The 56084-nt window shown below is 74.6% G+C and carries 49 protein-coding genes and 1 pseudogene (1 of these 50 cut by a window edge); 21 read left to right on the forward strand and 29 right to left on the reverse strand.

Going from position 1 to position 56084, the window contains the following annotated elements; genetic code table 11:
- The 11 genes from ACZ7RU_RS24380 to ACZ7RU_RS24430 all read right to left on the reverse strand — a co-directional run.
- Window positions 1–251 carry the 5' portion of an aminotransferase-like domain-containing protein gene (locus ACZ7RU_RS24380; protein ID WP_470343072.1) on the reverse strand. 955 nt of this gene lie to the left of the window's left edge, so only the first 251 of its 1206 coding nucleotides appear in the window; it begins with the start codon at window positions 249–251; the stop codon falls past the left edge of the window.
- 32 nt (window positions 252–283) lie between these two features.
- A complete protein-coding gene (locus tag ACZ7RU_RS24385; RefSeq protein WP_470343073.1) occupies window positions 284–1342 on the reverse strand; it encodes an isocitrate/isopropylmalate family dehydrogenase in 1059 nt (352 codons plus the stop codon).
- A complete protein-coding gene (locus ACZ7RU_RS24390; RefSeq protein ID WP_470343074.1) occupies window positions 1339–3360 on the reverse strand; it encodes an aconitase family protein in 2022 nt (673 codons plus the stop codon). The genes ACZ7RU_RS24385 and ACZ7RU_RS24390 overlap by 4 nt, the downstream gene beginning before the upstream one ends.
- Window positions 3361–3394: 34 nt before the next feature.
- Window positions 3395–4657 carry a LeuA family protein gene (locus ACZ7RU_RS24395; RefSeq protein WP_470343075.1) on the reverse strand — a complete coding sequence of 421 codons (1263 nt, stop codon included), beginning with the start codon at window positions 4655–4657 and terminating at the stop codon, window positions 3395–3397.
- 29 nt (window positions 4658–4686) lie between these two features.
- Window positions 4687–6606: a non-ribosomal peptide synthetase gene (locus ACZ7RU_RS24400; RefSeq protein WP_470343076.1), complete on the reverse strand. Its 1920-nt coding sequence runs from the start codon at window positions 6604–6606 to the stop codon at window positions 4687–4689.
- 23 nt (window positions 6607–6629) lie between these two features.
- The gene (locus ACZ7RU_RS24405; protein ID WP_470343077.1) at window positions 6630–7799 is read right to left on the reverse strand and encodes an acyl-CoA dehydrogenase family protein; all 1170 of its coding nucleotides are present in this window, start codon (window positions 7797–7799) and stop codon (window positions 6630–6632) included.
- The gene (locus ACZ7RU_RS24410; protein ID WP_470343078.1) at window positions 7799–11002 is read right to left on the reverse strand and encodes a non-ribosomal peptide synthetase; all 3204 of its coding nucleotides are present in this window, start codon (window positions 11000–11002) and stop codon (window positions 7799–7801) included. Before ACZ7RU_RS24410 ends, ACZ7RU_RS24405 begins: the two co-directional genes overlap by 1 nt.
- Window positions 11003–11101: 99 nt before the next feature.
- A complete protein-coding gene (locus tag ACZ7RU_RS24415) occupies window positions 11102–12451 on the reverse strand; it encodes a condensation domain-containing protein (protein WP_470343079.1) in 1350 nt (449 codons plus the stop codon).
- 109 nt (window positions 12452–12560) lie between these two features.
- Complete coding sequence (locus ACZ7RU_RS24420) at window positions 12561–14153, reverse strand: amino acid adenylation domain-containing protein (protein ID WP_470343080.1); 1593 nt, start codon at window positions 14151–14153, stop codon at window positions 12561–12563.
- Window positions 14150–15481, reverse strand: a complete 1332-nt coding sequence (locus ACZ7RU_RS24425) for an NAD-dependent epimerase/dehydratase family protein (RefSeq protein WP_470343081.1) — start codon at window positions 15479–15481, stop codon at window positions 14150–14152. Before ACZ7RU_RS24425 ends, ACZ7RU_RS24420 begins: the two co-directional genes overlap by 4 nt.
- Window positions 15474–16511 carry a TauD/TfdA family dioxygenase gene (locus ACZ7RU_RS24430; RefSeq protein WP_470343082.1) on the reverse strand — a complete coding sequence of 346 codons (1038 nt, stop codon included), beginning with the start codon at window positions 16509–16511 and terminating at the stop codon, window positions 15474–15476. The genes ACZ7RU_RS24425 and ACZ7RU_RS24430 overlap by 8 nt, the downstream gene beginning before the upstream one ends.
- Before the next feature lie 393 nt (window positions 16512–16904).
- Here ACZ7RU_RS24430 and ACZ7RU_RS24435 point away from each other — a divergent pair, with 393 nt between their 5' ends.
- From ACZ7RU_RS24435 to ACZ7RU_RS24465, 7 genes are all read left to right on the forward strand, one after another.
- On the forward strand, window positions 16905–17783 hold the full coding sequence (locus ACZ7RU_RS24435; RefSeq protein WP_470343083.1) for an AfsR/SARP family transcriptional regulator: 879 nt from the start codon (window positions 16905–16907) through the stop codon (window positions 17781–17783).
- Window positions 17717–18721 (forward strand): aldo/keto reductase family protein, encoded by a 1005-nt coding sequence (locus ACZ7RU_RS24440; RefSeq protein ID WP_470343084.1) that lies wholly within the window; start codon window positions 17717–17719, stop codon window positions 18719–18721. Before ACZ7RU_RS24435 ends, ACZ7RU_RS24440 begins: the two co-directional genes overlap by 67 nt.
- Window positions 18722–18872: 151 nt before the next feature.
- Entirely contained in the window at window positions 18873–19808 is a 936-nt protein-coding gene (locus ACZ7RU_RS24445; RefSeq protein ID WP_470343085.1) for a trypsin-like serine peptidase, read from the forward strand.
- A 124-nt stretch (window positions 19809–19932) separates the two neighbouring features.
- The gene (locus ACZ7RU_RS24450; RefSeq protein WP_470343086.1) at window positions 19933–20481 is read left to right on the forward strand and encodes a CGNR zinc finger domain-containing protein; all 549 of its coding nucleotides are present in this window, start codon (window positions 19933–19935) and stop codon (window positions 20479–20481) included.
- 143 nt (window positions 20482–20624) lie between these two features.
- A complete protein-coding gene (locus tag ACZ7RU_RS24455) occupies window positions 20625–21098 on the forward strand; it encodes a GNAT family N-acetyltransferase (protein ID WP_470343180.1) in 474 nt (157 codons plus the stop codon).
- A gap of 26 nt (window positions 21099–21124) precedes the next feature.
- Window positions 21125–22216 carry a hypothetical protein gene (locus ACZ7RU_RS24460; RefSeq protein WP_470343087.1) on the forward strand — a complete coding sequence of 364 codons (1092 nt, stop codon included), beginning with the start codon at window positions 21125–21127 and terminating at the stop codon, window positions 22214–22216.
- A gap of 102 nt (window positions 22217–22318) precedes the next feature.
- Window positions 22319–23995: a DUF885 domain-containing protein gene (locus tag ACZ7RU_RS24465; protein WP_470343088.1), complete on the forward strand. Its 1677-nt coding sequence runs from the start codon at window positions 22319–22321 to the stop codon at window positions 23993–23995.
- A gap of 101 nt (window positions 23996–24096) precedes the next feature.
- Here the strand turns inward: ACZ7RU_RS24465 and rpmG are convergent, their stop codons facing one another.
- A complete protein-coding gene (rpmG, locus tag ACZ7RU_RS24470) occupies window positions 24097–24261 on the reverse strand; it encodes a 50S ribosomal protein L33 (protein WP_350741047.1) in 165 nt (54 codons plus the stop codon).
- Window positions 24262–24412: 151 nt separating this feature from the next.
- On the opposite strand from rpmG, the gene rpmB reads away from it, so the two are divergent.
- From rpmB to rpmF, 5 genes are read left to right on the forward strand one after another with little or no spacing between them, the layout of a single operon-like run.
- The gene (rpmB, locus tag ACZ7RU_RS24475) at window positions 24413–24649 is read left to right on the forward strand and encodes a 50S ribosomal protein L28 (RefSeq protein ID WP_470343181.1); all 237 of its coding nucleotides are present in this window, start codon (window positions 24413–24415) and stop codon (window positions 24647–24649) included.
- The gene (gene rpsN, locus ACZ7RU_RS24480; protein WP_470343089.1) at window positions 24649–24954 is read left to right on the forward strand and encodes a 30S ribosomal protein S14; all 306 of its coding nucleotides are present in this window, start codon (window positions 24649–24651) and stop codon (window positions 24952–24954) included. The genes rpmB and rpsN overlap by 1 nt, the downstream gene beginning before the upstream one ends.
- Window positions 24955–24959: 5 nt before the next feature.
- Entirely contained in the window at window positions 24960–26123 is a 1164-nt protein-coding gene (locus ACZ7RU_RS24485; protein WP_470343090.1) for a CobW family GTP-binding protein, read from the forward strand.
- An 18-nt stretch (window positions 26124–26141) separates the two neighbouring features.
- Window positions 26142–26384 carry a 30S ribosomal protein S18 gene (gene rpsR, locus ACZ7RU_RS24490; protein ID WP_470343091.1) on the forward strand — a complete coding sequence of 81 codons (243 nt, stop codon included), beginning with the start codon at window positions 26142–26144 and terminating at the stop codon, window positions 26382–26384.
- 11 nt (window positions 26385–26395) lie between these two features.
- Window positions 26396–26560, forward strand: coding sequence for a 50S ribosomal protein L32 (rpmF, locus tag ACZ7RU_RS24495; protein WP_470343092.1), 165 nt, complete (start codon window positions 26396–26398; stop codon window positions 26558–26560).
- An 80-nt stretch (window positions 26561–26640) separates the two neighbouring features.
- On the opposite strand, the gene ACZ7RU_RS24500 is transcribed toward rpmF, so the two are convergent.
- Both ACZ7RU_RS24500 and ACZ7RU_RS24505 read right to left on the reverse strand, forming a co-directional pair.
- Window positions 26641–27516, reverse strand: coding sequence for a TIGR03943 family putative permease subunit (locus ACZ7RU_RS24500; RefSeq protein ID WP_470343093.1), 876 nt, complete (start codon window positions 27514–27516; stop codon window positions 26641–26643).
- Window positions 27513–28484: a permease gene (locus ACZ7RU_RS24505; RefSeq protein ID WP_470343182.1), complete on the reverse strand. Its 972-nt coding sequence runs from the start codon at window positions 28482–28484 to the stop codon at window positions 27513–27515. Before ACZ7RU_RS24505 ends, ACZ7RU_RS24500 begins: the two co-directional genes overlap by 4 nt.
- Window positions 28485–28891: 407 nt before the next feature.
- Here ACZ7RU_RS24505 and ACZ7RU_RS24510 point away from each other — a divergent pair, with 407 nt between their 5' ends.
- A complete protein-coding gene (locus ACZ7RU_RS24510) occupies window positions 28892–29395 on the forward strand; it encodes a hypothetical protein (RefSeq protein WP_470343094.1) in 504 nt (167 codons plus the stop codon).
- Between the two features lie 90 nt (window positions 29396–29485).
- Here the strand turns inward: ACZ7RU_RS24510 and ACZ7RU_RS24515 are convergent, their stop codons facing one another.
- The 3 genes and pseudogenes from ACZ7RU_RS24515 to ACZ7RU_RS24525 form a co-directional block, all read right to left on the reverse strand.
- Entirely contained in the window at window positions 29486–30451 is a 966-nt protein-coding gene (locus ACZ7RU_RS24515; protein WP_470343095.1) for an SMP-30/gluconolactonase/LRE family protein, read from the reverse strand.
- Window positions 30452–30599: 148 nt separating this feature from the next.
- Complete coding sequence (locus ACZ7RU_RS24520; RefSeq protein WP_470343183.1) at window positions 30600–32231, reverse strand: MFS transporter; 1632 nt, start codon at window positions 32229–32231, stop codon at window positions 30600–30602.
- A gap of 276 nt (window positions 32232–32507) precedes the next feature.
- A pseudogene (locus ACZ7RU_RS24525) lies at window positions 32508–33344 on the reverse strand (SDR family oxidoreductase); the annotation flags it as partial.
- A 427-nt stretch (window positions 33345–33771) separates the two neighbouring features.
- Here ACZ7RU_RS24525 and ACZ7RU_RS24530 point away from each other — a divergent pair.
- A complete protein-coding gene (locus ACZ7RU_RS24530; protein WP_470343096.1) occupies window positions 33772–34473 on the forward strand; it encodes a hypothetical protein in 702 nt (233 codons plus the stop codon).
- A gap of 89 nt (window positions 34474–34562) precedes the next feature.
- On the opposite strand, the gene ACZ7RU_RS24535 is transcribed toward ACZ7RU_RS24530, so the two are convergent.
- Entirely contained in the window at window positions 34563–35507 is a 945-nt protein-coding gene (locus ACZ7RU_RS24535) for an AraC family transcriptional regulator (RefSeq protein WP_470343097.1), read from the reverse strand.
- Between the two features lie 143 nt (window positions 35508–35650).
- On the opposite strand from ACZ7RU_RS24535, the gene ACZ7RU_RS24540 reads away from it, so the two are divergent.
- Window positions 35651–36367 (forward strand): SDR family oxidoreductase, encoded by a 717-nt coding sequence (locus tag ACZ7RU_RS24540; protein WP_470343098.1) that lies wholly within the window; start codon window positions 35651–35653, stop codon window positions 36365–36367.
- Window positions 36368–36447: 80 nt separating this feature from the next.
- On the opposite strand, the gene ACZ7RU_RS24545 is transcribed toward ACZ7RU_RS24540, so the two are convergent.
- The gene (locus ACZ7RU_RS24545) at window positions 36448–37365 is read right to left on the reverse strand and encodes a glycoside hydrolase family 19 protein (protein WP_470343099.1); all 918 of its coding nucleotides are present in this window, start codon (window positions 37363–37365) and stop codon (window positions 36448–36450) included.
- A 495-nt stretch (window positions 37366–37860) separates the two neighbouring features.
- Between ACZ7RU_RS24545 and ACZ7RU_RS24550 the strand changes: the two genes are divergently transcribed.
- A complete protein-coding gene (locus ACZ7RU_RS24550) occupies window positions 37861–38805 on the forward strand; it encodes a hypothetical protein (protein WP_470343100.1) in 945 nt (314 codons plus the stop codon).
- 20 nt (window positions 38806–38825) lie between these two features.
- Here ACZ7RU_RS24550 and ACZ7RU_RS24555 read toward each other — a convergent pair whose 3' ends face one another.
- The 3 genes from ACZ7RU_RS24555 to ACZ7RU_RS24565 form a co-directional block, all read right to left on the reverse strand.
- On the reverse strand, window positions 38826–39386 hold the full coding sequence (locus ACZ7RU_RS24555; RefSeq protein ID WP_470343101.1) for a hypothetical protein: 561 nt from the start codon (window positions 39384–39386) through the stop codon (window positions 38826–38828).
- A 101-nt stretch (window positions 39387–39487) separates the two neighbouring features.
- Window positions 39488–40258, reverse strand: a complete 771-nt coding sequence (locus ACZ7RU_RS24560) for an alpha-ketoglutarate-dependent dioxygenase AlkB (protein WP_470343102.1) — start codon at window positions 40256–40258, stop codon at window positions 39488–39490.
- Window positions 40242–41360, reverse strand: a complete 1119-nt coding sequence (locus ACZ7RU_RS24565) for a hypothetical protein (protein WP_470343184.1) — start codon at window positions 41358–41360, stop codon at window positions 40242–40244. The genes ACZ7RU_RS24560 and ACZ7RU_RS24565 overlap by 17 nt, the downstream gene beginning before the upstream one ends.
- 79 nt (window positions 41361–41439) lie before the next feature.
- On the opposite strand from ACZ7RU_RS24565, the gene ACZ7RU_RS24570 reads away from it, so the two are divergent.
- Window positions 41440–41562 carry a hypothetical protein gene (locus tag ACZ7RU_RS24570; protein WP_470343103.1) on the forward strand — a complete coding sequence of 41 codons (123 nt, stop codon included), beginning with the start codon at window positions 41440–41442 and terminating at the stop codon, window positions 41560–41562.
- 108 nt (window positions 41563–41670) lie between these two features.
- Here ACZ7RU_RS24570 and ACZ7RU_RS24575 read toward each other — a convergent pair whose 3' ends face one another.
- Window positions 41671–42105, reverse strand: a complete 435-nt coding sequence (locus tag ACZ7RU_RS24575; protein WP_470343104.1) for a DUF4267 domain-containing protein — start codon at window positions 42103–42105, stop codon at window positions 41671–41673.
- 75 nt (window positions 42106–42180) lie between these two features.
- The gene (locus tag ACZ7RU_RS24580; protein WP_470343105.1) at window positions 42181–42822 is read right to left on the reverse strand and encodes a hemerythrin domain-containing protein; all 642 of its coding nucleotides are present in this window, start codon (window positions 42820–42822) and stop codon (window positions 42181–42183) included.
- Between the two features lie 130 nt (window positions 42823–42952).
- Here ACZ7RU_RS24580 and ACZ7RU_RS24585 point away from each other — a divergent pair, with 130 nt between their 5' ends.
- A complete protein-coding gene (locus ACZ7RU_RS24585; protein WP_470343106.1) occupies window positions 42953–46273 on the forward strand; it encodes a BTAD domain-containing putative transcriptional regulator in 3321 nt (1106 codons plus the stop codon).
- A gap of 54 nt (window positions 46274–46327) precedes the next feature.
- Here the strand turns inward: ACZ7RU_RS24585 and ACZ7RU_RS24590 are convergent, their stop codons facing one another.
- Window positions 46328–49000 (reverse strand): NACHT domain-containing protein, encoded by a 2673-nt coding sequence (locus tag ACZ7RU_RS24590; RefSeq protein WP_470343107.1) that lies wholly within the window; start codon window positions 48998–49000, stop codon window positions 46328–46330.
- Between the two features lie 138 nt (window positions 49001–49138).
- Here ACZ7RU_RS24590 and ACZ7RU_RS24595 point away from each other — a divergent pair, with 138 nt between their 5' ends.
- Entirely contained in the window at window positions 49139–49477 is a 339-nt protein-coding gene (locus tag ACZ7RU_RS24595) for a cyclic-phosphate processing receiver domain-containing protein (RefSeq protein WP_470343108.1), read from the forward strand.
- On the opposite strand, the gene ACZ7RU_RS24600 is transcribed toward ACZ7RU_RS24595, so the two are convergent.
- From ACZ7RU_RS24600 to ACZ7RU_RS24615, 4 genes are all read right to left on the reverse strand, one after another.
- A complete protein-coding gene (locus ACZ7RU_RS24600; RefSeq protein WP_470343109.1) occupies window positions 49437–50090 on the reverse strand; it encodes a transglutaminase-like domain-containing protein in 654 nt (217 codons plus the stop codon). The genes ACZ7RU_RS24595 and ACZ7RU_RS24600 overlap by 41 nt on opposite strands.
- Window positions 50091–50153: 63 nt before the next feature.
- Window positions 50154–50906 carry a maleylpyruvate isomerase family mycothiol-dependent enzyme gene (locus ACZ7RU_RS24605; RefSeq protein WP_470343110.1) on the reverse strand — a complete coding sequence of 251 codons (753 nt, stop codon included), beginning with the start codon at window positions 50904–50906 and terminating at the stop codon, window positions 50154–50156.
- 45 nt (window positions 50907–50951) lie between these two features.
- Window positions 50952–52259, reverse strand: coding sequence for an aldehyde dehydrogenase family protein (locus ACZ7RU_RS24610; protein WP_470343111.1), 1308 nt, complete (start codon window positions 52257–52259; stop codon window positions 50952–50954).
- Between the two features lie 137 nt (window positions 52260–52396).
- Window positions 52397–53305, reverse strand: coding sequence for a helix-turn-helix domain-containing protein (locus ACZ7RU_RS24615; protein WP_470343112.1), 909 nt, complete (start codon window positions 53303–53305; stop codon window positions 52397–52399).
- A 230-nt stretch (window positions 53306–53535) separates the two neighbouring features.
- Here ACZ7RU_RS24615 and ACZ7RU_RS24620 point away from each other — a divergent pair, with 230 nt between their 5' ends.
- Both ACZ7RU_RS24620 and ACZ7RU_RS24625 read left to right on the forward strand, forming a co-directional pair.
- The gene (locus ACZ7RU_RS24620) at window positions 53536–54252 is read left to right on the forward strand and encodes a CHAP domain-containing protein (RefSeq protein ID WP_470343113.1); all 717 of its coding nucleotides are present in this window, start codon (window positions 53536–53538) and stop codon (window positions 54250–54252) included.
- A 188-nt stretch (window positions 54253–54440) separates the two neighbouring features.
- Window positions 54441–56063, forward strand: coding sequence for a S8 family peptidase (locus tag ACZ7RU_RS24625; RefSeq protein ID WP_470343114.1), 1623 nt, complete (start codon window positions 54441–54443; stop codon window positions 56061–56063).
- Window positions 56064–56084: the final 21 nt, after the last annotated feature.

Here is a 56084-nt window from a genome sequence, read left to right on the forward strand (position 1 = left end):
CCGCGCAGCTCGGGGTCGCCGTCCGAGCCGGCGTACTGCAGGACCCGGCCCGGGGACTCGCTCAGCACCCGGTCGTAGGCGCCGCGGAGGTTGTCGGCGTCGATCAGCTCCGAGGCGGGGAGTCCGCCGGCGAAGGAGATCACGTCGGGCCTGCCGGTGAGGGCGAGGGCCTCGTGGATGGCCGACCCGCCGGCCAGGACGGGCGGCTCCACCGGGTCGGGTGGCGGCACGCGTGCCGAAGGGGGTGTCATGACGCTCCGTTCGTCGTCTCGTCGTTCCGCCGTCAGGAGGTGCCCGGGCCGGCGGCCGCGGGCGGTGCGGCCGGCAGGCGCCGTTCGAGCAGCGCCGTCACCTCGGCCATGAACCGCCGGGTGGTGCCGCTGCCGCCGAGGTCGGGCGTCGCGGCCGGTCCGGCGGCGGCCTCCACCAGGCAGGAGCGGAACACCTCGGCCGCGGCCCGGTGGCCGGCGTGCTCCAGCAGGAGGACCAGGGACATCGCCGCGCCGTAGGGGTTGGCCGTTCCCGTTCCGGCGATGTCGGGCGCGCTGCCGTGGACGGGTTCGAACAGCGCGAACCCGGTGTCCGGGCAGATGCTGGCGCTCGGCGCGAGGCCGAGCCCGCCGGCCAGGGCGGCGCCGATGTCGCTGATGACGTCCCCGAAGAGGTTGGGGGCGAGCACCCCCTCGTACCGGGCCGGGTCGCGCACCAGGTGGTAGCAGAACGAGTCCGCGTACTCCTCGGAGCCGGCCAGGCCGGGGAAGGCGCGGAGTTCCCTGCGGAAGACGTCCTGCCAGAGGCGCCCGGTGTTCGGCACCGCGTTGGACTTGTGCACCAGGGTGGCCTTGCGGCGTCCGGCGGCGTGCAGCCGGGCCAGGCAGAAGCGGACGAACGACTCGACGGTCTCCCGGGTGTAGACGCACTCGTCGATCGCCACCGTGACGGCCCCCGACCGGGCGACCGACCCGCCGACGCCCGCGTAGAGCCCCTGGGTGTTCTCGCGGTAGAGGTCGACGACGCCGTGCTCCAGCACGATGGGCCGGTGGTTGACGCAGAGGTCGAGGCCTCGGCGCAGCCCGAGCAGGATGTCCCGGCCGTGGGCCATGTCGGGGATCCGCGGGTCGCCGAGCGCCCCCAGGTAGACGGCGCCGTAGTCCCGGGCGAGGAGGTCGAGCGCCCCGGGCGGCAGGCCGACGCCGGTGGCCAGCCAGCGGTCCGCGCCCCAGTCGAGGACGTCGTACGTGAGGCCGAGGCCGAACGCCTCGCTGACCGCCGTCAGGGCGGGCAGGGTCGCCGGGACGACCTCCTTGCCGATCCCGTCGCCGGGCACCACCGCGATCCTCATGACCGCGGCTCCGTGCCGAGCGGGGCCCCGACGGGGTCGCCGAAGAGGGCTTCGACGGAGCTGAGACGTCCGGCGATCGCCGTGGCGGCCACCACGTACGGCGACGCGAGGTAGACCCGTCCCGGCCCGGAACGCCCGGGGAAGTTGCGGTTCTGGGCACTGACGGTGACCTGGTCCGGCCGCTCGGAGACGCCGGGGCCGGCGTTGATGCACGCGCCGCAGGACGGTGGCAGCACCTGCACCCCCACGGCCGCGAACAGGTCGGTGTACCCGCGGTCGACGGCGTACCTCATCACCGACTCGCTGCCGACCTGGATGTACGCCTCCACTCCTGGTGGCACCGTCAGGCCCCGGTCCCGGGCCAGCGCGAACACCTGGGCGTACATGTCCATGTCGTACGCCTTGCCGCCGGTGCACGAGCCGCCGTACACCTTGTCCACCGGGACGGGCTCGCGCACCGAGCCGAGCGGGACGGCGTTGCGCGGGTCCCCGGGCAGCGCGACCATCGGCTCGACGTCCGCCAGCCCGACGGCCACCACCGCGCTGTAGTGGGCGCCCTCGTCGGAGGCGAGGACCTCCTCGTCGAGGACCTCCCCGTCGAGGACCGGCCCGCCGAGGAGCTTCCGGTCGGGGGCCGACGCCCCCGGGCGCCCGGCCAGGTACTCGCGCGTCACCTCGTCCGGTTCGAAGAGGGCGGTCATCGCGCCGGCCTCCACCGCCATGTTGCACAGCGTGGCACGCTCGTCGGTGTTCAGCCCGGAGCATCCCGGACCGGTGAACAGCAGGACCTTGCCCAGCGTCCGGCTGCCCTCGATCATCGGGTGCGCCAGCAGGCCCAGCATGAGGTCCTTGGCGCACACGCCCTCCGGCAGCCGCCCGGAGAGCTCGATCCGCAGGACCTCCGGCACCTTCACCAGGGTCTCCCGGCTGTACCAGGCGCTCGCGATGTCGGTCGCGCCGACGCCGAACGCGAGGGCTCCGACCGCGCCCGCGGTGCAGGTGTGGCTGTCCGTACCGATGATCACGTCCCCGGGGCGGGCGACGTGCTCCACGATGTGGTTGTGGCAGATGGCCCGGCTGCCCCCGCCGGCGGCGGCGGGGCCGATGAAGTGGCCGCCGGCGGCCGTGGCGAACTCCCGCTGCCGGCGACCGAGGTCGTGGATCCGGCCGACCAGGTCCGCTCCGCCCGGCCGCCGGGCCACCACCTGGTCCGCGAGCGACAGGTGGTCCTGGAAGAAGTAGCAGGAGTCCGGGTCGGCGAGCGGGGCGTCCGCCCCGAACTCCCGGGTGAACATGCCGGCGGCCATGGGCGTCACGTACTCGTGGGAGAACCTGACGTCCGTCCGCACGAAGTACGACTCGCCGGTCCGGACCGTGCCGTCGGCCGGCGCCGGGTTCCTGGGCGCGAGCCGGCTCTGGAGGATCTTCTCGACGATGTTGAGCGGCCGGCTCCCGGCGAACGCGGGCAGCGGCCCGGCGCCGTGCCCGTCGGCGGCCCGGCGGTGGAAGCCGAACAGCCCGCCGAGGTCGATGATCGCGCGCTCGACGTCGTTGGCGCTCCCGGTGAAGGCCGCCAGCGGCAGTTCCTCCCCGGCCAGCAGGGCGGCGAGGAGGTCGAAGTCCTCGCAGGTGACGATGCCGACGTTGCGGCAGTTCTGCTGGTAGATCCGTTCGAAGGAGCGGGCGAAGACCAGCTGCGTCCCGGCGTACTTCTCCGCGTACACCGCGTGCTCCCGGGAGGAACCGCAGCCCTTGGCCTCCCCGCTGACGATGATCTGCGGGGCGAAGGACTTCACCGCGCCCTCGCCGAACCGCCGGTCCCGCAGGCCCAGGTACGCGTAGTCGCCGAGCCGTTCGTCGTACCAGAAGCAGCACCAGCCGGGGATGATCTCGTCCGTGGAGACGTTGTTCCGCAGCGGCTCGCGCAGGAGCCGCTGCGGCGTCGGTCCGCCCCCGCCGGCCAGCTGGCCGGCGACCAGCTCCGGGTCCTCGGTGAGGACCAGCACGTTCCCGTGCAACGCGATCGTGCGGGGGGACGCGTGCGGCGTCCCGTCAGTGGCCCGTCGCAATGACCTGTCCTATCTCTTCGTCGGTGAGCGGGGTGCGGCGCGTCTTGGCCAGCTCCAGCACCCTCTTGACCACGTCGGAGTCCTCCGCCGGGTAACCGTGCGTGGTCAGCCAGTACTTGACGCTGCTCGCGCCGGAGGCCGCGTCCACGAGCACCTCCTGCTCCCGGCCGAGCAGCCGGGCGGGGACGCCCGCGTAGACGCCGTCCTTCAACGCCTCGTCGCCCTTGCGGTGGGCCTTGAGGATCGCGGAGGCGTGCACCCCGGCGCTGGTCTTGAAGACGTCACGGCCCATGCCCGGATAGTTCTGCGGGATCTCGACGCCGAGCAGCGGGGCCGCGTGCTCGACGTACCCGCGCAGCGCCCGCAGGTCGTACGGGTGCCCGTCGTCCAGGCGGCAGTTGACGACGATCTGGTCGAGCGACGCGTTGCCGGCCCGCTCGCCGATGCCGAGGACGGTGCCGTGCACCCGGGCGCAGCCCAGGGACAGCGCGACGAGCGAGTTCACCAGGGCCAGGCCCCGGTCGTTGTGCCCGTGCCATTCGAGGTCCACGGTGTGGCCGCGTCCGGCGAAGTACTGGCGGGTCCAGCGGATCAGGGCCGCCGTGCCCCTGGGGACGGCGGCTCCCACCGTGTCGCACAGGGTCAGCCGCCGCACGCCGGTCTCCACGGCGACGTCGTACACGCCGGCGAGCACCTGCGGGGTGCAGCGGACGGTGTCCTCCAGCACGAGGACGAACTCCGCCCCGCCACGGGCGCACTCGGCGGCCGCCGTGCGGATCGCGCGCTCGATCAGCCCCGGGTCCCAGTCCTCCACGTACTGCCGGATGGGGCTGACGCCGATGAAGGCGTACGCCTCGACGCCGATCCCGGCCCGCTGGCCCACCTCGCAGATCGCGCCGATGTCCGCCGGGTGCGTGCGCCCCGCGAAGCCGGGGACCAGGTCGAGGCCGGCGGAGGCGATGTGCCGGGCCAGGGCCGTGCACTCCTCGGCCGCCGCCGGGTCCGAGCCGGGGAACCCCAGGTCCGCGCACCGGATGCCGGAGCGGACCATGTGCTCCAGGAAGCCGAGCTTCTGTTCCGGCGTCGGGTTGCGGACGTGCGGCGCCTGGAGGCCGTCCCGGAGGGTCTCGTCGAAGACCAGGCCGGCGGTGCCCCCGCCGCCCGCACCGCCCTCGTCGTGCTCCGCCCCGTGTTCCGTGCTCGCGTCGTTCCAGCTGTACCAGACGTCTTGCCTTGTCTCACTCATGGTCTTCCCTTCCTGACGGGTGGTCGGGGTCAGGCCCGGTCGGCGGTCCCGGCGTCGGACACCGCGGCGTCGAGCATCGCGGCGACCGCGGCCAGGTCCGGCTGGCGCATGACCTGCGCCGCCCGGAGCCGGACACCGGTGTCCTGCTCCAGGGCCGCGAGCAGCCGGGCGATGTCGATCGAGGTTCCGCCGGCCCGGATGAAGTTGTCGTGCGGCATCAGCGCGGGATTGCCCAGCAGGGCGCGGCAGCGCTCCAGCACCCGCCGCCGGGCGGCCGCCGCCCGGTCGCCGCCCGGGAACGCCTCCACCGCCTCGGCGGCCTCGGCGGCCTCCGCCTCGACCGCGGAGCGCCGTTCGTCCTCGGCCAGCAGCGCCGCCCGGTCCACCTTCCCGTTGGCGTCGTACGGGAGTTCGTCCAGCAGCCGGACCCGGGAGGGCACGGCCTGCGCGGGCAGCCACTCGGCGGCCAGCGCCAGCAGTTCCGCCTCGTCGGGGCGGGCGCCGGGCGCGGGCAGGACGAAGGCCAGCAGCCGGCCGCCGCCGGGCGAGGCCACGGCGGCCCGGCTCACCCGCTCGTCGCGCTCCAGGGCCCCCTCGACCTCGGCCGGCTCGATCCGGACGCCGCTGATCTTGAGCTGGTCGTCCACCCGACCGAGGAACTCCAGGACGCCGTCCGCGCGCATCACCGCCCGGTCGCCGGTCCGGTACGCCCGGCCGCCGCCGGCCTCCTCCGGTGCGGCCGGGAAGCGCCGGGCGGTGAGCTCCCGGTCGAGGTAGCCCAGGGCGAGGGTCGGTCCCGCGATCCACAGCTCGCCCGGTGTGCCGCGGTCGAGGACCGAGCCTTCCGCGTCGGTGACGAAGGCACGGGCCCCGCCCAGCGGGCGGCCGATCGGCGGCGGGCCGGACCGGTCGTCCGCCGGCTCCCCGTCGAGCGGGTGGAAGGTGGCCGCGATGGTGGTCTCGGACGGGCCGTAGACGTTGTCGGCCCTGGCGGTCATGTCGGGCCCCGGCCAGCGCCGGAGCCGGTCGCCGCCGATGCACAGGTAGCGCAGTGGCAGGTCCGGCGGCCAGGGACGGTCGAGCACGGTCTCCGCGAGCGGGGTGGGCAGCAGTGCGGCGGTGAGCCCGGACCGCTTCCACCAGTCGGTGAGCGCGGCCGGGTCGCTGCGCGCCTCCTCGGGGGCCACCACCAGGGTGGCGCCCGAGGCCAGCCCGCCCCACAGCTCCAGGAAGTGCGCGTCGAAGGCGGTGCTCATGAAGAGGCCCTGCCGCTCGCCGGGCCGCAGCCCGGACCGGCCGCGGTACCAGCCGACGGCCCGGGCGAGGGAGTGGGCGCCGACCAGGACGACCTTCGGCGCCCCGGTCGATCCGGAGGTCAGCACGGCGTACCGGGCGCCGGACGGCAGGTCCGTGGGGCCGGTGCCGGACTCCGCCCCCGGGCCGGCCACGGGCACCCGCACGTCCAGCCGTCGCGCGGCGCCGCCGGGTCCGGACACCTCGACCGACCGGCGGTCCGTCGGCAGCCCGTCCCCCGGGTCGCCCAGCAGGCAGCCGAGGCGCAGGCTCCCGGCGAGCGCGGTCAGCCGCCCCGGGGCGGGCCGCGGGCCGAGCAGCACCTGGACCGCGCCCAGCCGGGCGAGCGCGACGGTGGCGGCCACCAGCAGCGCGGAGCGTTCCAGGCACATGCCCACCACGTCGCCGGGGCGCACCCGCTCCCGCAGGGCGTCGGCCAGTCCGGTGGCCGCGGCGTCGACCTCCGCGTAGGACCACCGGGTGCCGTGCTCGTCCACGGCCACGGTCTCCGGGGCGAGCCGCGCCCAGGAGTCGAAGGCGGCGAGCACGGGGTCCGCCGCGTCGGGGAGCGCGGGCCCGGCGGTGTCCGGGTCGCTGGTCACGATGCTGAGGTCGGCGGTCGCCGGCCGGGGCGTCGCCGGGGTGCGGTGGTTCACGGTTCCTCCGGTCTCGGGGGCGTTCATCCCAGCCCCATGGAGCGAGCGATGATCACCTTCTGGACCTCGGAGGTCCCTTCGATGATCGTCATCATGCGGATGTGGCGGTACAGGTACTCCAGGGGGTGGCCGCGCACGTAGCCGGTGGCTCCGTGCACCTGGAGGGCCCGGTCGACGACGTCCACGGCGACCTCGGTGGCGACCAGCTTGGCGAGGGCGGCGTTCTCCCCGCTCTCCAGTCCCTCGTCGACCAGTTCGGCGCAGGCCAGGGTGAGCAGCTTGGCGGTCTCGACGCCGGCCCGGCCGGTGACGAGGTGCTCCTGCACGTGCTGGTAGCCGCCGATGACCTGGCCGAACGCCCGGCGTTCCCGGGCGAAGCCGACGGCCTCGCGCAGCGCGAACTCCGCGATGCCGTTGCACTGGGCGGCGACCAGCAGTCGCCCGTAGGCGAGGCTGTCCATGGCGTACTCCACCGCCGAGCCGATGCCGTCCAGCTCTCCGACCACCGCGGCCATCGGCAGCCGCGCCTCGTCGAGGACCAGCTCGAACAGCGGCTCCCCGGCCATCCCGGCGTACTGCTGGCCGCGCCGCAGCCCCAGGTGGTCGAGCGGCATGACGAACGCGGTGGCGCCGCCGTGCCCGGTGGGACCCTCCGTCACGTCGGCGACGACGATGGCGTAGTCGGCGTGCCCGGCGTTGCTGACGAAGGTCTTGCGCCCGTTCAGCACCCAGCCGTCACCGTCCCACCGGGCCTTGGTCGCCATCGCGAAGGCGTCGGACCCGGAGCCGGGTTCGGTCATCGCGAGGCAGCGCAGCTTCTCCCCGCGCACCATCGGGACGAGGTACTCCTCGATCTGCCGGGCGGTGCCGTGCGTCAGCAGCCAGCTGGGGCCGTCCGGCCCGGCCAGGGCGTACGGGGCGAGCGGGCAGCCGCTCGCCCCGGCGGCGTGGTGGAGCTGCACCAGGGCGGTGACCGGCATCCCGGCGCCGCCCATGGACTCGGGGTACTCGGCGCCGTAGAAGCCCAGGGTGGCGGACCGCCTGCGGACGTAGTCGCGCAGGTCCCGGGGCGGGCCGTCCACCGGTTCGGGGATCTCGGCGGCCAGCGGCACCAGTTCGCGCTGCACGAAGGACTCGAAACTGGCGGTGATCTCGCGGTGCTTGCGTTCCAGCACGGAGGAGGGCTGCGGCATCACGCGGCCACCTCCAGGGCGCGGGCCTGGTCCGCGAGGACCGGGTTGCGGAAGACCGTGCGCAGCGGCGGCCGGTGGCCCAGCCTGGGTTCCAGCCAGGCGACGAGCTGGGCGGCGAGCAGGGAGTGCCCGCCGACCTGGAAGAAGTGCGAGTCGGCGGTGAACCGGTCGTGGCCGAGGACCGCGCGCCACCCTTCGGCGAGCAGGGACTCGCCCGGACCGGCGAAGCCGGTGCCGTCCCCCGTGCCGTCCTCGGTGCCGGTGCCGGTGCCGGTGCCGGTGTCCTGGGCGGCGGGCCCGGCCGGCGCGGCCGCGGCCGCCAGTGCGGCCAGCCGGGCCCGGTCCGGCTTCCCGCCGGGCAGGGTGGGCAGGGCGCCCCGGGCGATCCACCGGGCGGGCAGGAACGGCGCCGGCAGCCGGCCGGCCAGGGCCCGGTGCAGGGCGCGTTCGTCGAGCGGGCCGTCCGTCGCCACGAAGCCGGTCAGGACCGGACCGGCCACCGGGTCGTCGTGCAGGACGACGGCGCAGGAGCGGCCGCCCAGTTCGGCGGAGGCCGCCGCCTCGATCTCCTCCGGTTCGATCCGGTGCCCCCGGAGCTTCACCTGGTTGTCCCGGCGGCCCAGGAAGTGGATCCGCCCGGCCGGGTCGCGGTAGCCGCGGTCCCCGGTGCGGTAGGCCCGCTGCCCGCCCAGGGCCGGCAGGGTGACGAAGCGCTCCGCGGTGGTCCGCTCGTCGTCGAGGTAGCCGGTCGCCAGGGTGCCTCCGGCGATGGCCAGTTCACCGACGGCGCCGTCCGGCAGGGGGTCCAGGCCGGTGTCGAGCACGAGCACCCGGGTGCCGTCGATCTCCGTGCCCAGCGGGGTGTCGCCGCCGCGGGCCAGGTCGTCGGCGGTGACGGTGTGGGTCACGGAGGTGACGGTGGCCTCGGTCACGCCGTAGGCGTTGAGCAGCCTGGTGCCGGGGCGCACCCAGTCGGCCAGCGCCTCGACGGGCAGCCGTTCGCCGCCGACCACCACCGTGGTCGGGCGCCACCTGCCGTCGCGCCGCGCCGCACTCAACTCGCCCCGCACGGACAGGAAGTAGCTGGCCGGCAGGTTGGCGACGGTGACCTGTCGGCCGGCCAGCACCGCGACCAGCTCGTCGGCGGTGGGGACCTCGCGCTGGGGGAGGACGAGCGCCGCGCCGGCGGCGAGGGTGACGAGCACGTCCTCCAGGTTCTGGTCGAAGGAGGGCCTGGCGAACACCAGCACCCGGTCCGCGGCCGTGAGGGCGAGCCGCTCGCCCATGCCGGCCAGGTAGGCGTCCAGCGCGCGGCGGGGGACCGCCACCGGCTTCGGGGTGCCGGTCGAGCCGGAGGTGTGGATGACGTAGGCCGCGTCCTCGACGGACCGGCCGGGAGCGGCGGACGGGAACTCGGCGGCGTCCAGCAGGCCCACCGGCGGCCCCTGGACGGGCAGGCCGAGGGCGCTGTCCGCGGTGGCCAGCACCAGGGCCGGCCGCAGCCGGTCGAGCAGCAGGGCCAGCCGGTCCCGCGGGTCGTCCGGCGACAGCGGCGCGTACACCGCTCCGGTGCGCAGGCAGGCCAGCAGCGCCACCACGCTCCCGGCGCCCCGGGGCAGCACGACCGCCACCGGGCGGCCCGCCGTGACGCCCGCGCGGGTCAACCGGTCGGCCAGGGAGGTCACTTCGCGGTCGAGGTCGGCGTACGTCCAGGTCAGCGCGCCGCTGACGAGTGCGGTGGCGGTGCCGTCCCGTCGCGCGGGGTCCAGGGCGGCGACCCGGTCGTCCGAGGGGTCCGCGGACTCGACGGCGGACTCGGCGGAGGTCGCGGCGGAGCCGGCGGCCAGCGAGGCCAGCCGGGCGCCGGGGCGGGCCAGGTAGCCCTCCAGCAGTTCCTCGAACCTGGCGGCGAGCAGCCGGATCGACTCCTCGGGGAACACGTCGGCGTCGTAGTCCCACACCGCCGTCATCCCGCTCCCCGGACGGGAGCCGTCCGCGCCGATGGTGCGTTCGTGGGGGATCAGGACCACGTCGAGGTCGAAGCTCCGGGTGGTGCCCGCGGTGAACGCCTCGTCGAGCGACACCTCCAGGCCCGGCACGTCGATCACCGGCAGGGGGGTGTCGTGGGCGTTGAACATGACGTTGAACATCGGGTTGCGGGCGCCGTCGGTGTGCAGGCCCAGCGCCTTGGTGAGCTCCTGCACCGGCACCTCCTGGTGGGGCAGGCCGCGCATCAGGACGTCGGTGACCTCGTCCACCGCCTCGTCGGCCGGGCCGGCCGGGTCCGGCCGCAGGCGCAGCGGGATGGTGTTCACGAACATGCCGACGCTCTCCTCCCAGCCCGGCCCCCGGTTGGCGGTGGCCGTGCCGACCACGAGGTCGTCGCGGCCGCTGTGCCGGCGCAGCAGTTCGGCGAACAGCGTGAGCAGGGTCGTGAACGGGGTGTGCCCGGAGGTCACGCAGTGCGCGTGCAGCCGTTCCACGAGCCGCCGGTCGAGGGCCTGGCGCAGCTGGGCGCCGTGGTGGCGGCGCTCGGCCCCGGGCCGGCCGAGGCCGGGCAGGGCGATCTCGTGGGCGGCGCCGCGCAGTTCCTCCTGCCAGTAGTGCAGGCTCTTCGCCAGGTCGGCGGTGCGGGCCGACTCCTGGAGGTGCTCGTGGTAGCCGCGCGGCCGCGGCAGCACGGGCTCCGTGCCGAGCAGCCGGCACCGGTAGAGGGTGAACAGGTCGCGCAGCGCGATCACCCAGGACCGGCCGTCGTGCACGAGGTGGTGCTCGACGTGGACCAGGCGGTGGTGGTCCCGGCCCATCCGCACCAGGCACCAGCGCACCAGCGGCGCGGCGTACGTGTCCAGGGGTGTGTCGGCCTCCGAGCGGACCAGGGCGGCGAACTCGGCCTCCGGGTCCTCGGCCGCCGAGAGGTCGACCTCGCGGAAGCGGGGCACGCTGTTCGCGCTGACCCGCTGGCCCGGCAGGCCGCCCTCCCGGTCGACGAGCTCCAGCCGGAGCCCGGGGTGGCGGCGCAGCACCTCCTCCCAACTGTCCACCAGGGCCTGGACGTCCAGCTCGCCGCGCAGCTCGACGGCCGCGGTGGAGTTGTACGCGCGGCTGCCGGGGAGCAGCTGCTCGTGCAGCCACACGATCTCCTGGGACGGGGAGAGCGCGAAGACGGTGCCTTCCGGTGGCGTGGTGCTTTCCTGTGGCATGGTGCCTTCCTTGTGATCGTTCGGATCGTTCGGATCGTTCGGATCCGCGCGAATCGTGTGAATCGTGCGGATGGTGCTGACGGTGGGCCGGTCGGCGGTTCAGTGCGCGGGTGCGCACGGGTCGGGGGAACGGTCCAGGTGCGCGGCGAGGGTGCGGCGCAGCGCGTCGAAGCCGGAGTGCGCCTGCGCCGGACCGACGAGCCCGGGCTGCCAGCCCAGCCGCACCAGCAGGTCGGCGGCGCCGCGCGTGACGGCCACCGCCAGGGGGGTCTGGAGGGACAGGGCCTCCCGGTGGGTCTCCATCCCCTCGACGCCGCCCAGTTCCAGCGGCGGGCGCCGGGTGGCGTCCTCCTGCGCCACGAGCGCGTCGAACAGGGTGTGCCGGGCGGGGCCGCGGAGCCGCGCGAGCCGCAGGACCTCGTCGAGCGGGGTGTCGGCGTGGTCGAGGTCGTCCCACCAGCGGTCGGTGAGGTCGTCCGGGTCCGCACCGCAGGGGGCCACGCAGAGCACCGTGTTGAGGAAGCACCCCAGGACGGGGGCGGCGCCCGGTGGCCGTCCGCCCCACGGGTAGCCCACGGTCGGGGTCGCGCGGGAGGCGCCGGCCGTGGCCCCCGTGACGCCCGCGACCGCGGTGACGGCCGCGGCCGTCGCGCCGAGCACGGCGGGGAAGAGGGTGCTGCCGGCCTCCTCGACGGGCGCCGGCCTGCGGTACCGGAGCAGCCCGGCGACGGCGTCCGCCCGCCGGGGGTCGGCGGTGGCGCGCCGGTCGGCGACGCCGGTCGGCACCAGCTCGGCCAGCCGGCCCGCCCAGTGGGCGAGGGAGCCCGGCCCGGAGGCGGCGCGTTCGACGGCGAGCTGCCGTTCCACCGCGTTCCGGTACGCCTCGGCGTCCGACGCCCCGGTGGCGGCCAGCAGCTCCCGCGGATCGGCCCGCTCCCGGTAGGCGCGGCCGAGGCCCTCGGTGATCAGCCCGAGCGACTGTTCGTCGCAGGCGGCGTGGTCCACCACCACGGCGAGCGTCTCCAGTTCCGGTTCGGCCTCCGAGGCGGCCAGGAACAGGCGCAGCGGCGGGCCGTCGGGGCTCCAGGTGCGCAGGGCCCGCCGCAGCGCCCCGTCGGTGGACTCGCCGGGCCCGGCCGTCACCCGGTGGACCGCGCCCCGGGGATCGGTGAGCCGCTGGACGGGCAGGGCGGCCGCGGTGTCGAACCGCGTGCGCAGCACCGGGTGCCGGGCCGCGAGGCGCGCGGCCGCCGCGCGCAGCCGGTCCGGGTCGACGGCGCCGCGCGGGAACCGGAAGTACAGCGGGACCAGCAGCGGCGGGACGTCGCGGGCGAGCCGGCGCATCGTCAGGAAGCGGCGCTGCGCCCCCGTGACGGGGAGGACGCCCGGGTGGTCGGCCACGGCCGAGCGGAACTGTTCGAGGTACGTGGCGGTGATGTTCTCGCCCATCGGTGGACTCCAGCGGTCGGCGGCGGTCAGTGCGGCGGACGGGTCAGTGCGGCGGACGGGTCAGTGCGGCTAACCGGCCGGTGGTGTGAACGGTCGGTACGGCGGGCGGTCAGTGCGGAGCGCCCACGGCCCGGTCGGGGTCGCGCAGGCGGGCGAGCAGCGCGGCCCGGTCGACCTTGCCGTTGGCCGTGACGGGCAGCGCGGCGGCGACGTGCCAGGTGGTCGGCACCATGTAGTGCGGCACGTGGCGGCGCAGTTCCCGGGCGAGCGCCTGCGGAAGGGGGTCGTTCCGCTCGGCCGTCCGCCCCGCGGGCACCACGAACCCGACGAGACGGGCGTTCGGGCCTTCGCCGGTCTTCTCGACCACGGCCGCGTCGAGCAGTCCGGTGGCCAGCAGGGCGCGTTCCACCTCCTCCGGCTCGATGCGGAAGCCGCGCAGTTTGACCTGGCGGTCCCGGCGCCCCAGGAACTCCAGCGCCCCGTCGGCGCGCCGGCGCACCAGGTCCCCGCTGCGGTAGACCCGCTCACCGTCGGGCAGCAGCACGAACTTCTCCTCGGTGAGCCCGGGTTGGCCGAGGTAGCCGGTCGCGAGGCGGGGGCCGCCGATGCACAGCTCGCCGGGCTCGCCGGGGGACACCGGCGCGAGGTCGGGGCCGAGCACGGCGACGGTGGTGTGCGGGAGCGGGAAGCCGATCGGTATCCGGTCGAGCCCGTCGAGGTTCCCGGCGTCGCAGCGGAACGAGCTGGTGAAGGTGGTGGCCTCGGTCGGTCCGTAGACGTGCAGCACCTGGCCGGGGGGACGGACGGTGCACAGGCCCCGGACCATCTCCGGGTCGACCGCCTCCCCGCCGAAGAGCAGGGTGCGCAGCGGCGCGAAGGCGCCGGGTGCGGAGCGGTGCACCAGGTCGACGAGGGCGGTGGTGAGGAACATGACGTCGATCCGGTGCCTCGCCAGGTTGTCGGTCCACTCCTCCAGCGGCACCTCGGCCACGGCGGGCAGGACGACCACCGTCGCTCCGGACGCCAGGGTGTTCCACACCTCGAAGGTGACGGGGTCGAAGGCGGGGCTGGCGACCTGGGCGACGCGGTCCCCGGGGCCGACGGGGCAGTAGCCGCCGCCGGCGATGAAGTGCGCGATGGCGGAGTGGCTCAGCTCCACGCCCTTGGGCCGGCCGGTGGAGCCGGAGGTGTAGCCGATGAACGCGGTGTCGCCGGGCGCCACGAACTGGACGGGTGCCACGTCCTGGACGGGCGGCACGTCCTGGCCCGGCACCGCCCGGGCGAGCAGGTCGCCGGGCGTCAGCCGTGGCGGCCGCTCCGCTGACGGGCCGGTGCCGACCGGACCGGCCGTCACCACGGCGTCGGCATCGCAGTCCCGGACGACCGACTCTCGGCGCGCCGAGGGTGCGTGCGGGTCGACGGGGACGTAGGCCGCCCCCGTGCGCAGGATGCCGAGGAGTACCGCCACCAGGTCCGGGGAGCGTTCCAGCGCCACCACCACGCGCGCTCCCGGTCCGACGCCGTGCCGGGTGAGCGCCGCGGCGACCTCGCCCGACCGCTCCCAGAGCCGCGCGTAGGACAGTTCGCGGCCCAGGGCGTCCCTGACCGCGCAGGACTGCGGCCGCGCCGCCACCTGGCGCGCCACCAGGACGTGGACGCCCGCGAAGGACGTCCCCGCGCCGTCCGGTGTGGTGCTGCTCATCGCGGCCTCCGTTTCCCCGGACCCGGCCGGAAGGTGCTGCTCGGAAGGTTCTGCTCGGGGTGCTCGGGGTGCTCGGGGTTCTGTTCGAGGTTCTGATCGGAAGGCCTTGCTCGCCCGGCCCCGGCCAACGTCGCCGCCAGCAGCGGCCGCCAGTCCTCGCGCAGGCCGGTCCCGTAGCGCGCGTCGAACAGGTCGGTGCGGTAGCGCCAGGGCCGGTGCAGGTCCGGCGGCAGGTCCGGTGCCGTCCGTACGGCGGACCCGCCGCCCAGCAGCGCCGCCAGCTCCCCGGCCAGCTCGGCCCAACCGACGTGCCCGGCCACCGCGTTGACGACGCCGCCGGCCGGGCGGTCGAGCATGTCGGCCAGGGCGCGGGCCAGGGCGGCCGCCCCCACCCAGGGGACTCCGGTCCAGCCGTCCTGCTCGGGGACCAGCAGCGGTTCGCCCCGCAACGCCCGCTGGTGGAAGGTGCGCAGCGCGCCCCACCGCAGCTGTTCACCCAGCCGGTGGTGCGGCCCCCAGACCAGGGGCAACCGGACCAGGCTGACGCCGTCCAGGGCGTTCCGGCGGTCCGCCTCGTCGAGCAGCAGGGACTCGCACCGTTCCTTGCCCCGCCCGTAGTCGCTGACCGCTCCCTCGGCGCGCTGCCCCTCGCGGACCGTCGGGCGGGAGGGCCGCCCGTAGGCGTCCACGCTGCTGACGAAGACGAAGGGGCCGCCCTCCCAGCCGTCCGCCAGTGCCCGCAGCGCGGCCTCGTCCACGTCGGGGCGGGTGAAGGTGCAGGCGGCGTGCACGACCGCGTCGACTCCGCGGGCCGCCGCCCGCAGGCCGTCGGGCGCGGTCAGGTCCCCGGCCACCGGCTCGGCTCCGGTCCCGGCCAGGGCGGCGGCGGACTCGGGCCTGGCCAGCGCCCGTACCCGGTGTCCGCGGGCCAGCAGCTCGGCGACGACGAAGCTGCCCACGGCGCCGGTGCCGCCGGTCACCAGGACGGTGCGCCGGCCGCTCGTCGCGGCCCCGGCCCCGGCCGCGCCGGGCGCCGGGCTCCCCGCGGCGGCGCGGTCCGCGGTGGTGCGGTCCACGGTGGTGCGGCCGCGCAGCTCCGCGAGGAGGGCGCGGGGCGTGGGGTGCTCCATCACGTCGAACCCGGTGACGGGCACCCGCAGCAGCTCGCGCAGCCGGTCGGCGAGCAGCACCGCGAGGAGGGAGTGGCCGCCCGCCTCGAAGAAGTCGGTGTCCGGGCCGGCGGCGGCGGACAGGTCGGCCGCGTACACGGCCGCGATCCGCTCGGGGTCCCAGTCCGGCAGGGCGTCGGGGCGGGCCGGCTCAGTCATCGCGCGCTCCGGAGAGGGCCGGCGAGCCGCCGGACCGCCGTACGGCGTCCTGGCAGCAGCGGTCGACGACCGCCTGCCCGTAGCCGTGCTCCGCCCGCTCCGAGGCCGGCCGCCCGGTGCGGTGCGGCAGCCGGACGAGGGTGCGCTTCAGCCAGCGGTCCGTACCGTCGTAGCGGGCCCGGAACGGTACCCGGCCGTGCACGACGACGTCGTTGTCCACGACCAGCACGTCACCCGGTTCCAGCACCACGGCCTGGGTCACCCGCTCGAGTTCGGACTCCAGTCGGGCGTAGGCGCCGCGGAACGCCGGGTCCGCGCCGTCCTGCCGGGTGTAGGCCGGGTCGAAGCGGATGCCCAGTCCCTCGGGTGTCCGCCACAGCGTGCGCACCGGGACGGGCGGCCGCGCGGAGCGCACGGTGTAGGCGTCGTCGGGCAGGATCGGCACCGCCGGCCGGGTCAGCGCGGCGACGTCCTCGGCCGACAGGTCCGTCGACCGGATGCTCGCCGCCGTCGTGGACACCAGGTCCGGGTTCCGCAGGCAGCACAGCATCAGCACGTCGGCCCGGCCGGGGTGGAAGGCGTCCTCGGTGTGCGGGGCGAGGAGCACGGCGCTGCTGGCACCGGTCTGCTGCTCCTCGTGGCCGGGCGAGGGCACGATGTTGTGGACGGTACGGCCGTTCTGCTGGCCCTCCCACGCGAGCGGGTGCCCCAGGACGGAGGCGAGCAGCAGGAGCACCACGTCCCACCGGGCGCCCGCGTCGCCGGCCTGCGGCCAGCCCAGCGGGGTCGGCTCCAGGGGGTGGTCGGCGACGGGCAGGCCGCGCAGGACGTACATGCCCTCGACCGGGAAGTCCCGTCGCACGGCCGCCACCAGGGGCGCGGGCAACTCCAGGGCGGCGTGGGGCAGTTCGGCGAGCAGCTCGGGGCTGTCGGGGGCGCCGTGCCGCGCCAGCAGTCGCTCCGCGGCGTCGACCAGGCGGCGAGCGTCGGGGGGAGCGAGCACGGAGACCGGCGGACTCGCTGTCGGCATAGTCATTTCCTCTGTTCGGGGCAGGGGGTCACCGGCTGCCCGGAGAAGACGGGCGTCCCGGGCGGGCGGCGGGGCGACCGGCGGCCGGGCCCGCGCCGCTCCGGAGGACGCGGCTCTCGCCGGGCACCCGTCGGGTCCGGCGGCTCAGCCAGTCAAACAGGGCCGCGTAGAATCCCCGTCAATTCGCCGTAGAGCGCCGCAGGAACCCGGAACCGCTCCGCCGGCTCGCCGGATTCCACCGGTCGGCCGGTCCGCGTGAACCTTTTCCCGGCTCAATTCGTGTATGTCCTGTACGCCTTGACGCCCCGTCGCGGTATGCGCACCATTGAACCCGCCGCCGAGAAAGCCCTGGAGGCTTCCGTGTTCGCTGTCCGCCTGTTGGGACCGCTCTCCGTGTCGAACTCCCGAACCACGGTCGGCATTTCCAGCCCGAAACAGCAGGCCGTCCTTTCCGCACTCGCCCTCTCGAACGACAGGAAACTCACCACCGAGAAAATCGCCACCGCACTCTGGGGCGCCGAGCAGCCGCGCACGGCCGCCGAAACCGTCCGCACCCACGTGTACCTCCTGAGGAAGACCCTGCGGGCCGCCGGAATCGACATCGTCGGGAATTCCGGCAGGTCCTACCAGCTCGACGCGGAGAACGCGTCGGTCGATCTCGACGAGTTCCGGAGAATCGTCTCCCTCGCCGAGGCGGCGAAGCTGGACGGAAGGACCGCGGAGGCCGCGGACCGCTACGCGGAGGGGATCCGCCTCTGGCACGGGGAACCCCTCCGTGACGTACCGGGACCGCTCGCCGAGGCCAAGCGGACGTTCCTCGGCGAACTGCTCCGCACCACCCGGAGCGAACGCCTGCGCTGTCGGATGCGGCTCGGCGAGCACCTGGCCGCCGCGACCGAACTGTGGGAGCTCACCGCCGAGAACCCGCTCGACGAGGGCCTGCGCGAGCTGCTCATGGTCTGCCTGTTCCGGGCCAACCGGCAGGCCGACTCCCTGGCCGTCTTCCGGGACACCGGACGGCTGCTGAAGGAGGAGCTCGGCGTCGGCCCCTCGCCCCAGCTGACCCGGACGCACCAGCGCATCCTCGACCGCGACCCCGCGCTGCTCTGGTCGCCGGAGGCCGCCCCCGGCCCGTCCCCGCGGAGCGGCGCGCCCCACCACCACCCCCTCCGCCACCCCCCGCACCGAGAGGAGCGACCCCCGTCATGGAGTACCGCCACCTGGGCACCAGCGGCGTCCTGGTCAGCGAGATCGCGTACGGCAACTGGTTGACGCACGGCTCCCAGCTGGACGACGAGCAGGCGATCGCCTGCGTGCACGCGGCCCTCGACGCGGGCATCACGACCTTCGACACCGCGGACGCCTACGCCGCCACCCGGGCGGAGCACGTCCTCGGCCGCGCGCTGCACGGCCGGCGGCGCGAAGAGCTGGAGATCTCCACCAAGGCGTACTTCCCCACCGGCCCCGGCGCCAACGAACGCGGGCTGTCGCGCAAGCACCTGATGACCGCGGTCGAGGGCTCGCTGCGCCGGCTCGCCACCGACCACGTCGACCTCTACCAGGCCCACCGCTTCGACCCGCACACTCCGCTGGAGGAGACGATGCAGGCGTTCGCGGACATCGTGCGCTCCGGAAAGGCCCACTACATCGGCGTGTCCGAGTGGACGGCCGAGCAGATCCGGCGCGGACACGCGCTGGCCCGGGAACTCGGCGTCCCCTTCGTCTCCAACCAGCCGCAGTACTCGATGCTCTGGCGGGTGATCGAGGCCGAGGTGGTCCCGGCCTGCGCCGAACTCGGCATGGGCCAGATCGTCTGGTCGCCGCTCGCCCAGGGCGTGCTCACCGGGAAGTACCGCGCCGGCCGGGAGGCACCCGCCGGCACCCGGGCCACCGACACCAAGGGCGGGGCCGGGAACATCGGCGAATTCCTCCGCACCGACGTGCTGGAAAGGGTCGCGGAACTCGAACCGCTGGCGGCGGAGGCGAATCTCACCCTGCCCCAGTTCGCGCTCGCCTGGGTCCTGCGCAATCCGGCGGTCTCGGCCGCCGTCATCGGCGGCACGGACCCCGCGCAGATCCGCGAGAACGCCCTGGCCTCCGGTGTCCGGCTCGATCCCGGGCTGGCGGCGAGGGCGGAGGAGATCCTCGCCCCGGTCACCGAGACCGATCCCTCGCTCACCGCCGCGCAGACCCCCGCCCGGCGGCCCTGAGCCGTCGACGCGCATTCGCCCGCATTCTCGTGTCCGGGAATTCCCTGACACGCCTTCAGTGCCACCCGCCCAGCACATCTCGGCGGTAGCGGCCGACCGCCCGCCGAATTCCGCACATCCACGAGAACGACTCTGCCAAAGGAGTGGAATGATGATTCGCCACGCAAAGACGACGGCCGGTGCCACGGCATTCGCCGGCGCCCTGTTCGCCTTCACGGCGTTCCTCGGTACGGCCCCGGCCGACGCGGCGGCCCTCGGCACCGCGGCCACGCCGACGACCGTCGCCGCCGCGACGGCCGCCACGGGCACCGACGCGATCGCCTACTGGACCCCGGAGCGCATGCGGCAGGCGGTGCTCGACTCGGAGGGCGGCACCGCGGCGGCCCCCGAAGCGGCGGCCGTTGAATCGGCCGCCCCGGCGGTCGCCGCCGAGCAGCGGCTCGCCGGCACCTACGACCGCCGCGTCGGCAAGCTGTTCTTCACCCGGGACGGGCAGAACAGGGAGTGCGGCGCCGTCTCCGTGACCCCCGGCAAGCTCAAGGGAATGGTGGAGACCGCCGCGCACTGCATCCGCAACGCCAGCGGCGACGCGCAGAACGTCGTGTTCGTGCCCGCGTACGACAACGGCAGCACGCCGTACGGGAAGTTCCCGATGAACCGGGCGGCGCTCGCCGGCAACTACACCCCCGGTTCACCGGTGGGCGACGTCGCCTACCTCGACCTCGGCGTCAACGAGCAGGGCAAGGGGCTGGCCGAGCTCATGGGCGGCTACGGGGTCGCGTTCGGCGACCCGAAGGATCCCACTGGCGCCTTCACGACCGTCTACTACCCGTCCAGCACCCAGGCCACCTGCGGCGCCTTCGCCAGTGCGGACCCCAAGTACCCGGGCCAGGGGATCTGGCTCATGCTGTGCAACGGGAACCTCGCGCAGAGCGGGGCCCCGATCCTCTGGGTCGACCCGGGCACCCACGCCTCCTGGGTGGTGGGCACGACCCGCGGTGACGTGACGATCAACAACGAGGTGTTCTTCCAGGGGCAGATCAACGAGTCCCACGCCCAGGCGGCGTACGAGACCCTCGCCAAGTAGGCTGCCCGCAGGGGTACTTCGGGGGTGGCGCCGGGCCCGGTGCCACCCCCGAGGCGCCGGGCGGCCCGGGACCGGTCACGGCGGAGGACTTGCCTCGCGCCTTGTCACTGGCCAGTATGGTTACGTGAATCACGCATTCCCCTGCGGGACCCCGGCCCTGGACTTCGTCGGCACGCTGCGCGCCCGGCGCAACGCGGAGCCGCTGGAGAAACTGGCGACACCCGCCCTGCTGGACGACTGGTTCGTCGAGTCGGGGACGCTGGACTCGGCGCCCGGCGCGAACGAGGCCGAGGTGGCGATCGCCGTACGGCTGCGCGAGGCGATCTACGACCTGGTCGCGGCCCGGCTCCACGACCGGCCGCTCCCGGCCGAGGCGGTGGCGGAGGTGAACCTGCACGCCTCCGGCCTGCCGGTGACGGTCCGGCTCGCCCCGGAGGGCGTCACCCTGACCGGGTCGGTCTCCCAGGCCCTGGCGACGCTGGCCCGCGAGACCGTACGGCTCGTGGGCGGGGAGCAGGCCGCGCTGCTGCGGGAGTGCGCCCGCCCGGAGTGCACCCAGGTCTACCTCGACCGCTCGCGGGGGCACCGCCGGGAGTGGTGCGCGATGCGCACCTGCGGCAACCGCGTCAAGGCCGCCAACTACCGGGCGCGCCAGAGCGCCGCCCAGTCCTGACCGAGCCCTCCTGACCGGGCCGGCCGCCCGAGCCGCCCGTGGTGGCCGGCCCGGCCGCGCCGCCCTCCTCGACCTCGACCGCCGACCCGACCCGCACCCTGGAGGAATCCCCGGTGTCCACCTCCCTCCCGGCTCCCGTCCCGATGGGCCCCGAGCACGCCGACCAGGTCCTGGCCGTCTACCGGGCGGGCATCGAGGAGGGCAACGCCACCTTCGAGACCACCGTGCCGACCTGGGAGGCCTTCGACGCCGCCCGCCTGCCCGAGCACCGGTACGTCACGCCCGGTGCGGACGGCCGGGTGCTGGGCTGGGCCGCGGTGAGCGCGGTCTCCGCCCGCCCGGCCTACGCGGGGGTGGTCGAGCACTCCGTCTACGTCCACCCCGACGCCCGCGGCCGGGGCGTGGCCCGCCGACTGCTGGAGGAGCTGATCGCCTCCACCGAGCGGGCCGGGATCTGGACGATCCAGTCCTCGGTCTTCCCGGAGAACACCGCCAGCATCGCGCTGCACACCCGCACCGGCTTCCGCGTCATCGGCACCCGCGAGCGCGTCGCCCGCCACCACGGCAGCTGGCGCGACACCGTCCTGATCGAACGCCGCAGCCCCGTCGTCGGCTGAACGGCGGCCGGTGGCAGGATGCGCGGGTGAACGAGATCCTGCGCGCCGCCGAGAGACTGCTGACGACCCCGCTGCACGACGCCGTCGACCTGGGCGGGAGCAGCCGCACCACCGTGCTGCGCTGCCGGACGGGCGACGGGAGGAGCGTCGTCGTCAAGGCCTACACCGGAGGGCCGGACGCGCTGCGCGGCTTCACGGCGGAGGCGGCCGCGCTCGCGCTCGGGCTGGCCGGCCCGCCGCTGCTCGGGGTGGACCCGGAGGTGCCGCTGGTGGTGCTGGAGGACCTCGGGCACGCACCGACCCTGGCGGACCTGCTGCTGGGGGACGATCCGGAGGCCGCGGAGGAGGGGCTGCTGGCCTGGGCGGCCGGGCTGGGACGGCTGGCCGCCCGCTCGGTGGACCGGCAGGCCGACCTCGCCCGGCTGTGGGCGCGGTACGACAGGGGGATGCCGACCTGGGCGGACGAGCCGTGGATCGCGCGCAACGCGACCGCCTTCCCCGGGGTCCTGGAGGAGGCGGGCGTCGCGGTGCCGGACGGGCTGGCCGAGGAGCTCGCGCGGATCGGGACGGCGGGCCGGGAGGAGTACCCGGCGTTCACGCCGGGGGACACCTGCCCGGACAACAACCTGCTGACCCCGCAGGGGCTGCGCCTGATCGACTTCGAGGTCGCCTGCTACCAGTCGGTGTTCCTGACCGCGGCGTACTGCCGGATGCCGTTCTCCACCTGCTGGTGCGTCTTCGCCCTCCCGGCCGGGCTGGCCCGGCGGATCGAGGCGGCGTACCGGGCCGAAGTCGTGCCGGTGTACCCGGCGTTGGCCGACGACGAAGTGTGGGAGGACGGCATGCGGCGGGCCGTCGCCGTGTGGACGGTGGACGCGACCGTGCGCCTGCTGCCGCGCACCGCCGAGGACGGCCCGACGCACCGCACCCGGCGGCCGGTGCCGACCCGGCGCCAGGTGCTCGGGCACCGCTGGGAGGAGGCCGCGCGGCTCGCCGGTCTCCCCGCGTTCGCGGAGACGATGCGCAGGCTGTCGCGGGACGTCGCCGACGGATGGGGCGTGGACCCGCTGCCGGGCTATCCGTGCTTCGAACCGGGCCGGAGCGGGCACGACGGGTGAGGGCCCCGACCCGGCCGGCGCTGCCCGGCTGACGACCGGATACGCGCGTGCACGACGCCGGCGGGCTGTCGTGCGGTCGTGCCGATGGATCAAGATGACGGCATGGCAAACGAAACGATCACCGCGCGCACCATCGCCGACCGTCACCTCGAACAGACGGCGGCCCACGATCCGCTGGAGGCCGCCTGGTTGGGCCTGAACCCGGGGGACGACCGGCAGCCGGACCTCTCGCCGGAGGGGTTCGAGGCACTCGCCGACCTGGCCCGATCCACGCTCACCTCGCTCGCCGCGCTGCCCGCCCCGGCGGACCCCGCCGACCTGGCCTGCGCCCGGCTGCTCCGGGAGCGCCTGACCGCCGAACTGGCGGTGCACGACTCCGGCGAGAACTTCCGCCAACTGCGCAACATCGCCGCGCACGTCCACCGGGTACGCGACATCTTCACCTACATGCCGACCGCTACCGACGACGACTGGGCCGCGGTGGCCGGCCGGATGCGCAACCTGCCCGCCGCGCTCGACGGGTACCGCGCGACCCTCACCGAAGGGATGGACCGGCGCCTGCTCGCCGCACCCCGCCAGGCGGCCGCCGTCATCGACCAGCTCACCGCCTGGACCGGCGGAGGCGCCGGCGACGCGGGGTGGTTCGCCGGGTTCGTGGCCCCCGGCCCCGAGCGGCTGCGCGGTGAACTGGACACCGCCGCCCTCCGGGCCACCGCCGCCGTCGCCGACTTCCGCGACTGGCTGCGCGACACCTACGCCCCGGCCACCACCGGAACCCCGGACGCCGTCGGCCGGGAGCGGTACCGGATCGCCGTACGCCACCACACCGGCGCCGACGTCGACCTGGACGAGGCCTACGCCTGGGCCTGGGACGAGTTCCACCGCACCGCGGCCGAGATGCGCACCGCGGCCGACCGCGTGCTCCCCGGGGCCGGAGCCCTGGAGGCCATGCACCACCTGGAGCAGCACGGCCCCGCCATCGAGGGCGAGGAGGCGATCCGCGACTGGCTGCAACAGCTCATGGACCGGGCGATCACCGCTCTCCACGGCACCCACTTCGACATCTCCGGCCCGCTGCGCCGGGTGGAGTCCCGGATCGCCCCGGCGGGCAGCGCGGCCTCGCCGTACTACTCCGGCCCCAGCCTGGACTTCAGCCGTCCCGGCCGCACCTACTTCCCCACCCTCGGGCGGGCGACCTTCCCCACCTGGCAGCTCGTCAGCGTCTGGTACCACGAGGGCGTCCCCGGCCACCACCTGCAACTCGCCCAGTGGGTCGCCCTCGCCGACCGGCTCAGCCGCTATCAGACCACCCTGGGCATGGTCAGTGCCAACGTCGAGGGCTGGGCACTGTACGCCGAACGCCTCATGGACGAACTCGGCTTCCTCGACGACCCGGCCCACCGTCTCGGTTTCCTCGACGAACAGATGCTGCGCACCATCCGGGTGATCATCGACATCGGCATGCACCTGGGCCTGGCCGTCCCCGCCGACGCGGAGTTCCACCCCGGCGAGCGCTGGACACCGGAACTCGCCACGGAGTTCATGGCCGCGTACAACGGCAGCCCGGCGGACCTGCGGGACAGCGAGATCGTCCGCTACCTCGGCTGGCCCGGCCAGGCCATCGGCTACAAGCTCGGCGAGCGCGCCTGGCTGGAGGGGCGGGAAGCCGCCCGCCGCCGCCGGGGCGCCGCGTTCGACCTCCGGGCCTGGCACATGAAGGCCCTCGCCCAGGGCTCGCTCGGTCTCGACGACCTCGCCGACCAGCTCGCCACGCTGTAGGCCGGCGCCGAGATCCGGCCCCGGGCTGCCGGGTGACCGGCGGAGCGCCCGGGAGGGCCCGGGAGGGCCCGCCCACCGGGGGCAGGCCCTCCCGCGGGCGGTCAGCGCTCTTCGCGGAAGTCGACGTGCCGCCTGGCGACGGGGTCGTACTTGCGCAGGACGAGCCGGTCGGGGTCGTTGCGGCGGTTCTTGCGGGTGACGTACGTGTAGCCGGTGCCGGCGGTGGAGCGGAGCTTGATGATCGGGCGCAGTTCGTTGCGGGCCATGGATGTCCCCTCGTCGGTGTGTGGCTCCACTATAGCGAAATGAAATCCGTTTTCATTTAGCGTAGTGTGGGGCGGGTATCCCGGGGTCGGCACGCCGGCCCCGGGATGCGGTCCCCTGCCTGCCCGCACGATGAGCAACGGAGTCGTCACCATGTCCGCTCATTGCCAACTGACCGGCCGCAAGCCGTCCTTCGGCAACGCGATCTCCCACTCGCACCGGCGAACCCGCCGCCGCTTCGACCCCAACGTCCAGCGCAAGCGCTACTGGCTGCCCGGCGAGGGCCGGTACGTCCGCCTCACCCTCAGCACCAAGGGCCTGAAGACCGTCGACGCCATCGGCATCGAGGCCGCCGTCGCCCGCATCCGCGCCCGAGGGGAGAAGGTCTGATGGCCGAACAGAGCAGGATCGCCAAGAACGAGCAGCGGCGTGCGACCGTCGCCCGGTACGCCGAGCGCCGCGCCGAGCTGAAGCGCATCATCGCCCACCCGGCCGGCACGGCCGAGGAGCGGGCGGCCGCGCAGCGCGAACTCGCCCGCCAGCCCCGCGACGCGAGCGCCACCCGCGTCCGCAACCGCGACGCCGTCGACGGCCGGCCGCGCGGCTACCAGCGCGCCTTCGGCCTCTCCCGGATCAACCTGCGCACCATGGCCCACGCCGGACAGCTGCCGGGCGTGCGCAAGTCGAGCTGGTGAGCGCGGTGCCCGAACACGTCAGGCTCCCCGTCGTGGTGGTGGCGGGCCTGCACCGCGCGGAACGCCGCCGCGCGGTCCAGGAGTTGCTGGACGGCAGCGTCAACGGCGTCGTCCTCCACCACGACCTGCGCGACGCCTCGCGCCGTACGGTCCGTCGCGAACTCCGCGACGCCTCCGGCACCATCGCGACGGCGGACGTCCCGCTCGGCAATGACTGCGCCTGCTGCGCCCTGCGCGAGGACCTGCTGCCCGAACTGCTGCGCCTGGCCGAGGACGGGCAGCACGGGCTGGCCGTCGTGGAGCTGTGGGGCGGCAGCGACCCGCACCCGGCGGCCGAGGTGCTGGCCGGCGGCGAGGTGGACGGCCGGCCGGCGGAGGAGTTCATCGAACTCGCCGGCATGGTGGTCGCGGTCGACCCGGACCGGTTGCTCGGCGAACTCTCCGTCCCCGACGACCTGGCCGAGCACGGCGAGCACACGTCGCCGGACGACACCCGCACCCGGGCCGAGGCGCTCGCCCACCAGATCGAGTACGCCACGACCGTCGCGGTCGCCCGTGGCGGCGAGACCGGCCTCGCGATGCTGCGCCAGCTGCACCCGACCGCCCGGCGGGTGCTGCTCGGTACCGGTGAACTGCTGCGGGCCGCGCTCGGCGGCTTCGACGTGGCGGCCGCCCGCGACCGGGTGAACCCGGCGCTCGCCCTGCTGCCGCAGCAGGCCGATGACGCGGGCGTGGCGACCCTGGTCTGGGAACGCCGCCGCCCGCTGCACCCCGGCCGGTTCCACGAGGCGCTCGAACTGCTCGTCCCCGCCGCCCAGCGCAGCCGTGGACGGTTCTGGCTGGCCAACCGGCCCGAGTCGATGCTGGCCTGGGACGCCGCCGGCGCGAACCTCGCGGTCGAGGAGTGCGGCCCGTGGCTGGCCGGACTCCCCGACGCCGCCTGGGAGTCCTACCCGCCGGCCCGCAGGGCCGCCGCAGCCCTCGACTGGCATCCCGCGCACGGGGACCGCGTCCAGCAACTCGTCTTCATCGCCGAGGGCCTGGACGTCGACGGGATCACCGACCTGCTCGACTCCTGCCTGCTCACCGACGCCGAACTGATGGCGGGGGAGCGGGGATGGAAGGACCTCCCCGACGCCTTCGAGGACCTGCTCGAACCCGTGTCCTGACCAGAGAGAAGAACCGAGATGGCCAAGCGACCCGTCGGCGGACGCCCGACCCGGCCGCGCCCGAACCCGCTCATCGAGGCGGGCATCACCTCCATCGACTACGAGGAGACGAACCTGCTGCGCACGTTCGTCTCCGACCGCGGCAAGATCCGCAGCCGTCGGGTCACCCGGTTCACAGCCCAGCAGCAGCGGGCGATGGCGCGGGCGATCAAGAACGCCCGCGAGATGGCCCTGCTCCCTTACACCCCGACCACCCGATAGGAGCCGTTCCCATGGCCGTACCCAAGCGCAGGACATCCCGCAGCAACACCCGCCACCGCCGGTCGCAGTGGAAGGCCGCGGCCCCGCAGCTCGTCCCGATCGCCGTCGAGGGCCGCGAACACCTGGTGCCACGCAACCTGGTCAAGGCCTATGAGCGGGGGCTGCTGAAGCCGTGAGACCACGAGGAGCCGCAGTGAGAGAACCGCGGCTCCTCGTGGCGGAATGGCGGACCACTTGGTCCGGTGGGTGCGGCGGGTCAGTCGTCCGAGGGCGGGAGGTCCCGGTACGGGGCGCGGGGCTTGGGGACGGCGTGCTGCTCGGACACGTCGATCCGCGGTGCGGCGGTGGCGGGCGCGTCCGGGGTGGGGCGCCAGGTTCCGGTGAGGTCGACCCAGCTGTCGGCGGCCGGGGCGGGGCCGGTGTCGTGGACGAGGACGCGCAGTCGGCGGGCGTCCGCCGCGCAGCAGCCGACGACCAGCCGGTTGAGGTACCACTCGCCGGGATTCGCGCCGGGGGAGGCGAAGCCGGTGAGGCGGACCTGGCGTCCTTCCAGGCTCTTCTGCGGGTCGCGGCTGCGGCCGATGAACTCGGTCAGCGACATCGGGATGACCGCGTTGGAGCGGACGCCCGCGCCCACCTCGGCCGTGCCCGGAGCCGTGGGCGGCGCCGCCAGCTGGGCGTACGTCGCCGGCTCCACGACGGCGTCCGAGCCGTCCCGGGAAGCGGTGAACGAGCCGAGCGGGGGCGGGGTGAGGAAGAGCAGCAGCACGGCGGGAACGGCCAACAGCCAGGCCACGCGCAGGCCGTGGCCGTGGCCGCCGTGGTCGTGCCCGTGGTCGTCGTCGTGCGCGTGTCCGCGTCCGTCGTCCCCGGTGGGCCGGTGCCAGACCGCGTTGCCCTCGGCGTCCCGGCCGAACCGCATCACCGGCTCGCGCCGACGGACCGTCACCCGGCGCAGCACGCCCGCGACTCCCAGTCCGAGCAGCACGGTCCCCGAGGCGATCAGCGGGATCCGCAGGCCCTCCTTGACGTACTGCAGGAACACGTCGCTGCCGACGGTGATCCGCAGCAGGGAGGCGCCGACCAGCGCGACGAGCAGACACGGGGCGAGGTCCCGAACGGTGGCTTTCACAGCGCCGCTCCGATCACGATGCTGGCGAGGACGGCGACCACGAAGGTGGCACTGGAGAACCGCAGCGCGAACGCGCGGCCGAAGGCGCCCGACTGGAGGGCGATGAGCTTGAGGTCGACCATCGGGCCGACGACCATGAAGGCGAGCCGGGCGACGGGGGAGAAGCCGGTGAGCGACGCGGCGACGAAGGCGTCCGCCTCCGAGCAGACCGCCAGGATCACGGCGAGGAGGGCGAGCACCGGGACTCCCAGCCAGGGCGAGTCGTTGAAGATCCGCAGCACCGACGGCGGGACGAGCACGTTGAACGTGGCGGCGGCCGCCGCGCCGACCACCAGGAAGCCGCCGGCCTGGAGGAAGTCGTGCTGCAGGCCGCGTCGGAACTCCTCCAGCGGATTGCGCGCGCCGCCCTCGCCGTGACCGGCCGGGCCCTTGGGCAGCCGCAGCCACTCCGGCCGTCCGAAGGCCGCCCAGAGCCAGCCCATCACGACCGCCGTGAGCAGCGAGGCCAGCAGGCGGGCCAGCACCATCTCCGGCTTGCCGGGGAAGGCGATCGCGGTGGAGACCAGCACCACCGGGTTGACGGCCGGCGCGGAGAGCAGGAACGCCAGTGCGGCCGCCGGCGCCACCCCGCGCTTCATCAGGCTGCCGGCCACCGGTACGGACGCGCACTCGCACCCCGGCAGCACGGCCCCGGCGACCCCGGCCACCGGTACGGCGAGGGCCGGGTTCTTCGGCAGCACCCGGGTGAACACCCGGTCGGGGACGAACGCCCCGATCGCCGCCGAGACCACCGTGCCCAGCACCAGGAACGGCACACCCTGCACCACGATGGCGACCATGACCGTCCGCCAGGTCCGCACCCCGCCCGCGTCCCACACCTGTGCCAGGGCGACGGACGCCGCGACGGCGACCACCGCCCCGATCAGCAGCGCGGTTCTCCGGCGCGGCGGGGTCTCCGCCGGTGCCACACGGAGGTGCCGGGCGCTGCCGAGACTCGTCTCCACCAAGGTGACCGCCCCTCAGCCCACTCGTCGCGGATCGGCGACGAGACCTGTCTGCTCACCGTCATGCGGCGAGCCGGGGACAGAGTAGCGTTGATAATCATCTTCATCTAGCCCTTCCGTCGCCGTCACCCCGGCCGGTAGCCTGCGAGCACGAGCGCGGGCTCCGCGCCCCGGCGACTCCCGCGTTCCCGGGTAGGGTGACGCGGCGGCCGGTCGGGCCTACGCCCCACGCGGAAGCTCCACCAGTCCGCCGGCTTCGGCGAGTTCGGTGTGGACCGGATGCGGGCGGCCGAGGTCCTGTTCCTCCGCCGGCCGGCCGAGGTCGCGCTGCTGATCGCCATGCGTCGCCGAGTCCGGGAAGAGGGCAACTGATGCGCCGAACCGTCATCGCCGCCGTGGCGGCGCTCGTGGCCGTCGCCCTGGGGCTCGTCTCCTACCTCGGCGGCTGGTGGTCCGACTCCGGCCCGGTCGGCACCACGGCCGTCACCGCGACCCGGCCGGAGGTGGAGGTGCCCCTCCCCGACAAGGCGTCGAACCCCACCTCTCCGTATCCGACCAGCACGGTGACCCTGGAGGTCGGGCAGCGGCTCGGCGTCAGAACGACCGGGGGCGCCCTGCAGAAGAAGTGGTACCTCTACTCGGCGGGCGACGACAGCGTGCTGCGGCCCGGCGGGGACTTCGTCATCAACCCGTGCCCCACGGACCCGCCGATGGCGGGCTGCGGCTCGGAGTTCGACCTGACCTTCAGCGCCTTGGCGCCCGGAACCACCACACTGACATGGTTGTTCGGGGAGGGAGGTTGCAGTGCCGGCGTACCGAAGTACGAGGGGGAGCGGTGCGACATCTCCAAGAGCATCCGGGTCACCGTCCGCTGATCACCACTCGGCGGGAGGGCGACGAAACCGCCGCCGCCGGGCCCGAGGGTCCGGCAGCGGCGGTGGCCGATGGGCAGCGCTCCCTGAGCGTCAGCGCGGGTCGCGCAGCAGGCGGGCGGTGAGGAGGTTCGGGTCCTGCTGGGTCAGGTACGCGGCGTCGGCCACCCAGACCCGGTCGCCCCGGACGGCGACGGAGGTGGGGTTCTGCAGCCCGTCCTCCTGGCTGAGCACGATGGTGCGGGTGCCGTCGTCGGCGACCAGGGCGATCCGGTTGCTGCTGTTGAGGGCGGCCAGGACCTGGTTGCCGCGGCCGGTGAAGGCGAAGTCGTCGATGCCGGGCAGGTCGGTGGCGGCGACCGCGGTCGGGCCGGCGGTGCCGTCGGGCCGGATCGGGACGCGCAGCAGGGTGCCGTGGTCGAGGTTGCTGACCCAGACCGCCCTGTCGCGGATCTTGATGCCGTTGGCGCCGAGGAAGCCGTTCGGCTCGAGGGCGGTGCCGGTGGTCCACGGGACGGCGGCGCCGCCGCGGGCGGGTATGCGCCAGACGGTGCCGCGGACGGAGTCCGCGGCGTACAGGTGGCCGGTGCGCTCGTCGCGCGCGAGGCCGTTGGGCAGGGCGTCGGCGGGCAGGGCGGCGATGCGCCGGGGGGTGCCGCCGGGGGCCAGCCGCCAGATGCCGGTGAGGTCGGCGGTGCCGGTCGCGTAGGCGAAGTAGAGGACGCCCTCGTCGTCGCGGACGACGCCGCCGAGGAACGGGGACTTCAGTACGGGAGTGGCCGCGTCCGCCGCCGGCGCGGGCAGGGTGGCGAGGACGCGGACGGCGCCGTGGCAGTCGATCTCGGCGATCTGCCGCGCGAAGGCGAACGTCACGACGGTGTTGCCGTTCGGCAGCACGGTGAGGTTCTCCGGCTGTCGGCCCTGGGCGAGGTCGAGGTGGGCGACCACCTCGGGGGCGGTCAGCGGGGGAGTCGCCGCGTGGGCGGGAGCGGTGAGGACGCCCGCCGCCACCGCGGTGAGGGCCACCGCGGAGGTTCGGAGCAGGGTGGTGATGCGCATGGTGTCGTTCCTTCGGGTGCGAGGTGCGAGGTGCGAGGTGCGTGGTGCGTGGTGATGGTGGGAGGTCGAGGTGCGGAGGTGCGGGGTACGGGATCGCGGTCGGATGCGGCGTTCGGATCGACGGTGGCGGGCCGCGGGTCGCGGCGCGTCAGCGGTGCACCGCCGTGGCGTGGGTGACGGACGGTTCCCGGCTGAGCAGCGCGCGGGCGTCGGTCTCGAAGGCGTGGTCGGTGCCGGTGTAGCGCCCGTGGTGCTGGGCGCAGTGCTCCGACCAGGAGGTCACGGTGAACGTCTCGACGAACCGCTCCGGCTGGGCGGTGTCCCGGTAGAGGCCCCAGGTGACGGCGCCCGTCCGGCGCCGGGAGGACTCCACCTTCCGCATCGCCGAGACGAACGCCGGAGCCTTCTCCTCCCGGACCAGGTAGGTCACGGTGACCAGGACCGGCCCGTCCCGCGGCGCCGGTTCGACGGCCAGCCGGGGTTCGGGCCAGGCCTCGGAGAGGGTCGGATCGGCCCGGCCGCCGAGCAGCGGCAGCCGTCGTAGCGACAGCACCCCGCCGAGGAGGACCGCCGCCGCCAGGGCCATCGCGACGGACACTCCGGCGTGTTGGGCCACCTGTCCCCAGACCAGCGAGCCGAGGGCGTTGCCGCCCTGGAAGACCAGCAGGTAGAAGGCGGAGGCGCGGGCCCGTACCCAGGCCGGCAGGGCGACCTGGAGGCCGGCGTTCAGGGTGGACAGCGCGGTGATCCACGCCGCTCCCGCCGACACCAGGGCCAGGAACGCGACCGGCACGCTCGTGCCGACGGCCAGCGCCACCAGCGCGCCCGCGAAGACGGCCCCGGCGAGCGCCAGCGCGCCGTCGCCGCCGACCTGGCGCGAGAGCACCGGCAGCGCCGCCGCTCCCATGACCGCCCCGAGTCCCACGGCGCCCAGGAGGAGACCGTATCCGGCCGCACCGAGGCCGAGGGACTGCTGGGCGGAGATCGGCAGCAGTGCCCACAGGGCGGAGGCGCCGGGCACGAACAGGGCGCTGCGCAGCAGGATCCGGCGGATCCGGGGAGCGCTGCGGACGTACCGGCCGCCCGCGCGCAGAGCCGCGAGCAGGTGCTCGCGCTCCTGGCCCGGTCGCGGTGCGCGGGTCTCGCCGCCGGGGCGCCAGGTCGCCAGTACGGCCAGGATCGCGAGGAAGGAGGCGGCGTTGACGGCGAAGGTCCAGCCGACCCCGAGGGTGGCGACCAGGACCCCGCCGAGGGCCGGGCCGACGGCGCGCGCCAGGTTCATGTTCACCGCACCCAGCGCCGCGGCCTGGCGCAACTCCGCCCGGGGGACGAGCGAGGGCTGCACCGCCTGCCAGGCCGGGCCGTTGAGCGCGTTCCCGCAGCCCAGGAGGAAGGTGAGGGCCAGCAGCGTCCAGGAACCGAGCCGTCCGGTGAAGGCCAGTACGGTGAGCGCCGTGGCCACCAGTGCCATGGCGGCCTGCATCACCAGCAGCAGGCGGCGCCGGTCCACGAGGTCCGCGAGGACCCCGGCCGGCAGGGCGAGGAAGAGCATCGGCAGGCTCGCCGCGAGCTGGACCAGGGACACCTGGGCCGCGCCGTGTCCGACCAGCAGCCACTGGGCGCCGACGGTCTGCATCCAGCTGCCGACGTTCGAGGTGAACTGGGCCAGCCAGAGGTCGCGGAAGACGCGCCGGCGCAGCGGCGACCAGGCCGAACCGCTCGCATCGCCGACCTGCCCACCGTCGGTCCCGGTCATCGACGCACCACCTGCCCGCCTCATCGCACGCTGTCGGCGGGACGCCCGACGACGCGACGGTACGGGGGGAAGTCGACGTCGTCGGGCGGTCCCGGGAGAGCCCTCACTCCCTCCTCGGGGAACGCTAGGGCCGGACCGGGGCGACGGCTTGACCCTCAGCGCCCAGCGCTGTTCCGGCCCCGCACGCCCTGGACGTGCGACGCGGAGCGCACGCACCGCGGTGGCAGTTCTCGGCCGACTGTCCGGGGGAGACCGGGGCGGTCCGACGCGATCTCTCCGCCGGACCCGGGCCAGGTCCTGACGGAAGGCGGCGATGTTGCGGGCGGCCCAGGCGGAGAAGGGGCGCGGGGCGCGGCCGAGGACCTGCTGGACGTCCGGGCTGACGCGCAGTTCGGCCGGGTTCGGTGCGCCGAGGACGTCCAGGGTGTCGTCGGCGAGCTCCCCCGGCATGGTCTGGCTCATGGCGGCCCTGGCCTCGGCGCGGGTGAGTTCGTGGAACCGCACCGGCGAGCCCAGCGCGTCGGCTATGGCGGCCGCCTGCCGGCGCGGCGTGATCACCTCGGGGCCGGTCAGCTGGTAGACGCGGCCGGCGTGCCCGTCGTCCAGCAGACACGCGGCCGCAACCGCCGCGATGTCCGCCGGGTCGACGATCGGCACGCCGACATCGCCGAAGGGCGCGGCGACGAGCCGCTGCGCCCGGACGGACCCGGCCCACCAGAGGGCGTTGGAGGCGAAGCCGCCCGGCTGCAGGATCGCCCACTCCGGGCCGGATTCCCGCACCGTGTCCTCGAGTTCGCGCATCGCGATCCGCGTCGGCCCGAAGGGCCTGGTCGCCACGCCCTGGCTGGAGAGCAGCACGACCCGGCGGACCCCGGCGGCCGCGGCCTCGCCGACGAGGTCGGCGGAACTGCCCGCGGCGGCGTGCAGGTCGCCGGAGAGCAGCAGGAAGAGCGCCGTCGCCCCGGCCAGCGCGGGCTTGAGCTCGGCCGGCCTGGCCAGGTCGGGCGCCAGATGGCGGGCGCCGTTCGGCACCGCTGCCGGGTGCCGCGAGACCGCCGTCACCTGCTGCCCCGCTTCGGTCAGCGCCTGCGTCAGCGGCCTGCCGATGTTCCCGGTCGCCCCGGTCACCACGATCATGGTCAGCTCCTCGTCAGATGTCCTCGGTGGCTCCGACGTTAGGAGGCGGGCTAACTCCTGGTAAGGACATACCCGGAGGTAGGCTCATGGCATGGCGGGAGGGTTGCAGGACAGCGGGACCGAGGCGGGCTAGCCGCTGACGGAGCTGTTCGACCGGATCGCCCGACGGCTGCCGCCGGGCGGCGGCGGAGACCGGGGCCCGGCCGACAATTGACGGACGGCACGCTTGGCGGCCTCGGAACGGGAAACGATCCGGGACGGTGGACGACGGTGCCGGCCGCAGCGCCCCGTCGGCCCGTCCCGGACCTCCCGGGGGCGGTCGAGCGCGGTCTCGCTGACGTGGCGGCGCCGCAGGGGCGGGCGGCAGGGTCGAGGTGGGCGTCGATCGTCGCTGCGGCACGGACGAGAGAGGGCAGGTGGGGATCCGATGGACGGTTGGGCGGGGACTCCGGGCAGGCCGGAGCGACGATGGCGGGAATCCCGTACCGCGCGCACTCTGATCGTCCTCGCCGGTCTGCCGTTGGTCCTCCTCGGCTTCGTGCTGTTCGTCGGCGCCTACGAGGAGCGGGGCGGCTACCGCACCGCTCCCGTCTGCGGCACTCCGACGCCCGGGACGGACGCCGACTGCCTGCTGCTGGAGAGCGGCTGGGTCACCAGGAAGTGGACGTCCGTCTCCGTCGAGGACGGGGCCGCTTACTTCCTGGGCATCGCACGCGGGGCGGGCTCCGCCCAGGAGTACGAGGTCGACGAGTCCCTCTACCGGCGCGTGGACTCCGGCACCGCCGTGGACCTGAGGATCTGGAAGGGCGTGGTGGTCCGGATCGCCCACGACGGGCACGAGGTGAGCACCCTGACGTTGTCCTGGCACGTCTGGCTCGGCCTGGCGGAAGCCGCGCTGCTGATCGCCGGGGGCACCGTGGTGACCGCCTACGGACTGCCCGGCCGGAACCGGGTGTTCCGGAACAGCTCACCGATCCTGCTCGCGGGGACGGCCCTGGTGACCGCCGTGGGCGCGGTCGTCCTCACGCTGGTGCAGTGGCCGTTCCCGGTGACCCTGGGCTGCGCCGTCTCGGCCTGGCTGGTCGCGACGGTGACCGTCAGGCACCTGTACAAGAACTCGTCCTGGTAACCGGGCGCAGGCCGTGCCCCGCTGGCTCGGCCGGCCTTCGGACGTCCACGCGAACCCCTGACCGACTCGCGGGGGCCGCCTCGCGGCCGTCACGCCGGCCCTGGTTCGTCGTCCGCCGTCCTGACCTGCTTGCGGTAGGCCCCCGGCGGCGATCCGAAGTGCCGTTTGAAGGCCTTGGCGAAGGCGAACTCCGACGTGTACCCGGTGTGCTGCGCGATCGTGCTCAGCGGGGCCGGCGATCGGTGCAGCAGCCGCGCCGCGGTGGCCATCCGCCAGTTGGTCAGGTACGTCAGCGGCGGCTCGCCGACCACCGCGGCGAAGCGGCGGGCGAACGCCGCGCGGGACAGCCCGGCGCGGGCGCCCAGCGACTCCACCGTCCAGGGGTGGCCGGGATCGTCGTGGATCGCCTTCAGCGCCGGGGCGACCGCCGGGTCGGTCAGCGCGGCCGTCCAGCCCCGGGTCCGCTCCTTCGGCAGTTCGGCGTACCACGACCGGAGGATGTACAGCAGCAGCAGATCGATGAGCGCCGTGACGACCGCGTCCGAGCCCGGCCGCGGCTCGTGGAACTCGGCGCACAGCTGGTCGACCGCCGAGCGCAGCACCGGGTGGCGGCCCGGAACCGCGGGGAGGTGGAGGACCTCCGGCAGGTCGCCGAACAGCGGGTGCGGGCGATCGACGTCGATCGCGTACGCGCCGCACACCAGCACCGTGCGCGGCCCCGGTCCGTCCACGGTGACCTGGCCGATCGGCGAGGAACGGTCCACGCGCTCCGGTACGAAGTCCACCGGGTCGCGGCCCGGTACGTCGCCCAGGGTGTGCCCGCTGCCGCGCCGCAGGAACACGATGTCGCCGGGGCCGAGCGTGAGCGGCCGGCCGTGCGGTGGCAGCAGGTGGCAGTGCCCTTCCACCACCACGTGGAATCCGGCTCCTGAGACGGGTTGGAACCTCAGGGCCCACGGGGCGTGCGCGTCGGTGCGGGTCACCATCGGGCGTCCCGTGCGCAGGACTTCGAGGGTGTCGCTCAGGATGTCCACAGCGCCACTGTAGTGCCGACACGGCGAGACGATGTGACAGGGAATCGAGACCTCAAGTCATTCAACGTCTCGAAGCGGAGCCGTACGTTCGTGCCATGGCGGTCGCCGAACCCCGGCACCGCATCGACGAAGGAACGGATCCCATGGCTCTGGCCGGCAAGAAGATCGTGATCATCGGCGGAACCTCCGGCATCGGCTTCGAGGTGGCCCGACAGGCCGTGGCGGCCGGCGCGGACGTCGTGGTCGCCTCCAGCGGTCAGGACCGCGTGGACGCCGCGACGAAGCGGTTGGGCGAGCGGGCCGAGGGCCGCCGCCTGGACGTCGCCGACGGCGACGCCATCGCCGAATTCTTCGAGGAGGTCGGGGAGTTCGACCACCTCGTCTACACCGCGGGCGAATCCCTGGTGATCAAGTCGGTGGCCGACACCACCCCGCAGGAGGCCAGGGCCGTCTTCGAGCGCCGGTTCTGGGGCGCGTTCCTCTCCGCCAAGTACGCGGCACCGCGACTGCGCGACGGCGGCTCGATCACCCTCAGCTCCGGCGTGCTCGCGATCCGCCCGCTGTCCGGAACCGCGCTCACGGCGGGTGTCACCGGCGGCATCGAGGCCCTGTCCCGGGCCCTCGCCGTCGAACTCGCCCCGCTGCGCGTCAACGTGATCCGGCCCGGTGTGATCCGCACCGAGCTGTGGGACGGCAGTGTCCCGGACCCGGAGGACTTCCTCCGGGGCGCCGGGGCCGAACTGCTCACCCGGCGCGTCGGCACGGCCGAGGAAGCCGCGGCGGCCTATCTCTTCGCCTTGTCCAACGCCTACGTCACCGGCACCACGCTCGCGATAGACGGCGGCGCGGCGCTGGTGTGACCCAGGGTGCCCGGGCCCTCCGTGGCGGCGTGCCCGGCCTGATCGGCCGGGCGCGCCGCCGGGGAGGCCCGAGGGGGCGCTCAGCAGCCCAGGTTGTCGCCCGGTACGGTGCCGAGCAGCTGGGTGAAGCGCTGGTAGGCGTTGATCCGGCTCTGCACCTGGGCGGGGTTGCCGCCGTTGCACTCCAGTGAGCCGTTGATGCTGCGGATGGTCTCGCCGAAGCCGTAGCCGTTGACGATCGCGTTGTGCGGGGTCATGGTGCCCGGCCCGTTCTGGGTGTTCCAGTACCAGAGCGCGGTCTTCCAGGCGACGGCCGGGTCGGTCTGCACCAGGTTCGGGTTGTGCAGCAGGTCGATGCCGAGGGCGTCGCCGGCGGCCTTGTAGTTGAAGTTCCAGCTCAGCTGGATCGGCCCGCGGCCGTAGTACGCGGCCTGCCCGGCCGGGCAGCCGTACGGCTGCGAAGTGTCGCAGTAGTGCGGGTAGTTGGCGGTGTTCTGCTCCACCACGTAGACCAGCGCCCCGGTCTCGTGGTTGACGTTGGCCAGGAAGGCCGCGGCCTCCTGCCTGCGGACGGTGTCGCTGCCGGTGGCCGCGAAGGCGGGGTAGGCGGCGAGGGCGTCGATCAGGCCCTGGTAGGTGTAGAACGGGTTCCGGTTCGGGAACATCTGGTCGAACTGGGCCTTGCTGACCGGGAATCCGCCCGGGTTCGGGGTGCCGGTGGACGTCGGCGTGGCGGTCGGGGTCGGGCCGGTGCCGCAGCCGCCCTGGTCGGACCAGACGCCGGAGCCGCCGGTGCTGGGCGGCTCGTTCTGGGTCCACCACTTGGCGAGCCAGTTGTGGCCGTTGTAGGAGACGGCGGCGCCGCCGGTGTAGACGGCCGAGGAGTTCCAGGGCGTGGCGCAGACGGCCGCGCTGGCGTTGGCCGCGGGCAGCAGCAGGACCACCGCCAGCGCCGTGACGACGGCGGAGAGCAGTGCGAGCAGGCGTTTCGTGGACACTTGATCACCCCTTGTGCGGTGTGGGGCCGCACGGTTGTGGAGGTAGGGACGTCGGGGCAGGGGAGCCGGGCCCCGCAGGGTGGGGCACGTCGTGGGGGACGGGCCGACCGGGGTGCGGGCCGGTGCGGGGCTGCCCCAGACTCAAGCGGAGTGGTCTATACCTGTCAAGGGGTTCGGGCGAAAGACGCGCCCTCGGGGCCACCCGCCCGGGGCGGGTGGCCCCGGGCGTGGGGACGTCGGAGCGGCCCGGTTCACCACGGTCGGGTCTCCGCCCCCCGCTGTCGGCCTGTCACTCGAAGCGGGGAACTCGGCACGGCGGCGCCAGGGGTGCGCCGACCGGCGGCCGGGCCGACGGGGGCGGCCCGAACGCCGGACCGCCTCCCCGATCGGGCGGTGGCGGGTTCACCCGATGGGCTGACCGCCGTCCGGCCACCGGCCGCTGCGACCGGTATACGTGACGTGATCCATCGTTCGGAGACCACCTGCGAGGGGCCCATGACCGATCCGGCCGACACGTCGTCAAGGACGGCCGCCGAGAAGCTTCCGGCGGCCTACGCCCCCCGGGTCGCGCTGATCCGGGGGGCCATGGAGGCCGGGGACACGGCCCTCGCGGCCCGCCTGGCCGAGGAACTCCACCACCGGGTCGCCCTGGAGCGCGGTGCCCGGGACCCGGAGGCGCTGCGCGCGCAGGAGGTGCGGGCGTACGTCGCGGCGGTCGACGGGGACCCCTGGCGGGCGGCCGAGCTGTTCACCGCGGCCGCCGCCGCGTGGGCGGGCCTGGGGGCGTCGGAGCAGTGGGCGGCCGCGCGCAACGCGGAGGTCTGCCGGCGCCGGGCGGAGTCGGCGGCGGCCGCCCCCTCGGCGGTCCCGCTCGCCCGTCGGCCGCCCGTCTGCCCCTCCCCGGTCCGGGCCTTCGGGCGCGGCGCCGTCGTCGCGCTCGTCCTGGCGACGGCGCTGCTCACGGGAGCGGCGGACGCCGGCCCGCAGGCCTACCTCGGGACGGGCCCGCGACCGGCCCCCGACGAGCAGCCGGTCGCCCCCGCCGTCATGGGAACCCTGGAGTACTCCGCGCCGTCGGCCTCCCCGGCGCCGGGCCCCGTGCCGGCCCCGCCGGAGCCGACGGGCGCGGAACCCGTCCCCGCACCGGACCCCGCGCCCGCGGGCGAACCGGAGGACCCGGCCGCCGACCCGGGCGAGGACGGACCCCGGGCGGGGCGCACCCCGGTGCCGTCCCCGGGGCATCGACCGCATTCCCCGGCCGCCGGTCCCCGACCGCGGCCCGCCCCCGACGCCGCTCGGCCGCCCGGGGGCCAGGCCGCCGAAGCCGGCGCGGATCCCTGCGCCACCGCCCGCGCGTACGGCGGCCGACTCCTCGGCCCTCTCGTGGAGCTGTGCCACCGCGCCGCCGGAGTACCCGGCAGCCGGACACCCGCCCCCTGACGTCAGCCGGCGGGCGCCGGTCAGTCCGACGCGGCGGGGGCGCCGGGGCGGTCGTCCTGACGCGCGATGGTCACCGTCCACTGGGGGAACCGCGCCAGGGCGGTCGCGGGCGAGGCGGCGGCGTCGGGGCGCAGCGCTGCCGCGGGGAGGAAGGCGACCCGGCAGCGCCGGCACAGCCAGGTCGCCCGCCACACCTGGTGGAGCCGCTGCCACTGGTCGTAGGTCCGCGGCCACTGCTCGGCCGAGGCGTTCCGACGGCTCCGGTGGTGGGCCTGGACGGTGAGTCCGATGCCCAGCAGGACCGCGGCGACGATGAACGCGCCGTAGTGGTAGCCGGCCTGGTACGCGGCGTCGGTGCTGCCGCCGCTGTCGTAGGAGACCAGCGAGCGCAGACCCAGCAGGCCGAAGAGGCCGGCCAGGACGAAGAGGGTGATCGCTGCCCCGGTCGTGCCCCCGGGCTCGGGCGGCATCGACAGCAGCGCCCGCGTCGGAGGGTCGAGGGGCCGGTCGGTGTCCAGCAGGGCCTTTCGCACGGCGACGGTTTCGTCCGTTGCGGCGCAGGTGGGGCAGGTGACGCTCATCGAGGGGTGGCTCCGGGGGCGATGCACGGGGTGTGCGGAAGAGCACGTAGTACAGCACAGGCGACTGACTGCCCGTGCGACCGCCCCCTCGGCCCGTACCGTCAGACGGGCGGCATCAGATCGCTCTCGCTGACGGTGTACGTCAGCGCGGGGTAGGCGAAGTCCGTTTCCCTGTTCTCGCGGCGCCGTAGCCGGTAGAACCCGCGGCTCTGCTCCTCGTCGGCCCGCACGAGGCGCGCACCCTGCGGGAGGTGGGGGTGCCCGTCGTGGAACCGGAGAAGGGTCTTCGACGTGCGGAAGGTGACTCCCAGCCATGGGTTGTCCGCCGCCTGGACGGGCGCGTCCAGGACGATCTTGTGCCTGAGCCGCCGGTTCGAGTCGACGGAGAACACGACGACACCGTTGTGGACGAGCGGGATCTCGAACCTCTCGCCGTCGGCCTCCTTCGACTCGAAGATCAGCTTCCTCGGCGGGCCCGCCTCGGGATGCCGGTAGCAGGAGAAGACGGCGATGGACGACTCGTCGGCCAGATCGAGGGCCTGGTCGGAATGGCCCCCCATGGTCGTGTAGGCGTTCGTGTAGCTCTCGACGAGGGCGTTGTTGAAGCCGACCGGCAGTGCCGCACGTTCCTGGACCTGCCGCGCCAGCCGTTCGTGCACCGGCCGGAAGCGCTGCGGCGGGCTGCCGTACCGCGTGGTCGTGCGGACGAGGGGCACGCCGCCCGCCTCGTCGGTCCTGGTGAGCACGGCGCCTCGCCGGCCCTTTCCCACGTCCTCCCAGCGGGTCGCGGCGGACAGCTCCGCGAAGAGGTCGGTGTCGGTCGGCAGAACGCAGGAGCGGACCTCGTCCGGGAGCCTAGATCCGAGGGGCAAGGTAGTCTCCCGAGTTCATGCTGAAGAGGAAGTCGTCGCCGTAGTCGATGAAGGACGAGGTCCTGTTCTCCTCGGCGTACAGCCTGCGCAGTTCGTCCATGCCGTCCGGTGTGGGGGGCGTCAACTCCACCGGGCCTCCGGCCGTTTCGAGGAACGTCCGGCCGTTCCGGTGGACGGCTTCGGTGTCCGAGCAGCGCACCACGTACCCCAGCCGGGTCGGAAGCAGTTCGGCGTCCAGCGCCGAGGGCCGGATCTCGTGCGTGTACAGGCGGTTGGTGGACAGCGGCACGAAGAACACGGAGCCGGGGTAGAGGGTCACGGTGAACTGCGGGGGGAACGCGCTGGCGTCGCGTCCTTCGGCAGGCTCCTTGAGGCGGAAGCGGAGTCTGGTCAGCCCGCTGGTGCCCTTCACGCCGTAGTCGAAGGCGTCGTCGGCCAGGGGCCGCAGCCTGTCGAGCCCGTCGTAGAAGCTGCAGAAGGCCATGATGCCGTTGACGGGCATGTCCTTGGTCTTGTCGGCATGGGACGAGATCCTGGCCTTGGACTGCTTGCGCTCGGCCGTGGCATGGGTGTTGTGGTAGATCTGCGCGAGGACGTGGTTCAGCGGTGCCTGGTTCCGGAAGACGGTGGCGGCCTCGCGGTTCAGGGCCTCGACGATCCGGGTGTCGGTCGGGCGGAAGCCCTCGGTCGGCCCCGAGAGGTTCGTGGAGCACCGGAGCAGACGGAAGTGCAGTCCGTCGTCGTGGGGTGTGACGGGTGTCAGGTAGATCCCGCTGCGGTGGGCCGCGCCGGGCTTGGTGGACTCCGTCAGGGACTGGAACTCGTGCTCCGCGCGGATCCGCCCGAAGTGACCGGCGTCGAGTCCGAAGAAGCGGCGGTAGTACACGCCGACGCCGTGCACCCGGACGGGCACGCGGCCGAGGTCGACGACGGGCCACGGCTGGTCGACGCCCCCGGGGTGACCGTGCGAGAGCTCCCGGACGACGAACACCCGGGCGGCCGCGCGCAGATGGCGGCCGCTGATCCCGGATATGTCGCCGCACAGGTAGACGGTCTTGCGGGCGAGGTCGGGCGAACCGGAGGCAAGCTCCTCCGGTGACATCACGGACCCGAAGAATTCACCGATCAGGTCATCGTGGTGAAGCGCCGGAGGCGCGACCAGGACGTTGTCCGCATCCTCGATGCGGGCTTCTGTCGGCTCCGTCGTGGACGACGAACTGGACAACGAGCTGGACAACGAACTGCACCTGCCGTTCAAAGGCGTGGACACGGCAACGGCCCGCCACTTCTCCTCTGCGTGGTGAAGCGCGAGGAAAAGGAGACGGACCGTTGAATCTGATGCTCTCACGGGGCTAGACAGCGGGCAACGGGGTTCTGCCGTCCCAGGGCGGAGCGGCGTCACCGCATGGTTCCTACGCCCGGCGCAGGGCGGGGACCGGGGCGGATGCCGGGGCGGCGGCGGCCTTGCGGGTCTCGTGCAGGGTCAGCAGGCCGACGATGAGCATCCCCACCGCGGTCAGGCCGTGGACGCTGAACGCGGTGGTGGCGGAGCCGTGGTGGGCGAGCACGGTGGTCATGTCGCCGACCGGGATGAGGGCCTCGACCAGCAGGACCCAGCCCAGGGCGCGGCGCTGGCCGACCAGCAGCAGGACGCCCATGATCAGGCCGCCCACGACGTCGCGGATGCCCTTGAGGACCAGGAAGCCGCCGCCGTCGCCGGAGGGCCAGCTCGGCAGGCCGTAGGTCGGCGCGGTGGTCTCGGGGGTCACGATGAAGGACGTCCCGAACCAGAGGATGAAGAGGACGAAGGCGGTGGTCAGGGCGGTGTTGACGGTCTTGAGCGACATGGCTGTCTCCTTGCGGGGTCGGTTCGGCGTGGGGTCGGGGTCGGGTTCGTCGGAGGGCCGGAGGTAGGGCCGGGGTCAGGCCGCGCGGACGCGGCGGATGTGGCGGGCGTAGCGGGGGCGGCCGATGACGTGCCAGACGCCGCGTACCGGCGCCGGGAGGGCGGAGAGGAGCGTGGCGCGCTCGGCCGGGTTCGCGTCCTCCAGGACGAGGCCGAAGAGCGTGAGCAGGGTGGGCTTGGGCGTGTTGGCCACCAGGTGCTCGCCCAGGGAGGCCCACTCCTGTTCGGTGATGTGCTCGGCCGCGAGCGGGAGGAGGGTGGCCTCCTCGTCGTCGAGGTGTTCGAGCAGGACCGCCCGGTGGTCGGCGAGGGCCGCGACGAGGTTGTCGCGCTCGCCGGCTCCGGCGGCGGCTTCCCACGCCGGGACCGCGGTGTCCAGCCGGGCCAGCGTGGCCGAGACGCGCTCGTGCTGGGCCTCCATGCGCAGGACGAGGTCCGCCTCCAGGTCGACCCGGGACAGCAGCGGCGGCCACAGCAGCTCGTCCTCGCCCTCGTGGTGGTTTCTCAGCCCCAGCCGGTAGTCGCGGAAGTGGTCGGCGATCACCTTGGCACGGGCGGTGTCACCGGGGGTGACCGCCGCGACGAGCTCCATCAGCAGCCGCGACTCGCGGCGGAAGGCGCGGTGGACGATCTCCATGTCCTGGGTGTCGACGCTCATCTGTTCCTGCCCTTCAGCTGTTCCTGCGCTTCGTCCGTTCGATGTGCTCAAGACTGCTTCCGGGGGTTTGGAAGGCACTTGGAAACGACTTGGAAGGCGTGCGGCGGACACGCGTACGATGTGTCACGTCATGGTCTTCATCCGGGTGTTGGGCTCGTTCGCGGCCGAGGCGGGCGGTGAGTCCGTCCCCCTCGGTGGTCCGCGGCAGCGTGGCGTGCTGGTCCTGTTGGTGGCGGCGCGTGGGCAGGTCGTGCCGGTCGACCGGATGGTCGAGGACCTGTGGCGCGGCGAACCGCCGTCCCGCGCCCTGGCGTCGTTGCAGGCGTACGTGTCCAACCTGCGCCGCCTGCTGGAACCCGGCCGCCCGCCGCGGACCCCGGCGCGCCTGCTGGTGAGCGCGTCGCCCGGCTACGCACTGCGGCTGCCGCCGGGGGCGGTGGACGCGTGGCGCTTCGAGGAACTCCTCGACGAGGCCCGGACGCTCGCCGGTCCCCGGGACGCCCGCGCCCGGCTGGACGAGGCGCTGGCACTGTGGCGGGGCCCCGCGTTCGCCGAGGTCGCCGACGAGCCGTGGGCCGCCGCGGAGACCGCCCGGCTGGACGAACTGCGCCTGGTCGCCCGCGAACTGCGGGTCGCGGCGGGACTGCGGCTCGGCGACCCCGCGGCGGTGGTCCCCGAGGCGGAGGGCCTCACCCGCGACGCCCCCCTGCGCGAGGAGGGCTGGCGCATGCACGCCCTCGCGCTGTGGAGCAGTGGCCGCCAGGCCGACGCCCTGGCCGCGCTCCGCCGGGCCCGCGCCGTCTTCGCCGACGAGCTGGGCCTCGACCCCGGCCCGGAGCTGGTGGCCCTGGAGGAGGCGATCCTCACCCAGCGCACGGACGTCCTGCGCGCGGCCGTCCCTCCCCCCAGCGCGACCGTCCCGGCGCCCCCCGCGGCCGCCCCGGTTCCGCCGCCCCCCGCGGTCACGCCCCGGCCTCGGGCAGCCGTGCCGCCGCCCGCGGACGACGGGCCCGGCGCGACCACGTTCGTGGGGCGGGAGGGCGAACTCGCGGCGCTGGTGGCGGCCGCCGGGCAGGCCGCCGCCGACGGGGCGCGCGTCGCGCTCGTCACCGGGGAGGCGGGGCTCGGCAAGTCATCGCTGCTGGAGCACCTCGGCGCGCGACTCGGACGGGACGGGTGGCTTGTGGCCGCCGGGCGCTGTCCCGAGGTGGACGGCGCGCCGCCCGCGTGGGCGTGGGTCGAGGCGCTGCGGGAGGTGGCCGTGAGCGTTCCTCCGGGGGAGTTCGCGGACGACCTGGCGCCGCTGCTCTCCGACTCCGCGCCGGTGGGCGGTGACGCGACGGCAGGGCGGTTCCGGCTGCGGCAGGCCGTGTGGAACTGGCTCGCGGCGGCCGCCGCCTACCGGCCGGTCGCCGTGGTCCTGGACGACCTCCACCGGGCGGACGCCACCACGCTGGAACTGCTCGGCGGCGGCGTCGGCGTACGGGCCCCGATCCTGGTCGTCGCGGCGTACCGCGCGGACGAGGGCGAGCGCCTCACCGAGACGCTCGGGTCCCTGGCCCGTACCGCGCCGCTCCGGCTGGACCTGCCCGGACTGGACGGCGACGCCGTCGCGGAACTGGTCCGCGCCGAGTGCGCGGCCGACGACGCGACCGTGGCCGGGATCGCCGAACGGACCGGCGGCAATCCGTTCTACGTGCGGGAGAGCGCGCGGCTGCTGACCGGCGAGGGCGCGCTGGTCGCGCTCTCCGAGGTCCCCGAGGGCGTACGGGACGTCCTGCGGCGCCGGTTGGCGAGGCTTCCCGCGAGCGGTGTGTCCGTCCTGCGGCTGGCGGCGGTGGCCGGCCGGGAGAGCTCGGTGGACGTGCTGGTGCGGGCCGCCGACTCCGACGAGGACGGCGTGCTGGACGCGCTGGAGGCGGGCGTCATCGCCGGCCTGCTCGACGAGCCCGGGCCCGGCCTCGTCCGGTTCGTCCACGCGCTGGTCCGGGACACGCTGGTCGCCGACGTCACCCGGTTGCGGGCCGCCCGGATGCACGCCCGGATCGCCGCCGCCCTGGAGGGCACCGGTGACGTCGCGGCGCTCGCCCACCACTACGCGCGGGCGGGATCGCCGAAGGCCGTCGGCCACTGCGTACGGGCCGCCGAGCTGGCCGAGGCGCGCTACGCCCACGACGTGGCGGCCGCCCTCCTGGCCGATGCGGTCGCCAACTCCGGCGACCCGGACGAGCGGGTCGGCCTGCTCGGCAGGCTGCTGCGCGCACAGATCAGGGCCGGGGCCGTCGCCGCGGCCCGGAAGACGCGCGAACAGGCCGTGGAGTACGCCGAGTCGATCGGCCGCGACGACCTGATGATCGCCGCGTTCACCGCCTGGACCGAGCCCACCCCCTGGCAGGCTCGCACCTACGGCACGGTCGACCGTCCCGTCGTCGACCGCCTCCGCCGCCTGCTCTCGCGGACCGGGCTTGCCCGCGAGGTGCGCTCCCGCCTCCTCGTCGCGTACGCCAACGAGCTGGTGGGCGAGGACGATCCGACGGTCACGGCCGCGGCGCGGGAAGCGCTCGACCTCGCCACCGATCCCCGACTCCGGGCCGCGGCGCTCCTGGTCCTGGCCGACGACTCCGGACGGGAGGAGTACGCCCGTGAGCTGGTGGAGATCGGCGTCGAGCACGACCTGCCCGTCTACCGGGTGACCGGGCTGCTCAACCGGGCCGCGCACGCCGCCGCGGCCAACGACCCGGCGGCCGTGCGCCGCCTGACCGGGGAGGTGCTCGACCTCGCCCGCGCCTACCGGATGCCGGAGGCGATCAGCGCCGCCGAACTCGCGCAGGCGAGTCTGGTGCTCGTCGAGGGCCGGTTCGCCGACGCCGAGCGCCGCTACGTCGAGGCCACCGCCCACATGGCACGCGCCGGATCGGTGCACACCGGCTTCCTCGGCCTCGCGCTGGCGGTGGTCCGGCTGAACGACGGCACGCTCGGTGACCACCTGGAGGACGTGCGCGCCCTCCACGCCGCGCTCGGCCCGATGGCCGCCGACCTGCTCGCGCTCACCCTGCACGCCGCCGGCCGGGGCGACGAGGCACGCCGGGTCCGTACGGCGGCGGGCCCGATCCGGCCCGACTTCTTCTTCACCTTCCTGACGAGCCTGCGCGCGATGGCGATCGTCGCGCTGAACGACCGCGCCGCCGCCGAGGAGGTCTACGCGGACCTGCTTCCGCACCGTGCCGGCCCCCCGGCCGGCGCGGAGAGCCTGTCGCTGGCGCTGCGTCCGGTCGCCCACACGCTCGGCGAACTGGCGCTCCTGCTCGGCCGCGAGGACGAGGCCGCCGCCCACTTCGCCCGGGCCGCCGCGATCGCCGACCAGTGGAACGCTCCCCACTGGTCCGCCGAGGCCCGGACACGCGCCGGGCTCGCCCTCGGTGACCAGGCGTCGCCCCTGCGGGAACGCTGAAACCACGCCGAGCGCTCGCCGACACCCGGCGCACCGCCGGCCGCGAGGCCCGCGCTACGGCCGCCAGCGCCCGCCGGAGAGCGCGGCCAGCGCCTCCGCGACGTCCGGGGGCAGGGGGGAACGGACGACGTTCATCGGCTGCACCAGGTACCACCCGTCCCGCCCCCGGTAGCGCGCCGAGGGGACGGGTGCTCCCGGCCGCAGCCGGACGTGGATGCCGTGGACGTGGGTGTCACGGCCGCGGACGTACACCCGGCGGACGGCCACCTCGTCCACGTCGCGCCACTCGTAGCGGCAGCGGCGGCGGCCCCAGCGGGCGGCTATGAAGGTGTCGGTGATGTGCAGTTCGATGCGTCGCCGGGGCAGCAGACTGATCAGCATCATCAGCAGGCCGAGGGCGGGCAGGCCGACCATCGGCCTCCAGGAGTCCAGCCGGTCCCAGGTGCCGCCGACCGTGGTCCGGACCATCTGAAGGCCCAGGAGCGCGCCGATCGGGCCCCAGTGCGCGAGCACGACCCCGCGGACCCGGCCGCTGAGCAGGTACGAGCCGGGGGCGCGCCGCACGGTGAGGCCGCGCCAGGTCGAGGCCGGGGGCCGGGCCGGGCCGGTGAGGGGACCGGCCCCGCCCTGCGCCGCCCCGCCCTGCGCCGCCCCGCCCTGCGCCGCTCCGTCCGGCGCCACCCGGGCCGCCGGGACTCCCGGCCTCCCCGCGGCCCCCGGACCGGCCGTGGCGGCCAGGTGCTGCTGGAGCCGCAGGTTGCGGAAGCGGTACGTCCCGGCGGTCCGCTGGAGCAGGCCGGCCCGGTGGGCGTCCCGCAGGAAGGTCATCAGCGGCCAGGGCAGCCGGCCCACGAGAGCCAGCGAGCACCGCGCCAGCAGCCACCGGCTCCACGGGCTGAGCAGCAGGAAGGTCGCGCCGGTCCCGCACCAGGCCGCCAGCGCGTGGGCCCAGTCCACCTGGCGGTACTCGTGACTGGCCCAGGACCAGTCCATCAGTTCGATCCCCGCGGCGAGCAGCGGCGCGATGACGACCAGCGTCACCAGGACCGAGGTGCGCTCCGACCGCAGCAGTGAATCGGGGGTCGCGGCGTCCACGGTGTCCGAGGGGGCCGCCATCGCGATCGTCAGATAGGCGGACAGCAGCAGGGAGGCCACCAGCGCGAGCCCCTCCGTCGCCGGTGCCAGGAGCTGGAACACACCGACGGCGAGGATCGCCGGCGGCCCGCCGATCACCACCGTGAGCCGCCAGGCCCGGCTCAGCCTCCCGGTGCGGCCGGCCGAGCGGAGGGCCCCGGCGAAGCGCAGCGGATTGGCCCGCCGCCGGGGCGTGGAGGTCTCGTCCCCGAACCACGTCTGCCCGGCCGTTCGGACCGTACCCGCGAGGGCCACGCCGAGGCCCAGGGCGCCGCCGAAACCGAAGGGGTGACGGGGGCCCTGGACGGCCCCCAGCACCAGGTCGAACAGCACCGACAGGGCGATCCCCACCACGATCAGCGCGGGTGCCGCCAGTGCCCGCGGCAGCGGCGCGCCGAACAGCCGCCACCAGGCCAGCTCCGCGCTCTCCTGGCGGTCCATCAGCCGGGCGAGGAAGGACAGCCAGACCCGCGCCCGGTCCGGTTCCCACCGCCGGGGCGGGTGCAGGCGGTCGGGCTCCGGCGGCAGCGGCGGGAACGACGCGGGCACGATCCGGTCGAGCAGGTGCTGTTCCACCTGCCAGGCGGTCGGGAAGCGCCGGCGGTCCACCAGCTCGCCCGGCTCCGCCGGCGCCCGCTCGTAGCCGCGCCGCAGCAGCCATACCATCAGCGGCGTCGACAGCGCCCGGCTCACCGGGCCGTCCGGCGCCGAGCGGAGTTCGTCCAGCAGCGGCGCCCACGCCGCGGTGCGCGAGGGCTGCCGGGCCCGGTGCAGGTAGGACGCGACGTCGGTGGGGTCGAGCGGCAGCGCCTCGATCGCCGAGTCGACCCGGAGCACGTCCCGCTGCGTGTCCACCAGCTCGCGGTACGGCTCGGTCCGGCAGATCAGCACCACCCCGCCCTCCTGGCCCAGTTGGCGCCCGAGGGCGCCGAGTACGGCGATCCGCCGGTGCTCGGGCAGCTCGTCCAGGCTGTCCAGGACGGGAAGCAGGCGGCGTTCGCTCACCAGCCGGCCGGCGGGATGGAGCCCGTCCACCCGTGGCAGGCCGGGGTGTTCCTCCGTGATCCGGCCGATCAGCCAGTCGTAGAAGTTGACCCGCTCGGCGTCCCAGGACTCCAGCGAGAGCATGACGGGCACCGGGACGTCCTCGCCGCGGGTGAGCCGCCGGGCGAGCAACTCCAGGGTGAGCAGCACGGCGAGGGTGGTCTTGCCGGCCCCGGCCCCGCCGAGGATCAGCAGACGGCGGTGGTCGAGCCCCAGCAGGGCCCCCGCCATCGTGCCGACCCGGTCGCCGCGCCCGCCGAGTTCGGTCCCCGGCCCGAGCGCGGTGCGGCTGTGCACCCAGCGGACGGCCAGCGGTTCGGGGTCGGCCATGTCCAAGGCGTCGGCCTCGGCCCGCCACTGGTACAGCAGGCTGCGGGCGAGCCGCTCCTCGGCGAGGCCGAGCGGCGTCTCCGGCGCCGCGCCCCGGGGCGGCACGGTGAGGTGCAACTCCCCGTTGAGCACGCCGATCTGCACCAGGTAGTGGACCGTACTGTCGGTGACGACGTTGCGGATGTTCGTGGGCCCGTGGCCGAGTTCGTGTTCCGTCACTCCCCGGCTCCGCCCTTGCCTCGACTGGATTGACAGCTGCCGCTCAAGTTCCCTTTCTACCAGGGCCGGTCCGGTCCGTTCGACCGGCCGTCAGTTTTCCCGTACCGTCCGGCGCCGCTCTTCGGCGAAGATGACCGGGTGAAAGAGGACCTCACCGCACCGGCGCCCGTCATCCTCGGCGTAGACGACCTCCGACCGCTCCCCAGGGCCACGCGGATCGCCCGCACCAGCCGCGAGGGCGTCCGGCTCCTCCAGGAGCACCGCGACGGCTTCGTCGACGAACTCTGGCTCGACCATGATCTCGGCGGCGACGACAGCATCCTGCCGGTGGTGACCCTCCTGGAGGAGGCCGCCTTCCACGGGCGGCCCTTCCGGATCGGAACGGTCTTCGTCCACAGCGCCAACCCCGTCGGTGCCGAGACCGTCGTCCGGTCGCTCACGCGCTGGAACTACCGGGTCCGGCGGGCGACGGCGTAGGGGGGCCGAAGCCGGCACCGACACCGGCTCCCGGCTCCGGTTCGCCGGGGAGTTCGGCCGGAAGGTGGCCGTAGCCGGACCGGCCGGGCACCGCCCGGGCGAGCGCCCGGAGCAGCGGAGCCGGCGGCGCGGCGAAGACCCCGGGGTAGTCGCGCTCGCCGAGCTCCGGCCGGACCGGCCAGGCCAGCCGCTCCCGGTCCAGGTCGTACCGCGCGTCCACCCCCTCCCGGTTGCCCCGGGCGTCCAGGCGGGACCAGCGGCCGTCCAGGTGCACGGCGTTGAGGGCGTGCAGCACGAAGCCGCCCTCACCGTCCTCCAGCCGCTGGTAGCACAGTCCGGCCGGCAGGCCCTGCGCCCGCAGCAGCGCGGCCAGCAGGTGGGACTTGCCGTGGCAGATCGCGTTGCGCGCGGCCAGCACCTCGGAGGCGCGGAACGCCCCGCTGTACGCACCCGCGTCCGCGGAGTGGGCGACCTGGTCGCGGACGTGGTGGAACGCCGCCTCCGGGGTGGCCAGTTCGGCGGCCAGCCGCCGCAGCTCCGGGTGCTGGTGGTCGATCACCTCGTCCGCCACGAGGTAGGCGGCGAGGTCGTCGGTCTCCGGTCGCAGAATCATGCCGCCCACGGTGCCGCACGCACCGTCCGCCGCGGGCGGGATTCCACTCCCTGGACAGGACTCCTAGAAGGCGGAGTTGGCGAACCAGAGGTCCAGCAGGCCTTCGTCCCCGGACACGGTGACCGTGGGCGTCGAGCGGTCGAGACGGCCGTAGAGGAGGAGCAGCAGCTCGGCGGCGGTGGCCGAGACGGTGGCGTCGGCGGGCGAGCCGGCGGAGTCCGGGCCGAAGCCGTCGGGGCGCAGCCGCACCAGCCAGTCGCCGCCACCGTCGGTGCGGGCGAAGCGGATCGTGCGGTCCTCGCCGCGCAGCTCGGCCGTCCGCGGGGCGAAGAACGCCGCGTACGGCAGGTTGGTCAGGAACTCGGCCACGCCGTCCGCCGCGAGGTCCGGGTCGATCGCGGGCTTCAGGCCGAGCGCGAGTTCGGCGTCGGCGCGGTGCACGAGGGTCTCGAAGAGCATCCGGCGGACCCAGAAGCGGGCGTGCTGGTCGGCGCCCCACGCCCACATCGGGGCGTCGAGGTCGGTCTCCGCGAACGCCGTACCCGCCTCCGCGCAGGCCTCCGTGAGCCACGCCGGGTAGTCCTCGGCCCGCTCGGGGAGCTTCAGGTCGACCTCCCGGCTGGTGGGCGGCTCCTGGATGCGCCGGCGCAGCAGGAGGGTGAACCAGCGCTGGACGCTGCCGGTGTGGCGGACGAGGTCGGCGAGGGTCCAGCCGGGACAGCCGGGGACGGGGGTGGCCGGGTCGGCGGACCGTACGGCGGTGACGAACCGGGCGGTCTCGGCGGCTACGGCGGCGACGTGCTCGTTCGGGGTCATGGACGGATGCTCCGGAGGGTTGGGGGTCGGCAGCGGGCGGCGGGATCAGGCGAGGGGCTTGTCGACGACGGCCTTGGCGTGGCTGAACGTCTCGATCGAGTACTCGCCGTGGTAGCGGCCCATGCCGCTCTCGCCGACGCCGCCGAACGGCAGGTCGGGCATCGCAAGGTGCGAGACGGGCAGGCCGAAGCTGAGCGCGCCGGAGGAGGTCTCCTCGGCCAGTCGCCGCTTGGTGTCCGCGGACTCGGTGAAGGCGTAGAGGGCGAGCGGCTTGTCGCGCTCGTTGATGAACGCGATCGCCGCGTCGAGGTCGGGCACCGGCAGGACGGGCAGGATCGGCCCGAAGATCTCGGCCAGCATCACCGGGGCGGTCGCCGGCACGTCGGCCAGGACGGTCGGGGCGAGGTAGCGCGCGGCACGGTCGTGCTCGCCGCCGACGACGGTCCGGCCGGCGCCGAGCAGCGCGGTGAGCCGGTCGAAGTGGCGCTCGTTGACGATCCGCCCGTAGTCCGTGCTGGTGGCCGGGTCCTCGCCGAACAGCTCCTGCACTGCGGCGGCCAGTTCCCGTTCGAGGTCGCTCGCGGTGTCGCCGACGGCGAGGACGTAGTCGGGGGCGACGCAGGTCTGTCCGGCGTTGAGGAACTTGCCGCGGGCGATCCGCCGGGCGGTGACGGCGAGGTCGGCGCCGGGGTCGACCACGACCGGGCTCTTGCCGCCGAGTTCCAGGGTGACCGGGGTCAGGTGCTTGGCGGCGGCGGTCATGACGATCCGGCCGACCGCGCCGTTGCCGGTGTAGAAGATGTGGTCGAAGCGCTGCTCCAGCAGGGCGGTGGTCTCCGGGACGGCCCCTTCGACGACCGCGACCGTCTCCTCGCCGAGGTAGCGCGGCAGCAGTCCGGCGATGGCGGCGGAGGTCGCGGGGGCCAGTTCGCTGGGCTTGACGAGGGCGGTGTTCCCGGCGGCCAGGGCGCCGACCAGCGGGGCCAGGGCGAGCTGCAGCGGGTAGTTCCACGGCGCGATGATCAGCACCACGCCCAGCGGGTCCCGGACGACCCGGGCCTCGGCGGGGCGGAAGAACTCCGGTACGGCGGCCGGCACCGGTTCCAGCCACTGCGCCAAGTGGGCCACGGTGTGGTCGAGTTCGTTGATCGTGAAGCCGATCTCGGTCCGGTACGCCTCGGCGGCGCTCTTGCCGAGGTCGGCGTGCAGGGCCTGCTGGAACACCTCGGCCTGCTCGGTGAGCAGAGCGCGCAGGGCGGCCAGCTTGTCCAGGCGCCAGGAGAGCGGCCTGGTCCGGCCGGTCGAGAATTCGGCCCGCAGGCGGGCGACCACGGAGGGGATGGCTTCGGTCATGAGGGGTCTCGCGGTCCTGAGATGGGAGAGGGTGCTTGCGGTGCTCGCGGGTAGAAATTTCACTACCTGAAGCAATGGCGAGCCTAAGGATGAAAGGTTGAGTTTGTCAATCATCTCCCCGGGGTGCGCGGCCGGGATCAGTCCGCGGGGGTGGCCGGGGGCGAGGTGCAGACGGTGCCGCGGGCGTGGACGACGGCGCAGGCGCGGGCGGCGGTGGGGTGGGGGGCGCGGACCATCTTGGTGTGGGCGTCGTGGCCGGACTGTTGGCGGTACTCCTCCTGCTCGGGAGGGGTGCCGAAGACCTGGACGCGGTCGCCGGGGGAGCCGCCGCTCATCTTGGCCCAGGCGGCGTGGCAGGTGGGGCTGTGACGCAGTTCGATCAGGACGCCGAAGTCGCGGTTGTGCGCGGTGGTGGCGGCGTCGCGGTCGCAGCCGGTGCCCGCCGGGTCGACGTGCAGGCAGGAGGCCCCGTCGCAGGAGGGGGCCGCCGTCGGTACGGGCATCGCGTGCCGGGAGGGTGCGGCGGTGGCGTCGGTGCCCGGGCGTGCCGGGGTGTGGAGGAGTGCGCCGGCGGCGACCGCTGCCAGGGCCGCGCCCGCGACGGTCCACGCCGCCCATGCCGTCCGACGGCGCCGCCTGCCGCCGGGCTGCTGGCCGTCCGTCGCCGCGGGTTGCGGAGCGGATTCCGGAACGGGCTCCGGGGCGGGTTGCGGAACGGGCTCCGGGGCGGGTTGCGGAACGGGCTCCGGGGCGGGCTCCGGTGCCGGCGCGTCGACCGCGCCGCCGTCGATCGTCGCCCTGAGCGAGAGTGCGTGGGCGAGGTCGTCGGCGGCGACCGCGTAGTGCGCCGCCAGGGAGCGGATCGCGGACTCCGGTGCCGGGTACCTGCCGTCGGGGTTCTCGTAGCGGGAGAGGGTCGTCTGGGCGATCGCGGTGCGCCGGGACACGGTCACCTGGGTGGGGTTGCCGGCCTCCCGACGCCATCGCCGCAGTGTCCGGGCCAGTTCCGTGCGTGCCGCCGTGGCCGTCGGCCGGTTGTGCGTCATCGGCGCGGATCCTCGTTCCTCGACTGCGCATAGGCCCAGCTCAGTGCCATGTGGAGGCCCTCCGCATATGCATGGGTAACCAGACGTTCACACAGCGTAGGAGTTCGGCGGTCGGGCGTGCAATCGTGGTCGTCAGCCGGAGGGAACGCCCCGGCGAAACCCCCCTCTTCCGCATCCCGGACGGGCCGTGTCCTGCCCGGGCCGGTGGAGAAGACGCCCAAGGAGAGATCATGAACATGACACGCTCGCGGATGCTCGCCGCCCTCAAGGGGCGCGCCGGACGGACCGCCGCCGTCGCCCTGGTGGCCGCCGGGACGCTCGGCGGCCTCGGCACCGCCGCCACCGCCGCCGACGCGGCCCTCGCGACCGGCGTGCGCACCGTCCAGGCGGCCGCCACCGACACCACCGCCACCGACTCCACGGCCACCGCCGACGCGGCCCGCTCCGCGCTGCGCGAGCGGATCGTCTCCATCGCCCGGGGCCAGATCACCCCGGCCGGCCAGAAGCCCGAGCGGACCGGCGCGTGCGACAAGTACTTCGCCCACTCCAGCAGCCCGAAGGCGAAGTGCGTGAAGACCTCCTGGTGCGCCGCGTTCGTCGACTGGACCTGGCACCAGGCCGGCGTGAAGCCCGCGCCGACCACCCTGCTCGGGCGCGGCGTCGGCAAGTGGGGCCAGGAGCACCACCTCTTCCACAACCGCCTGCCCGCGCGCGGCGAGCGCCCGTACACCCCCGTGCCCGGCGACCTCGTCGTCTACGGTGCGCCGGCGTACGCCACGGGCGGCCATGTCGGGGTCGTCGTCGCCGTCGACCACGACGGAACCATCGACACCGTCGAGGGCAACTTCGGCGACAAGGTGACGCACCGCCACATCAAGGCCGCCGAGGCCCGCGCCGGTGCGAAGAACGTCCACATCTCCGGCTACGTCAGCGTGCCCGGCGCCTGACCGGCCCGCGTCCACCTGCGCCGGGGGCCCGGACGGGACCATCCGTCCGGGGCCCCGGCGCAGGCCCCGCCTCCGGCGAGTTGCAGCGGGTGGGGGACCGGCTGACACTCGCAGGTGGAGCGGTCGTGCCGACGGGGGTCGGCCGTCCCGCCCGCCGGCGGGGGAGACCGGGGGAGATGGGAACGGTCATGGCGTACGAGCCCGAGAGCCCCTTCCGGTCACCGATCGTGGGTGACCTCAACCTGGCCCCGCCCGGGGTCGCGTTCCGGGCGGCGGGGGAGGACGAGGCGGAGCGGCAGGTGCCGATGCTGATCGAGCTGAACCTGCGCTACCCCGGCGGGCTACAGGTGGTCCGGGACGAGTTCTACGCGCTCTGGGGGCACTACGCGGGACGGTCCCACGGGTGGTGGCCCGAGGAGGTCAGCTCGGGGAGCCATGTGCAGCCCGAGGTGCCCCAGGGGCTCGCCCTGGTCGCGCCGAAGCTGTACCAGACGGTTCTCTCCCGTGCGGACCTCGGCGAGCTGGTGGAGGACGACCGGCGGACCGCGATCCTGACCGGCCGCCCGCCGATCATCTTCCGGGTGTGGCCGGACTACCCGCTGTACCCGCAGATCGACCGCTCGGCGCCCACCGTGAAGGCCAACGCCGCCTGGCGCGCCTACGACGCGCGCGGCAGCGGGATCGTGTGGGCGGTCATCGACAGCGGCATCGACGCGACCCACCCGCACTTCTCCCAGCTGGAGCTCGCGGCCGAGGGGCGGGGCGAGGATCTGCCGCACGGGCGGACCAGTCGGCTGCACCGCGACTTCAGCTTCCTGGTGAACCCGGACGACCCCTCGGCGCAGCCGACCGGGGCGGCGGCGGACCAGGACCCGGCCTCGCCGCGGAACCCCGCGCCGCCGCTGGTGGACGACAGCGGGCACGGCACGCACGTCGCCGGGATCATCGCGGGCTGCACCCCGGACGGCATGACGCCGCGGGTGGCGACGCCGGACGAGCCCGGGGACAGCGGATACGTCGCGCGGGCCGGCGCGGACCGGCTGTCCGGGATGGCGCCGGCCTGCGAACTGGTCAGCATCAAGGTGATGAGGCGCAGCCGCCAGGGCACCTTCGTCACCTCCTCCAGCGCCGTCATCCGCGCGCTGACCTACCTGCGGACCGAGGTCAACGTGGACCCGGCGGTGCTGCGCGTGCACGGCGTCAACATGAGCCTCGGCTGCGAGTGGCGGCCCGACCAGTACGCCGCCGGCCAGTCCCCGCTCTGCCAGGCCGTGGGCCAGGTGGTCGCCTCCGGCGTGGTCGTGGTGGTCTCCACCGGCAACTACGGTGCCCGGCGGGAGGCCGCCAGCACCTCGGCCGTCATGGGCTCGATCACCGAACCGGCCCACGCCGAGGACTGCATCGCGGTCGGGTCCACCCACCGGGAGGCGCCGCACGCCTTCGGCGTCACCTGGACCTCGGGCAAGGGGCCGACGCTCGACGGGCGGATGAAACCCGATGTCGTGGCGCCCGGCGAGTGGATCGCCTCGGCCGCCACCGGCGACGTCCGGGCCACCGCCGGGCTGACCCCGGCCCCGGGGGACCCGGTTCCGGAGAGCCTGCTGACGTACGCCGAGCAGTCGGGCACCTCGATGGCGGCGCCGCACGTCTCCGGGGTGATCGCGGCCTTCCTGTCCGCCCGGCCGGAGTTCATCGGCCGGCCGCGGCAGGTGAAGAGCCTGCTCACCTCCTCCGCCACCGACCTCGGCCGGGAGCGGTACGCGCAGGGGGCGGGCCTGGTGGACCTGATGCGGATGCTGGCGAACGTCTGACGGACGAGCGGATGAATCGAC

This window comes from Kitasatospora sp. NPDC114501 (genome assembly GCF_055633695.1).

Bases quoted from the DNA above. Each gene is read 5' to 3' on its own strand.
- rpsR (WP_470343091.1), top strand. From the start codon at position 26,142: ATGGCCAAGCGACCCGTCGGCGGACGCCCGACCCGGCCGCGCCCGAAC.
- ACZ7RU_RS24565 (WP_470343184.1), bottom strand. From the start codon at position 41,360: ATGTCACCGGAGGAGCTTGCCTCCGGTTCGCCCGACCTCGCCCGCAAG.
- ACZ7RU_RS24520 (WP_470343183.1), bottom strand. From the start codon at position 32,231: ATGAGGCGGGCAGGTGGTGCGTCGATGACCGGGACCGACGGTGGGCAG.
- ACZ7RU_RS24585 (WP_470343106.1), top strand. From the start codon at position 42,953: ATGGTCTTCATCCGGGTGTTGGGCTCGTTCGCGGCCGAGGCGGGCGGT.
- ACZ7RU_RS24575 (WP_470343104.1), bottom strand. From the start codon at position 42,105: ATGTCGCTCAAGACCGTCAACACCGCCCTGACCACCGCCTTCGTCCTC.
- ACZ7RU_RS24600 (WP_470343109.1), bottom strand. From the start codon at position 50,090: ATGATTCTGCGACCGGAGACCGACGACCTCGCCGCCTACCTCGTGGCG.
- ACZ7RU_RS24410 (WP_470343078.1), bottom strand. From the start codon at position 11,002: ATGCCACAGGAAAGCACCACGCCACCGGAAGGCACCGTCTTCGCGCTC.
- ACZ7RU_RS24580 (WP_470343105.1), bottom strand. From the start codon at position 42,822: ATGAGCGTCGACACCCAGGACATGGAGATCGTCCACCGCGCCTTCCGC.
- rpmF (WP_470343092.1), top strand. From the start codon at position 26,396: ATGGCCGTACCCAAGCGCAGGACATCCCGCAGCAACACCCGCCACCGC.
- ACZ7RU_RS24465 (WP_470343088.1), top strand. From the start codon at position 22,319: ATGGCAAACGAAACGATCACCGCGCGCACCATCGCCGACCGTCACCTC.
- ACZ7RU_RS24445 (WP_470343085.1), top strand. From the start codon at position 18,873: ATGATTCGCCACGCAAAGACGACGGCCGGTGCCACGGCATTCGCCGGC.
- ACZ7RU_RS24550 (WP_470343100.1), top strand. From the start codon at position 37,861: ATGACCGATCCGGCCGACACGTCGTCAAGGACGGCCGCCGAGAAGCTT.
- ACZ7RU_RS24515 (WP_470343095.1), bottom strand. From the start codon at position 30,451: ATGCGCATCACCACCCTGCTCCGAACCTCCGCGGTGGCCCTCACCGCG.
- ACZ7RU_RS24510 (WP_470343094.1), top strand. From the start codon at position 28,892: ATGCGCCGAACCGTCATCGCCGCCGTGGCGGCGCTCGTGGCCGTCGCC.
- ACZ7RU_RS24530 (WP_470343096.1), top strand. From the start codon at position 33,772: ATGGACGGTTGGGCGGGGACTCCGGGCAGGCCGGAGCGACGATGGCGG.
- ACZ7RU_RS24405 (WP_470343077.1), bottom strand. From the start codon at position 7,799: ATGCCGCAGCCCTCCTCCGTGCTGGAACGCAAGCACCGCGAGATCACC.
- ACZ7RU_RS24615 (WP_470343112.1), bottom strand. From the start codon at position 53,305: ATGACGCACAACCGGCCGACGGCCACGGCGGCACGCACGGAACTGGCC.
- ACZ7RU_RS24430 (WP_470343082.1), bottom strand. From the start codon at position 16,511: ATGCCGACAGCGAGTCCGCCGGTCTCCGTGCTCGCTCCCCCCGACGCT.
- ACZ7RU_RS24540 (WP_470343098.1), top strand. From the start codon at position 35,651: ATGGCTCTGGCCGGCAAGAAGATCGTGATCATCGGCGGAACCTCCGGC.
- ACZ7RU_RS24385 (WP_470343073.1), bottom strand. From the start codon at position 1,342: ATGAGGATCGCGGTGGTGCCCGGCGACGGGATCGGCAAGGAGGTCGTC.
- ACZ7RU_RS24420 (WP_470343080.1), bottom strand. From the start codon at position 14,153: ATGAGCAGCACCACACCGGACGGCGCGGGGACGTCCTTCGCGGGCGTC.
- ACZ7RU_RS24455 (WP_470343180.1), top strand. From the start codon at position 20,625: ATGGGCCCCGAGCACGCCGACCAGGTCCTGGCCGTCTACCGGGCGGGC.
- rpmB (WP_470343181.1), top strand. From the start codon at position 24,413: ATGTCCGCTCATTGCCAACTGACCGGCCGCAAGCCGTCCTTCGGCAAC.
- ACZ7RU_RS24570 (WP_470343103.1), top strand. From the start codon at position 41,440: ATGCGGGCTTCTGTCGGCTCCGTCGTGGACGACGAACTGGACAACGAG.
- ACZ7RU_RS24625 (WP_470343114.1), top strand. From the start codon at position 54,441: ATGGCGTACGAGCCCGAGAGCCCCTTCCGGTCACCGATCGTGGGTGAC.
- ACZ7RU_RS24605 (WP_470343110.1), bottom strand. From the start codon at position 50,906: ATGACCCCGAACGAGCACGTCGCCGCCGTAGCCGCCGAGACCGCCCGG.
- ACZ7RU_RS24610 (WP_470343111.1), bottom strand. From the start codon at position 52,259: ATGACCGAAGCCATCCCCTCCGTGGTCGCCCGCCTGCGGGCCGAATTC.
- ACZ7RU_RS24620 (WP_470343113.1), top strand. From the start codon at position 53,536: ATGAACATGACACGCTCGCGGATGCTCGCCGCCCTCAAGGGGCGCGCC.
- ACZ7RU_RS24415 (WP_470343079.1), bottom strand. From the start codon at position 12,451: ATGGGCGAGAACATCACCGCCACGTACCTCGAACAGTTCCGCTCGGCC.
- rpmG (WP_350741047.1), bottom strand. From the start codon at position 24,261: ATGGCCCGCAACGAACTGCGCCCGATCATCAAGCTCCGCTCCACCGCC.
- ACZ7RU_RS24425 (WP_470343081.1), bottom strand. From the start codon at position 15,481: ATGACTGAGCCGGCCCGCCCCGACGCCCTGCCGGACTGGGACCCCGAG.
- ACZ7RU_RS24555 (WP_470343101.1), bottom strand. From the start codon at position 39,386: ATGAGCGTCACCTGCCCCACCTGCGCCGCAACGGACGAAACCGTCGCC.
- ACZ7RU_RS24440 (WP_470343084.1), top strand. From the start codon at position 17,717: ATGGAGTACCGCCACCTGGGCACCAGCGGCGTCCTGGTCAGCGAGATC.
- ACZ7RU_RS24395 (WP_470343075.1), bottom strand. From the start codon at position 4,657: ATGAGTGAGACAAGGCAAGACGTCTGGTACAGCTGGAACGACGCGAGC.
- rpsN (WP_470343089.1), top strand. From the start codon at position 24,649: ATGGCCGAACAGAGCAGGATCGCCAAGAACGAGCAGCGGCGTGCGACC.